Below are 56,956 nucleotides of genomic sequence, written 5' to 3' on the forward strand. Positions count from 1 at the left end.
ATCGTGTCGGGTGGTCGCGGTCTGGGCAGCGGCGAGAACTACACGAAGACGCTGGAGCCGCTCGCGGACAAGCTCAACGCGGCGCTGGGCGCATCGCGTGCGGCGGTCGATGCGGGTTACGTTCCGAACGACTATCAAGTCGGACAAACCGGCAAGATCGTCGCGCCGCAACTGTATGTGGCGGTCGGTATCTCGGGCGCGATCCAGCATCTGGCCGGCATGAAGGATTCGAAGGTCATCGTCGCGATCAACAAGGACCCCGAAGCGCCGATCTTCAGCGTCGCGGACTATGGACTGGCTCAGGATCTTTTCGAAGCCGTTCCAGCGTTGACGGCGCTCGTCTGAAACGTCGATCACGCGAAACGACCCACCATTTCGGAGACATGCATGGCCACACGAAGCAATAGCGAGCCGAGACACCGACACCAGTCGAAGAAAGCCGCCGCCAGCGGCTGGATCGGTTCGACGCTGGAGTACTACGACTTCTTCATCTACGCGACGGCGGCATCGCTGATCTTCCCGCAGATCTTTTTTCCGCAGAACGATCCCAAGATCGCCATCGTCGCGTCTCTGGCGACCTATGGCGTGGGCTATGTCGCGCGTCCGATCGGCGCGCTCGTGCTCGGCCACCTGGGCGATACCCACGGTCGCAAGTTCGTGCTGATCCTGTGCATGTTCATGATGGGCTTCTCGACCATGGCCGTCGGCCTGTTGCCGACCTATGCGCAACTGGGCCTGTGGGCGCCAGCCGGGCTGGTCGCCATGCGCCTGATTCAGGGCTTCGCGGTGGCCGGGGAAATCGCCGGCGCCAGTTCGATGGTTCTGGAGCACGCTCCGTTCGGCCGGCGTGGATTTTTCGCGAGCTTCACATTGCAGGGCGTGCAGGCTGGCCAGATTCTGGCGGCGGCGGTGTTCCTGCCACTCGCGCACTACTTGCCGAAGGATGCATTCAATGTCTGGGGCTGGCGCATACCGTTCATCCTGAGCTTTTTCATCATCGTCGCGGGTTACTACATTCGCCGCGATGTCGATGAGACACCGGCCTTCGTCGAAGAGGGCGAGCAGGGCGAGATTGCGCGCTCGCCGATCTTCCAGGCGTTCACCGATAGCTGGGCCGATATGTTGCGCGTCGCCTGCATGTCGTTGACGACCGTTATTCCCGTAGTGGCGACTATTTTCGGTGCGGCGTATGCCGTGCAGCCCGCTTATGGCATCGGCTTCCATACGGACGTCTATCTGTGGATTCCGGTGCTCGGCAATATTCTGGCGGTGATATTGATTCCTTATGTCGGCAATCTGTCGGACAAGCTCGGCCGCAAGCTCCCGACGATCGTCGGCGCGCTCTGCTCCGGCCTGCTTTCGTTCGGATATCTTTACGCCATCAGCATCCGCAACGCGCCACTGGCGATCGTCATGGCGCTGCTGATGTGGGGCGTCGCGTATCAAGGCTTCAACGCGGTCTTCCCGAGTTTCTATCCCGAGTTGTTCCGCACCCGCAATCGCGTGACGGGCGTGGCGATCGGGCATAACACCGGCATCACCATCGCGGCGCTGATGCCTGCCCTGTTCGTCGCCGTGGCGCCTCCCGGCGGAACGGCCAACATTCCGCTCACGATCGGCGCGATCACATTGACTGCGACGATCATCGCGGCGGTGGCGGCGTTGACTGCGCGGGAGACTTACCGCGTCCACCTGAACGATCTGGGCAAACGTGGCGGCGTGCCAGTCAACCATAGGGAATACCATCGGATACGCGCGCAGACTCTCGCCGACGCGAAAGCGGCCAAGGCGGAGCGCTCGACAGTGGCGCCGGAAACGTAACAGACTCGATGACGCATTAGCGCGCGCCCCGTTGCTTGCCCTGAGCAAGCGCCGCCCGCAACGCCAGCAGATAGCTCTCCAGACCAAAGCCACAAATCTGCCCGTCGACCACTTCGGCGAACACGGAGTGATGCCTGAATGGCTCGCGCGCGTGGATGTTCGACATGTGTACCTCCACGACCGGGCAGGTGATAATCGCGAGCGCATCGCGGATGCCGTAGCTGTAGTGGGTCCACGCTCCGGCGTTGATCAGCACGGCGTCACAGCGCTCCTCGAAGGCGCGGTGAATGCGTTCGCACATCGCGCCTTCGCTGTTGGTCTGAAACGATTCCACCTGCGCGCCGAGTTCGCTGCCGAGAGCCTGCAGGCGGGCGTCGATTTCGGCCAGCGTGATCGTTCCGTACTGCACGGGATCGCGTTTGCCGAACATGTTGTGATTGATGCCGTGAAGCATCAGGATATTTTTCATTTGCCGTTTCCTTGCGTGTTCAGTCCAGAGGCACCGTAAGCCGGTCGATCACCGCTCGCGTGGCGGGGCGCACGCCGCGCCACCAGTCGAAGGCTTCCGCCGCCTGTTCCACCAGCATCCCGACGCCGTCCGCGATGCCACGCACGCCCGCGTTGCGCGCGAGCCGCAGAAAGGGCGTCAGGCGTTTTCCGTAGGCAAGCTCGTAGGCCGCGCCTTCAGGGCTGAAGACACTCGGCGAAACGGGCTAGATCGCCCGTGAGACTCGCCGATGTCGCGTTGACCACCAGATCGAAGCGTCCCATCGCTTCCAGATCGCCATATCCGCAAGCGGAAATCGGACCGCGCGCGCTCACCTGCGCCGCGAGCGCGCGGCCTTTGGCGATGTCGCGATTCACCAGGATCACCTCGGCCGGACGCGCAGCGAGAAACGGCAGCAGCGCGCCCCGCACCGCGCCGCCCGCGCCGAGAATCAGAACCCGCTTGCCGGCCATCGGCAGGCCGAGATTGACTTCGATGTCGCGCACGAGCCCGATACCGTCGAAATTCTCGGCGATGATCCGGGCGTTCTCGAATTTCATCGCGTTGACGGCGCCCGCGAGCGCCGCGCGCTCGCTGCGTTCGTCGGCCATGGCGAAGGCCTTCAGCTTGAAGGGCGCCGTGACGTTCATTCCCCGGCCTCCCGCCGCAGCGAATGCGCGCACGGTTTCAGCAAACGCCTGCTCGGGTTCCAGCGGTCCTTCGATGGCCGTATAAGCCATGTCCTGCCGCGTCTCCTCCGCAAAGATCCCGTGAATGAGCGGAGATTTGGTGTGTCCGATCGGATTGCCGATCACCGCGTATTGGTCCGTCATCATCGCCTCACTTCGAGAAAAGAACGCCTGCGGTCTGCATGGCGTCGATCTCCGCGGGACCGAAGCCGAGCGACCGCGCCACTTCGGCGTTGTGCTGACCGAGGTCGGGCCCGACCTCGCGGATCGTCGTGTCGCAATCGGAGAAGCGGAACGGCAGGTTCGGCAGGCGCAGCGTCCCGAAGCGCGGATGCTGTTGCTCGACCACCATGCCGCGCGCGATGATCTGAGGATCGGCGAGCACTTCGTCGATGCGCTGCACCTTGGCGCAAGGCACATCGACGCTGTCGAGCAGTTCGAGCACCTGCGCGACCGGCTGCGCCGCGACCCACGGCTTCACGATCGACAGTATTTCCACGCGGCTGGCATTGCGCCCGTTGAGGGTGTGGAAGCGCGTGTCGGCGTTAAAGCCCGCCGGTCCGCCGTGCGCTTCGACGAGCGCGGCGAAGCGCTTCCACGCGTCGTCCACCTGCGCGGCGATGACGAGATCGCCGTCGGCGGCGCGGAACACGCCGTAGAGCGTCGACGTCGGCATGTCATGACCCGTCTGTTCGGGCACGATGCCCTGCATCGTGTAGCACTGCACCGCGTATTCGTGCATCGACACGAGGGTGTCATAGAGCGCCATGTCGATATGCTGGCCCCGGCCGCTCTTCACGCGACCGAGCAGCGCGGCGTTGATCGCGGCGACCGCGTGGATGCCCGTGTACATGTCGCCGAGCGAGATGCGCATCAGCGGCGGCGGCGAACCGGGCTCGCCGATCATCTGCATGATGCCGCTCTTCGCTTCGGCGATCAGCCCGAAACCCGCGCGATGCGCATCCGGCCCGGTGTGTCCATACGCGGAGATCGAGCAATAGACGAGGCGTGGATTGCGCGCCGAGAGCGCTTCATAGCCGAGGCCGAGTTTATCGAGCGCGCCCGGCCGGTAATTTTCGATGAACACGTCTGCCGAGTCGCACAGACGCTGCATGAATTCCTTGCCGCACGGGTCCTTCATGTCGACGCTCACGCCGCGCTTGCCCATGTTGAGTTGCAGGAAATAGGCGCTTTGCTGGTCGTCGAGCACGGTGGCGTGCTGGCGCCCGGCGTCGCCGTTGCCGGGTCGCTCGACCTTGATGACTTCCGCGCCGAGCGCCGCCAGACAGCGTCCGACATACGGGCCGGCGAGAAAGTGGCTGTAATCGACGACGCGCAATCCTTCGAGTGGACGGGCCTGCATCAGAACGCTCCCGGACGACGCGGCACCATCAGCCGATGTTCGCCGCGCTGGACGACCTGGCCGTCCTGGTTGATCAGTTCGGACGGCAGCACGACGATGCCCCAGTCCGGACGGCTCTTGCTCGCGCGCATCGCGCCGACGCGGAACTTCACGTGCAGTACGTCGTTGACCTTGATCGGCAGCAGGAAGTCCCACGTCCAGCCGAGCGACATGCCCGGCAGGAAGCGATATTCGCTTTGCGTCTTGAGCCCGTCCGCGATCGACAAGCCGAACAGACCATGCGCGACGATCGAACCGAAGTGGCTGGCGTTGGCATACGCCTCGTCGACGTGTACGGGCGTGTGGTCGCCCGTGAGGTCCGCGTACGCCAGGATTCGCGCCTTGGTGACCGTGTAGGCCGGGCTCAGGCATTCGTCGCCTTCGCGGGCGTCGTCCCAGTATTTCTCGATGATCGTCATGCTTGCGCCTCCGCGCGTGGATTGATCGCCAGCGCCCGTGCGACGCACGCGGCGGGTTTCGCCTGAATCAGTTCGACCGCGAGACCGTCGGGCAGTCGCAGCCAGTTGCGCCCCTGCGGCATTTCGGTGACGCCGAACGCTTGCGCTGCGGCGAGCGCGGCGTCGAGGTCTTCGCACATCACACCCAGATGCGCGAGCCGGCCTTCGGGACCTTCGTAACGCGGATCGTGGATGAATTGCAGGCCGCCGAGGGTCCAGTACTGGCGCGGCGCTTCGAGAGTCCCGTCCACTTCGCGCATGGACATGCCGAGCACTGCTTCGAAGAAGCGAACGTGCCAGTGGATGTCCTTCACCCAGATCGCGACGTGTTCCAGATACGCTTTGGAGCCGTTCATGCTGTGGCTCCTTCGCGTTGCCGGTCGGTCATCGCACGCTCGATGCCCTTGATGCATGCCACCAGGGTCGAATTGACCGGCGTCGGCACGCCGAGCCGTTCACCCCAGCGCACGACCGCGCCGTTGATGAAGTCGATCTCCGTGACCGATCCTTTTTCCAGACTTTGCAGCATCGAGGTCTTGAACTCGGGCGCGAGTCCTTCGGCGGCGAGATTCCAGGCCTGTTCCGCATAGGTCATGGACAGCTTGACGCCGTTGGCTTTCGCGACGGCCATCGCTTCAGCAACTGCAGCGAGCGCGGTCGCCTTGAGAGCAGGCTCTTCGTAGAGCTGGCCGTAGGTGAGACGCGTGATGCCGGTCACCGCGCCCGTCGCGACATTGATCAGCAGCTTGTCCCACATCGTGCCGAGGATGTTGTCGCTGACCTGCGTCGCGAGACCCGATGCATTGAAGGCGTCGGCGATCGTCCGCGCGCGGCGTGTGAGCTGGCCGTCGAGCTCGCCGATAAAGGTGAACTTTCCCCGTACCCCGGACTGGATATGGCCCGGCGCGCGCAGCACGCCTCCGACATACGTCTTGCCCGCCAGCACGCGCTCCCGCCCGACGATGTCGGCGAGGACGTCTTCGTGGCCGAGGCCGTTCTGCAACGACAGCACGAGCGTGTCGGGGCCGATGAGATCGAGCGCGCCGCGCATCGCAGAATCCGTGTGAAAGGACTTGACCAGCACGACCACCAGATCGACGGCGCCGACTTCGGCGGCGCGCGTCGCCGCGCGTACTTTCACGCGCCGGGAACCATCGGCGTCGTCGACTTGCAGGCCGTCGCGGCGCATCGCCTCGACGTGTGCCGGCGAGCGGTCGATGAGCCAGGTTTCGTGCCCGCCCTCGGTCAGTGTCGAACCGATGGCGCAGCCCAGCGCGCCGGCTCCCAGAATTGCGATCTTCATTGGCGTCTCCCGATGTGTTGACGCAACGATAGAAGTCGCCGTTCATCATGGCAATGCAATGGCTACAATGACGTTATTGCGTAGCGTAATAATGGCCATGACCCCGAGCGAATTGCCCGACCTGAAGCTGCTGCAGCTTTTCGACCTCCTGTACGACACGCGCAACGTCACACGCGTGGCGGAGCAGCTCGGGCAGAGCCAGCCGACGATCAGCATCTGGCTCGGGCGTCTGCGTGACTTCCTGCAGGATCCCTTGTTCATCCGCACGCCGGGCGGCATGGCGCCGACGCCGCAGGCCGATGCCTTGATCGGCCCATGCCGCGAGATTCTCGAATCGCTGCGGCGCTTCGCAGCGTGGGAAATCGCGTTCGATCCCGCTACCGCGAAGCGCCGGTTTCGCATCTGCATGACCGATGCGAGCCACATCACGCTGCTGCCCCGCATGCTGGCGCATATCCGCGCGCAGGCGCCGGGCGTTCGTCTGGAGGCGGCGAGGATCGACGGGAACACCGAACGCGCGCTGGAATCTGGCGAGGCGGATCTTGCGATCGGCCATGTGCCGTGGCTGAGCGGCGGCATCTACCAGCAGCAGTTGTACACGCAGGACTGGGTGTGTCTGACGAATCGGCATCACCCGCGTGTGCGCGCGAAGCTCGGCGTGAAGCAATATCGCGCGGAGGGACATGTCGCGATCGCGGCGGGGACGGGCGCCCAGTTGCTGGAGCAGGCGCTCGTGCTGGCGCAGGTTCAGCGGGACATCGTGCTGGAGTTGCCGGGCTTTCTCGGCCTCGGTGCGATCATTCAGACGACGGACCTGATCGCCACGCTGCCAAGGCATATCGGCCAGACGCTCGCGAAGGTCAATGACCTGTCGATCCATCCGTGCCCGATTCCCGTAGAGGGCTTCGCCGTGCGGCAGCACTGGCACGCCAGGTATCACCACGAGCCAGGGAATCGCTGGTTGCGCGAAATGGTGGCGCAGTTGTTCAGCAGCCTGCGCTGAGTCACGGTTTCCACAGCGCGAACTCGCCCTGCGCGAGTTCCTGCTTGAGAAAATCGATGCACACGCGCACCTTGGCCGATTGCGCCGCGCGCGCCGCGGACATGGCCCAGACGTCCGCAGGCTGCTCCCACGCAGGCAGCACGCGCTCGAGCAAGCCTTCCGCGAGCGCGTGCGCCACATACGATTGTCCGACCATCACGATGCCGTGACCATCGCGGGCCCAGCGGAGCACTACGTCGCTGTGATTCGATGCAAGCGGCCCGGTGACTTTCACCGTGCTCCAGCCACCCGGCCCGAGCAGACGCCACACGCCGAACGGCTCGTCGCGCTCGCGGAAGACGAGACAGTCGTGTTGCGCGAGTTCGTCGACGCTCTTTGGCCGGCCGTGCGTATCGAGATAGCCGGGCGCCGCGCACAGCACGCGCGGACTGACGGCGATGTGATGCGCGATCAGCCCCGGCTCCTGTACCGCGCCCACGCGGATGTCGAGATCGAAACCTTCGTCGACGAGATTGACGCGGCGGTCGACCAGTTCCAGCCAGATTTCGAGTTCGGGATAGCGCTTTTTCATCAGCGAGACGATCGGCGCGATGTGGCTGCGCCCGAGCCGCTGGCTCGAACTGATGCGCAATGAGCCCCTGGGATTTACCCGCAAACTGGACAGGTCGTCGCGCATGGCATCGACGTCCTGCAGGATCGCGCGCGCCCAGCGAACGACCGTTTCGCCATCGGTGGTGAGCGACACCCGGCGCGTCGTGCGATGCAGCAGCTTCACGCCGAGCGTCTTTTCCAGCAAGGCGATGCGCTTGCTGACGTGGGTTTGCGAATTGCCGAACTCATGCGCGGCCGCCACGAAACTCAGCCGGCGCGCGACTTCGCAGAACAGGCGGAGATCGCCGAGCATCGGTTCATTGAGCATGATCTGGTGATTATGGGGTGCTGGATCGAATAATAATAGTTTGGATCGGCGATAGTAACCTCTGATCATGCTTTGAAACGGAGACAAGCATGATCAATGGCAATACCGGACTCATCGCCCACATCGGCTATCCGACGCACGCTTTCAAGTCGCCGATGATTTACAACCCGTACTTCGAACACGCCGGTGTGAATGCCGTCGTCGTGCCGATGGGCTGCAAGCCCGAGCATTACGCGGCCTTTCTCCGCTCGATCTTCACGCTCGAAAACATTCGTGGCGCGCTTATCACGATGCCGCACAAGGTGACCACGGTCGGCTTGCTCGACGACGTCACGCCCACCGTGAAGATCGCCGGATCGTGCAACGCGGTGCGGCGTGCGCAAGACGGGCGGCTCATCGGCGACATGTTCGATGGCGAAGGCTTCGTGCGCGGCGTGCGCCGCAAAGGATGCCGGCTCGAAGGCGCGCGCGTGCTGGTCGTGGGCTGCGGTGGCGTGGGGTCGGCGATCGCCGCATCGCTGGCTGCGGCGGGCGTGGCCTGGCTCAGCCTCTTCGATGCGCGAGCCGAATCGGCGCAAGGGCTGAAAGAGCGTCTCACGGCTCACTACCCCAGACTCGAAGTCACGACGGGCAGCAATGACCCCGCCGGTTACGACCTCGTCGTCAACGCGACCCCGATGGGCATGAACGACGGCGATCCGTTGCCCGTCGATGTAGCGCGCATCGCGCCGGAGACTTTCGTCGGGGAAGTGGTGATGAAGACCGAAATGACGGCGTTTCTCAAGGCCGTGCAGGCGCGCGGCTGCCGTTTTCAGGTGGGCTCGGACATGCTGTTCGAGCAGATTCCCGCTTACCTCGAATTCTTCGGCTTTCCAACGACGACGCCTGAAGTGCTGCGCTCGGTCGCGAAGCTGAGCTACTGACAAGGAGACGATATGACGACGACACCTCAATTCGGTTGGTGCGGACTACTACAAAACGCTGCATTGATGAAAGACGCTGGTCTCGATTACATCGAGGCCCAACTGGTGCCGATGAAACTCGAAGACGACGCGGCATTCAGCGATGCCAAAGCGCGCGTCGGCGATTTGCCATTGCCTGCGCACGCGTTCAGCTATCTGTTTCCGCACGATGCGCGCATCGTCGGTCCGGAGAAGGACGAGCGTCGCAATCGCGCGTACTTCGATCGGGTGGTGGACCTGTTGACGCTCGCGCGAGCGCGCGTCGTCGTGCTCGGCAGCGGCTGGACGCGCAACATTCCGGAAGGCTGGACGCAGGCTCAGGCCGAAGATGAATTCCTGACGACGCTCGCATGGTGCGCCGATGCGTTGCAGGGCAGCGGCGCCACGCTCGTGATCGAGCCGTTGAATCGCAAGGAGTCGAATCTGGTGAATAGCGTCGCCGATGGCGCGCGGCTTGCAAAATCGTTGAATAGAAATGAAGTGCGCGGCCTTGCGGACTTCTATCACATGGACGAAGAAACCGAGCCGCTCGATGCATTGCGCGAGCACTGCGCATGGCTCGCGCACATTCATCTGGCCGACACCGGACGGCTGAATCCGGGCACGGGTTCGTACGACTATCCGACGTTTTTCGGGCATCTCAAAGCGCGCGGCTATCAGGGTCTTCTGAGCGCCGAATGCGGTTTCAAGGACGAACCGCTCGCATCGATGCGCGAGAGCGCGGCGTTTCTGCGCGCAGCGTGGGACGCGGCATAACGCTGAACCGATTTCACCGGAGGAGACACAACATGGATATCGCCATCGATGGCGGGACGGCCGCGGACCGCGGAGTTCGCAAGTCGACCAGACGCCTCATACCCTTTCTGCTTTTGATGTACGTGCTCGCGTTTCTGGATCGCGCCAACGTCGGCTTCGCGAAACAGGCGCTGCATGATGTCGTCGGCATATCCGATGCGGCGTTCGCGTTCGGCGCGAGCATCTTTTTCATCGCCTACGTGCTGCTCGAAATCCCGAGCAATCTCGCGATGCACAAGGTAGGCGCGCGCGCCTGGATGTGCCGCATCATGGTGACGTGGGGTCTCGTCTCGGCGGCGACGATGTTCGTGCAGGGTTCGGCGAGCTTCTACACGTTGCGCTTCATTCTGGGTGCGTGCGAAGCGGGCTTCTTTCCCGGCGTGATCCTGTATCTGACCTACTGGTTTCCGGATCGCACCCGTGCGAAGGTCATGGGTCTCTTCTATTTCGGCGCGCCGCTTGCGTTCATGTTCGGTTCGCCGCTGTCGGGTTATCTCTTGCGCTTCGACGGCATGCTCGGATTGCACGGCTTTCAGTGGATGTTCATGCTCGAAGGACTCGCAGCGACCGCGGTTGGTGTGTGGGCCTACTTCTATCTCGACGACAAGCCGTCCGATGCCAAGTGGCTTGAAGCCGATGAGAAACGCGAACTGCTTGCCGTGCTGCAGGCGGAGCAGTCGTCGAAGATTTCACGCGGGCCTCACGGTGTGGCCGCCGCGCTCACGGACAGGACCGTGCTGTACTTCGGCCTGATCTTCTTTCTCATCCAGATGGGCGTGTCGGTCGTGGTGTTCTATCTTCCGACCTTCGTCGGCAAACTGCTCGGCACCGGGCCGAATGCGCTCGTGGGCTTCGTCGTAGCGATTCCGTGGACGTGTGCGCTCATCGCGACCTTTGCCGTGCCGAGATGGGCGGCGCGCGGAAACCGGCTGGTGGTCTTCGGCTGCGCGAGCCTGCTGGTCGCCGCGGTCTCGATGTTCATCTCCGCAGGCGCGTCACCGCTGGTGTCGATGATCGCGTTGTGTCTCGCGGTAGCGGGTCTCTGGGCTGTCCAGCCGATCTTCTGGTCGATGCTCACGAACTATCTCGGCGGTATGGCGGTGGTCTCGGGCGTCGCGATGGTGAACACGATCGGCAATATCGGCAACTTCGTCTCGCCGAACGTGAAGGCATGGGCCGATGCGAGCTTCGGTTCCAGCGTGGCGGGATTGATCCTGCTGAGCGGTGTCGTCGTGCTGGCGGCGCTGCTTTTCATCGGTGCGCGGCGTTCTTCGACACCGGTGGTTGCGAAGGCCGTTCACACGTGACGCTTGCTTATATAATTCCCCGCGTTCCCGACGGCTTTCGCTTCGCGCCGGAAACAGTTCTCAGCCGAAAAGGAATGCGCTATGACTCATTCGTCCCCTGATGAAATCGCACGCCAGCTTGCCTTCCTCGTCGAGCTGGACAAGCTGAAGTCGATCATGCGGCAATCGCCGCTGATCGACCGGAGCCGAAAGGAAAACTCTGCAGAGCACTCCTGGCATCTGAGCATGTTCGCGCTCGTTCTCTCATCGCATGCGAAGGATGTCGACGCACTTCATGTCGTCAAACTTCTGCTCGTTCACGACATCGTAGAGATCGACGCCGGGGATCATCCGATACATTCGACCAGTGGGAGCGACGCGCTTGTCGAACAAGCTGAACAGCGTGCAGCCGAGCGAATCTTTGGTCTATTGCCCGAACAACAAGGACGTGAAATGCTCGAACTCTGGCGCGAGTTCGAGGCGGCGCAAACGCCCGAAGCCGTCTTTGCGAAGGCACTGGATCGATTGCAGCCGCTGTTGATCAATACGTTGTCGAACGGTGGAACGTGGACGGAGAACGGTGTCACGCAACAGCAGGTGATGGAGCGGTACGGACCTGTGATCGCGCGTGGCTCGCCGATTCTGTGGGAAGCAGCAAGCAAACTCGTTAGCGGATATTTTGCCGAAGCAGGTCGGGGTCAAGGCGGCCAACGGTAGCCATTGATTCCCAGGTCAAGCCCGTAAAAGCGTCCCGGATCGCCCGTAGTGGCGATGCCGGGACGCTGTCCTTTCAAAGACGATTCCGCTATCGACAACCTTTCCTCCAGTTCGTCGCATCATATAATAAGGAAACCGAATCAATGAATTCGAGGGCATCGGGTCACTGAAACGGGTCGGCGCTGCAACTGCCGCTTATAAGCCTCTTTCGCGTGTTACGTCCGGGCGCTCGCCTTGCCTCATCTCCTTCCTGCCAGATTGACACATCGGGTTTTCACCAATTGTGTTCTCAATGCACTGATTTGAATATCAAATTCATGTCAACAAGCGTGTAGACATGACATGTCGAAAAAAATGTCGACGATAGTTGTTGACGGAATTTTGACACGGTACATTCGCTGCAAGTCGATACCCCATGCAACATTTCCGAACGCAAGGACGAGCAATGCCGAAAGCATTCGATCTGGTGGTTCGAAACGCTCACGTAGCCACGGCCAGTGACACGTTTCGTTCCGACATCGGCATCAAGGATGGCGTGGTCGTGCACCTGGGGCTTTCATTGCCCGAGGGTGAGCGCGAGCTGGATGCCAATGGCCGTGTCGTGACGCCCGGCGGCGTCGATGGACACTGCCATCTGGATCAGGTCATTCCGCCTCCGGCCAGAATGGCCGACGACTTCTTCTCTGGCACGAAATCCGCTGCGTGCGGCGGGACGACCACGGTCATTCCTTTCGCCGCGCAGCAAAAAGGAGCGTCCTTGCGCGCCGCGGTCGAGGAGTACCACCGCCGAGCCGAAGGACGCGCGACCGTCGATTACGGATTTCATCTGATCGTGGTCGATCCGACGGCGGACGTCGTCGCGAAAGAACTGCCTCAGTTGATCGAAGAGGGATACACGTCGTTCAAGATTTACATGACTTACGACGACCTCAAGTTGAACGACCGCCAGATGCTCGACGTGCTCGCGGCGGCGCGTCGCCATGGGGCGATGACGCTGGTCCACGCGGAAAACTCGGAATGCATCGGGTGGCTGACAGAAAGCCTCGTGAACAACGGGCTCACGGCGCCGCGCTATCACGCGAATGCTCGACCCATGCTGGTGGAGCGTGAAGCGACGCATCGTGCCATCAGCTTCGCGGAACTCGTCGATGTGCCCATTCTCATCGTGCATGTTTCGGGCCGCGAGGCGGTCGAGCAGATTCAATGGGCGCGAAATCGCGGGATGAATATTCTGGCGGAGACCTGTCCGCAGTATCTTTTCCTGACTGCCGAAGACCTTGGCATCGACGACAGCTATCAGGGTGCGAAGTGTGTATGCAGTCCGCCGCCGCGCGACTCCGCGAATCAGAGCGTCATATGGAGAGGGCTGGCGGACGGCACATTCAGCATTCTTTCGTCTGACCACGCCCCCTTTTCCTTCGACGATGAAGCGGGAAAGCACCCCAACGGGGAGCAGGTTGCGTTTCCCTACATCCCGAACGGCATCCCTGGACTCGAGACACGGCTGCCGCTGCTGTACACCGAAGGTGTTCTGGAGGGACGCATTTCTCTGAACCGGTTTGTCGAATTGACCGCCACGAATCCCGCGAAGCTTTACGGCCTGCATCCAAGGAAAGGGACGATTGCCATCGGCGCCGATGCAGACCTCGTCATATGGGATGAAGTCGAGCGGACATTGACGAATGACATGTTGCATCACGCCGTCGACTACACGCCCTATGAAGGACGCAGAATCCGCGCGTGGCCGGCTTTCACCCTTTGCCGTGGGAGGGTTGTATGGGACGGAAAGGAATTCACAGGCACGGCGGGCGAGGGCAAGTTTCTGCGCCGCGGACTTCCAACGCTGCGCCGCTGACGTCAATGAATCGATTTGAATAGCAAGTGGATTAGAAAATAGTTAGCTATACATATCAACGTGATCGATAACTGTACCTGAGGCCAATATGATGAAAGAAATCACAAACGTATCTGCTGATTTACGGTCGAGTCGAATTCCGCTTGGCATCGCGCTGGCGAGCGTGGCCCTTGTCGCGGTGCTCGGTGCCGTCGCACCGGCTCACGCCCAGAACAACAATTCGGTGCTGGTGGTAGCCGGTCCGCGTACGCCCGAGTCTCTGGATCAGGAGTACCCGCCGACCGAAGCCAGTCACGAAGCGCGGCGCAATATCTTCGAGCGGCTTCTGACTTACGAGATGAAGGCTGGCGAAGGTGGCGTCACGGTCGAAAACTTCGACAAGCTCAAGGGCGCGCTGGCCGAGTCCTGGCAGACGTCACCGGACAAGACGTCCATCACGTTTCACTTGCGAAAGGGCGTGAAGAGCGCGGCAGGCAACACGCTCAACGCGGACGATCTCATGTGGACATTCGAGCGGGGATGGAACCTGAAGGCAAACTTCCACTGGTACATGACCCAGGTCCTGAAGATTCAGGACTTCAAGTCCGCATTCCAGAAAGTCGACGACCAGACCGTAAAGGTTACGCTGCCGAAGCCGTCGCCGCTCATCGAGCGAATCTGGGTCAACAACGACCTCGGCATTCTCGATTCCGTGGAAGCCAAAAAGCACACCACACCGGAAGACCCTTGGGCCTCGCGCTGGCTGTCGAGTCATTCGGCCTCTTTCGCGCCGTATCAGGTGACGAAATACTCGCCGGGACAAGAGGTCGTGTATGAAGCGAATCCGAACTACTATCGCGGCGCGGCGAAGATTTCACGGGTGATTTTCCGTGAGATGCCGACTTCGGCCAATCGGCTGGCCGCACTGCAGGCGGGCGCGGTGGACGTTGCTGAATGGCTGCCGCCGCGAGAGCTGAACACGCTCTCCAGCATTCCGACGGTGAAGGTCTGGAAGGTGTATGGCAACTATGTACAGCGCGTGGAAATGAATAACAACACGCCCCCGTTCAACAACGAGAAGGTGCGGCAGGCGCTGAACTATGCCGTGCCTCGCGATGAAATTCTCAAGTCGATTTTCTATGGCACGGCGCGTCCGACGAAAAGCCCCATCTCGGAGATCTACCCGGCTTATACGGACAAGTACTACGACTACAGCAATAACATCGAAAAGGCAAAGGCGCTTCTGAAGGAAGCCGGTTTCGAGAAGGGCTTCAAGACTCAGCTCGGTTACCCGACGGGCGACCAGACTGAAGAGGAGCTCGCAATCGTGTTGAAGACCGCCTTCTCGAAGATCGGCGTCGATGTCGAGTTGCAGAAGCTGCCGGCTTCGACGCTCGTCGAGCGATATTCGAAGGGAACGATGCCCATGTACTTCTTTCGCGATATGGCGATCGTCCCGGACGCGGGATATGTCGCCAATCTCTGGCTCAATAGCGCGTCGCTGATCAATTACTCGCATTACAAGAATCCGGAAGTCGATCAACTGATCAACGAAAGTCTTTCGTCCACAGACGAGCCGAAGCGCAAGACGCAGATGGAACGGGTGCAGCAACTGGTGATGCAGCAGGCTCCGTGGGTCTTTCTCATCAATCCCGGATACCAGCTTGCGACGCGAAACAACGTCAAGGGCTACAGCTGGAACACCACGAACGGGAATACCTGGTACGACTTCTCGAAAAACTGATTGACCGGGGCCGCCGGCCCCTCTTCATGTCGATGAAAGTGAGGCAACAATGGCGCTGATATCGTTCTGGCGGTCGATTCCACGGCCGCTTCGCATCATCCTTGCTCGGCTCGGAACGCTGGTGCCCCAGTTGTTCGGGGTCATGTTCGCGACGTTCCTGCTCGTGCGTCTGCTCCCGGGCGATCCGGCACTGCTGATGCTCGGGAATATGGCGACGCCCGAAGCCATCGCAGCCCTGCGCGAGAAGCTTCATCTGAATGCGTCGATCTGGTCGCAATTCGGGGCCTATCTCGACGCGCTCACGCATGGCGATCTAGGGACTTCGATGTTCACATCGAATCCCGTCACGGCCGATCTCTTCCAGCGCGTCCCCGCGACGTTCGAACTCATCGTGTATTCGATGCTGCTCACCATCGTCATCGGTGTCGGGCTGGCCGTCGTATCGGTGGTGCGTAAAGGTGGCGTGGTCGATCGCATGGGCAAGGTGTACGGGCTCGCCGCGGGCGCGATTCCGGATTTCTGGGTTGGCCTGCTGCTGATTTATGCGCTCTTTCATATGGCCGGAATCGCGCCGGCTCCATTCGGCCGCATCGATACGTTCATCACGCCGCCTCCGACGATAACCGGCTTTTACACGATCGACAGCATCCTGACCGGTAACTGGGTTGCGTTGAGGTCGTCAGTCTCGCACCTGTTCCTGCCTGTGCTGACCTTGAGCATCGTCAACGCCGGCGGTCTCATGAAACTCAGTCAATCCGTGTTCGAGGATATCTACAAGAGCGAGTTCATCCGGCATGCGCGAGCATCGGGACTTTCCGAGCGGCGCATCATCCTGAGCGCCTTGCGCAATAGTCTTCCGCCGATCATCACCATGGTCGGGTTTCTCTTCAGCTTTCTGCTCGGTGCGGCGGTGCTGGTGGAAACGATCTTCGCGTGGGGCGGGCTCGGCCAGTACGCGGTTCAGTCCGTGGTCAACAGCGACTATCCGGCGCTTCAAGGCTTCGTGCTCGTGGCCGCAGGTTTCATTCTTCTTGTCTATACGGCCGTGGACGTCATGTATGGACTGGCCGACCCGAGGATCGAAATATGAAATCGCTCCGACTTTTCTCCGACGCGCGTTTCAGCGCAGGCTTGACGGTCGGCTGTCTGCTGCTTGGTCTGCAGATCGTGCTGATCGCGTTCGCGCCGTGGATATCGCCGTATTCGCCCGTGGATGCAGACCCGCTGAACGTGCTGAAGGCACCGTCCTGGCAACACTGGTTCGGAACCGATGTATCGGGCATGGACATCCTTTCCCGGGTCATCTACGCGACCCGGATCAACTTGCTGATCAGCATCACGGCGGTGGCCGGCGCGTTCGTGATCGGCGTGCCGGTCGGGCTGATCATCGGCTTCTACCGCAACGCGGTCAGTACGCTCGTGATGCGCGTGTTCGACTTCATCCAGTCGTTTCCCGTGTTCGTCATCGGCATGGCGCTGGTCTCGGTGATGGGACAGGAAATCTGGAACGTGGCGATCGTCCTGGCCGTGCTGTTCGTACCGATGTTCGCCCGGCTCATCCGGGGCGAGGTTCTCTCCCTGCGCGACAGGCCGTTCATCAGCGCGGCTCGCTGCAGTGGCGCAACGGATGGCGCCATCATGTTCAGGCACATCCTGCCGAATGCGATCACGCCGGCCATCGTGCAGATTTCGATCAGCATCGGCATGGCGATTCTCCTGACCGCCGGGTTGTCTTTCGTGGGCGCTGGCGTGCGCATGCCCACGCCCGAGTGGGGCCTCATGGTCGCGAACGGCGCTCAGCAAATGATTCTGGGTGTCTGGTGGGCAGCGCTCTTTCCGGGTCTGGCGATCGTGGTCTCCGTGCTCACATTCGCCGTCCTCGGGGACGCGCTCAAACGCTTTGCTGCTCCAGCCTCGAAAGGTGAAAGATGAATACTTCCGCAGATTCATTGCTGCTCGAAGTCGACGAGTTGTCGGTCGACTGGGGCGACGAGCAGACCAGAGTGCTCGATGGCATCAGCTTTTCACTCAAGCGTGGCGAGATCATCGGCATCGTCGGCGAGACGGGCGCGGGCAAGTCGGTGCTGGCGCGCGCGATCATCGACATGCTTCCGGAAGGCGCGCGCGTGACCGGCGGCACGATCAAGGTCGAGGGGCGCGACATCCTCAAGCTCAGCGAGCAGGAGCGGCAGAAATATCGCGGCGGCGATGTCGCGCTCATCGGTACGAACGCAAAGATGCTGCTCGATCCGGTCGAGACGGTCGGCGCGCAGGTCGTGCGCGTGCTGCGCGACCACAAGCGCATGAGCCGGAAACAGGCGTGGTCCGAAGCGATCGAACTCTTCAGGCAGGTCGGCATCGTCAATCCGGAAGCGAGAGCGCATTCCTATCCGCATGAAATGTCGGGCGGCATGGCCCAGCGCGTGGTCATCGCGATGGCGCTCATCGCGCAGCCGAAGATTCTGCTGGCCGACGATGCGACGCTCGGCCTCGACGCGACGATCCAGCTTCAGGTTCTCGACCTGATGGCGCAAAAGGGCAAGGATCTGGGTCTTGGTGTCGTGCTCATCACGCACGATCTGGGCATCGTCGCGAATTACTGCGATCGCGTGGCGATCATGAAAGGCGGCAGGCTGATCGAGCTCGCCGAGGTGGAGGACTTCGTCAAGGCGCCCGAGAGAGAGTACAGCCGCGAGCTGCTCGATGCGGCGAAGGTGCGCCCCTCTACGCTCAGGCTCAATACGGATTCGGCTGCCGGCATTACGCCGAAGCCGCCGCTGCTCGAGGTCGAGAATCTCGTCAAGACGTTCAAGTCCGACCGCACGCATGCGGTGGTCAGGGCGATCGATGATGTTTCGTTCAGGATCGCGCGAGGTGAAACCCTGGCGCTGGTCGGTGAGAGTGGCTCGGGCAAGACCACGACAGGGCAGTGCCTGCTGCGTCTGCTCGAATCGGATGCCGGGACGATACGCTTCGATGGCCAAAGCACGCGCGCGATGAGCGACGCGGAGTTCCGAGGCATTCGGCGCCACATGCAGATGGTGTTTCAGGAGCCTTACGTGTCGCTCAATCCGCGCTGGCGCACGGGCGATCTGATCGCGGAACCTTTCGCGCTTCTACCGAAGATGACGCGCGCGGACCGTCAGAAACGCATCCTCGAACTGCTGCAGCTCGTCGGCGTGTCGGCACGGCGCGTCGGCGCCTATCCGCATGAGCTCACCGCCGGCGAGCAGAAGCGCGTCGGGATCGCGCGGGCGCTGGCTGCCAATCCGGACTTCGTCGTGTTCGACGAGTGCACGACCGCGCTCGACATTCGCGTCCGTGCGCAGATCATCGATCTCGTGCGCAACCTGCAGGCGGAAATGGGGCTGTCCGCGCTTTTCATCACGCACGACCTGAACTCCGTACGGTCACTGGCGCACTACGTGGCCGTGATGCAGCACGGGAAGATCGTCGAGACGGGCGAGACGGAATCGATTTTCGCTTCGCCGGTGCAAGCGTACACGCGCAAGCTGCTGCAGGCCGAACTTCCCATCGAATGCAAACCGAGAGTCGCGGCTCTCGATGTCGCAGGAGCCAGATAATGAGCAAGGAAAGGGTGCTTGTCACCGGAGCGGCAGGCTTGGTCGGCAATGCGATTGCGCGCGCCCTGCTGGACAGAGGCGACCACGTCATCGCAATCGACCGGTTTGCCGGCCGGATCGAAGGTGTCGACATCATGCAATGCGATCTGAACGACATCCACCAACTGCATGCCGTAACCGGCCCCGGCCTTGCCGGCGTGGTTCATTGCGGTGCGTTTTCCGGCCCGATGGTCGCGCGAGACAACCCGTACGCGATGGTGCAGGTGAACATCGTCGGCACCGCGAATGTGCTTGAACTCGCGCGCATCTACAAGTCGCGACGCTTCGTCTTCTGTTCGTCGACCAGCGCGTATGGTCACGCAAAGGGCGATCCGGTGCAGGAAGATTCGCACATGGAGCCGGAAAGCCTCTACGGCGCGAGCAAGGTCGCGAGCGAGCAGATGGTCTCTGCCTACGCGAAACAATATGGTGTCGACGGGGTCAGTATTCGTCTTTCGTGGGTGTACGGGCCGCGCCGCACGACCGACTGCGTCATCCGGGACATGCTGACGAACGCGCGAGCCGGCCTTCCGACGACGCTGCCCTTCGGCGCTGACTTCCATCGTCAGTTCATCCATGTCGACGATGCGGCCGCCGCGCTGCTCAAGGCGTTCGACGCGCCCGCACTGCCGCGACGCACATACAACGCGACCGGAGGAACACGGGTCACGCTGTCGGATATCGCGGATATCGTGCGGGACATTTACCCGGCGGCCAGCATCGAACTCGCGAAGGGTCCCGATCCGCTGGACGAGTTTCAGGACGCGTTCGATCTCTCGGCGGCACGACGCGATCTGGACTACGTCCCGCGTGTCGAACTTGCGGAAGGGATTCACCGATACGCGCGCTGGCTGGAAAAAACGCAGAAAAGCTAAGGAAGACACTCATGGAATCGTTCTCCCTCGAAGGAAAGGCGGCCGTCGTGACCGGAGGCAATACCGGTATCGGACGCGCGATCGTCGAGCTGTTTGCCGCGCACGGAGCGAAGCTTCTCGTCGCGCATTTCAAGGATCAGGAGCGCACCGCAGCGTGGGCATCGGAGCTGGAGGCGCGCGGCGCCGACGTGAAAGTCGTCGAGTGCGATGTTACCGACGATCAATCGGTTGCGCGACTGGGCGACTGGACGCGCCGTTCTTTCGGACCGGTCGACATTCTGGTGAACGGAGCGGGCGTCTGCAGCGAAATTCCGTTCGGCAAGCTTTCGGTCGCGGATTGGGACCAGACGATGGCGGTCAACCTGCGCGGCGCGTTCCTCGTCACGCGTCAGTTCTTCGAAGGCATGAAAGAGCGTCGCTACGGCCGCATCATCAACATCGCCTCACAGCTGGCCTATAAGGGGACGGTGGACGCGGCGCACTACTGCGCCTCCAAGGCGGGTCTCGTCGGCTTCACGCGCGCGCTCTCGTACGAGGGAGCGCCGTTTGGCGTAACCGTCAACGCCATCGCGCCGGGGCCGGTCGAGACGGCGATGCTGGCCGGTTTCACCGACGAATGGCGCGCGATGAAGTTCGCGCAGCTCCCGGCCGGACGCTTCGGTCAGGTCGACGAAATTGCGCCGACCGCTCTGCTATTGGCGTCGGAAACCGGAGGCGCTTACTACATGGGTCAGACGTTGTCGCCGAACGGCGGCGACGTCATGCTTTAACGGGACCGGAGATTTCATGAGCAACGATCGCACGACACCCGCACGCAATTTCGAGGGTTATGGCGCCAACCCGCCTTCCGCCAACTGGCCGAACGGGGCACGTATCGCAATCAATCTCGTGTTGAACTACGAGGAAGGTTCCGAACCATCGATCGAGCACGGCGAAACGCAGAGCGAGACGTGGTTCACCGAATCGCATGGCCTGCATTCGGGCGTGGTCGGTCGGGACCTGGCGGCGGAGGGGCTTTTCGAATACGGCAGCCGAGTCGGCTTCTGGCGGCTCATGCGTATAATTCAAGAGCGTGATTTGCCGGCGACCATCTACGGATGCGCCCTGGCGCTGGAGCGCAATCCGTCGGCCGCGGCGGCCATTCGAGCGTCGGGCTTCGACGTCTGCAGTCACGGCTGGCGGTGGATACAGCACTATCGGCTTGCGCCGGAAGAGGAGCGGCAACACATCCGGATGGCAGTCGAGTCGCTCACGCGAACGACAGGCCGACCGCCCGAAGGATGGTATTGCCGCTATTCGCCATCGGTGAATACAAGGCGTCTGCTCGTCGAGCACGGCGGCTTTCTGTACGACTCCGACTACTACGGCGATGAACTTCCGTTCTGGACTACCGCAGGCGAGACGCCGCACCTGGTCATTCCGTATTCGCTGACGACGAATGACGGACAATATGCGGGTACCACGGGCACGTCGCAACAGTGGTTCGATTTCATGAAAGACGCATTCGACATGCTGTACAGGGAAGGAGCGAAGACGCCGAAGATGATGTCAGTCGGCCTTCATCTCAGGCTGATCGGGCATCCGGCGAGGGCCGCCGGTCTCGAACGATTCCTCGACTATGTCAAGAGCCACGAGGATGTCTGGTTTGCCCGGCGGATCGATATCGCTCGCCATTGGATCAAAGAGCATCCTTATCAAGGTGTGTGACAACCCTCACGCCGGCAACTCCGAGGCGCGCCCCAGCGTCCAGAAAGGCTTTCCAAAATGCCCAAGAATTCAGTTCTTCCTCTTCTCAACGATACGCAGTCGACCGACAGCACGAGCGACGAAATCTACGAGCGAATCTACCTTGCAATCCTGGAGCATCGGCTGACACCGGGAACGAAGCTGGCCGAAGAGCGCCTGGCTTCGATCTTCAAGGCCAGTCGCGCGCGGGTGCGGGAAGCGCTGAGCAAGCTGGCCTATGAGCAGATCGTCGAGGTTTTTCCCAAGCGAGGCTGGTTCGTCGCAAAGCCTTCGGTGGAACAGGCTCGGGATGTATTCGAGGCCCGCAGACTGATCGAGCCCGCAGTCATGCGCCGCCTGGCCAATAGCATGACCGAAGAGAAGCGAGCGGCATTGAAGGAACATCTGAATAAGGAGATGAACGCTCGTAAAGTCGAAGACAAGCGCGCGATCATACGTTTGTCCGGAGAGTTTCATAACCTTGCGGCAGCGCTCGCCGGTAACTCGTCATTCACCCGCAGCTTGCGCGAGCTTTCCACCCTGACATGCCTGGTCATTCTTCTGTACAACGCACCGATCGTTGCGAGCTGCCGGGCCGACGAACATGAGCGTATCGTCGTCGCTTTGAATCAAGGCGATGGCGAAACGGCCGCGAAGATCATGCTCGAGCATCTCGACCACATCGAAGGTTCATTGGATCTGGACTCGACCGAGGAAGAAGCGGACCTTGAAGAGATCTTCCTGCGCTAATCCGGGGCTGGACAAATCCAGCGTCCCGACATTCTACGCAAACGGATCAGCCTCAGCAGACCGATTGCAGTCGCGCGGCGCACGTCTGCAAGACTTCATCGGGTGGACGCTTCCACCAGTTGTCGCGCGAAAAAATCTCGACTTCGACCATGCCCGCATAGCCCGCATGCTCGACGCGCTGCCGGAAGCCCTGCAGGTCGATCACGCCGTCTCCCATCATGCCGCGATCGAGCAACAGATCGGTCGTCGGCACCAGCCAGTCGGAGACGTGGTACGCGTAAATGCGATTGTCCTTGCCGGTCGAAGACAGCAACGCGTCCAGCCGCGCGTCCCACCAGCAGTGATAGACGTCGACCGCGATTCCAAGGAAGCCATCGTTATGTGGATCGAGTTCGCGCGCAAGCGCGTTCGCCTGGTCGAGCGTGTTGATCACCGACCTTTCGCCCGCATACATCGGATGCAGCGGTTCGATCGCCAGGCGGACGCCCAGCTTGCGCGCCGCTTCGAGCAATGCGCCGATGCCGTCCTGTACCTGCGTGCGCGCGGCCGGCAGATCGCGGTTACCTTCAGGCAGGCCGCCCACGACCATCACGAAACATTCAGCGCCCAGTTCGGCCGCATCGTTCAACGCCCGAACGTTCGACTGGATGTTGGCCAGACGCGCCTCTCGCGTCGGGGCAGGGAAGTACGTCGACCGGCAGTACCCGCTGACCTTGAGTTCCAGCGCGCGAATCTGCCTGGCGATCTTGCTCACGCCGGCGGCTTCGACTTCATGACGCCACGGGGCCAAGCCACCGAACCCCGCCTTTGCGATCCGGTCGATCGTCACGCCGATGGGTTCGCGGTGTCCCAGCGTTGCGGTATTGATCGAGCAACGCGAGAGGTGAAGAGGTTCCACGATCATTGCGCACATCCGAGCGTGGTCATGACCGCTCGCATGCGGCTCGTGGCCAACTCGGGATCCTTGAGCAGATTCGCCTGATCGGCGAGCCGGAAGACTTCCGCCAGATAGGCAGGCGGCCTCATGCCATGATGCCCGCCCAGCATGAAGAAGTGCGGCTGGAATCCGTTCAGATAGGCGAGGAACACGACCCCGGTCTTGTAGTACTGCGTCGGCGCGCGGAAGATATGGCGCGACAACGGCACCGTTGGCGCGAGCAGTTCGTCATAGCGAGCAAGATCGTTCGCGGCGAGCGCGGACAGCGCCTGTGACGCCGCAGGCGCGATCGCATCGAAGATGCCGAGCAGCGCGTGCGAATAGCCGAACTCGTCGCCGGCGAGGAGAACGGGATAGTTGAAGTCGTCGCCGGTGTACATCTTCACGGACGCAGGAAGGCGTCGGCGGAAGGCGATCTCCTTCGCATCGTCCAGCAACGAAATCTTGATGCCGTCGATCTTCGCTTCATTCGCGGCGATGACTTCGAGGCAGACCTTCGCCGCGCTTTCGAAGTCGGCATGGCCCCAGTATCCGGCCAGTTCGGGATCGAACGCCTCGCCGAGCCAGTGGAGAATGACCGGCTTGTCGCACGCAGCCAGCACTGCGCGATACACACGAATGTAGTCGTTCGCATCGCTGGCCACGCGCGCGAGGGCGCGGCTCGCCATCAGGATGATCTGGCCGCCCGCACGCTGCACGCTTTCGATTTGCGTCAAATAGGCCTTGATCACGTCGTCGCACGAGCGCGCGTCGTTGACCGGCAAGTGATCCGTGCCGCAGCCCGATGCGACAGACGCGCCGGGAATGTCGCGCGTTTCATTCAGCGTGCGCACGATCAGCTCTTTCGCCGAGTCCCACGACAGGCCCATGCCGCGTTGCGCCGTATCCATCGCCTCCGCGATCCCCAGACCTTGCTCGAGAAGATAACGGCGATATTCGATGGTCCGGTCCCAGTCGATCGCGCACGGTTGCCCGAGTTCGCCGCTACGCAATGGATCGGCGACCACGTGCGCCGCCGAATAGGCGATGCGGTTGAACGGCGCCGCAGGCTTGACGGCCTGCAACGGCGTGCCGGTCAGACGGTAATCGACGAGTGTGCCGTCGAGGGTAGGGAGCTTGATTTGCATGGTTCGAGTCTCGAGATCAGTATTTGGAAACAAGCAGACCGCCATCGACGCGGATCGCCTGACCGACGCTGAACGGCAGACCACCCGTCGCCAGCGTGCGCACCGTCAGCGCGACTTCATCCGGCTTGCCCCATCGTTTGATGGCGGTCAGCCCGTTCTCCATGAGCGCGTCGTAGCGCGCCTTCGATGGCGCGGTCATTTCCGTTTCGATCAGGCCCGGCTGCACTTCGAATACGCTGACGCCCAGTTCAGCGAGCCGCAGAGTGAACAGGGTCGTGGCCATCGACAGCCCTGCCTTCGACACGCAATACTCGCTGCGCTGTGGCGACGCCGCGACTGCGTTGGACGAGGTGATCGTGATGATCGAGCGATTAGCGGCCGATTGCGACGCCCGGGCGACACGCCGGCCGAATGCCTGCATCAGGAAGAAGGTGCCGCGCGTGTTGACGTTCAGGCAGCGGTCGTAGCTTTCGGGTGTGACATCGAGCAGATCGCCGCGCGACATGACGGACACGCCGGCGTTATTGACCAGGCAGGTGACGGGGCCGAGCGCAACCTCGGCCGCCTGAAACAGCGCGTCGTGGTGCGCAATGTCCGCGAGGTTCGATGTGAGCGCCACGCACTTCACACCGGTGCGTTCGATGTCGTCGCGCGTGGCGACCAGTTCCTCCGATGTCTCGACGTCCGTGATGGCGATATCGAACCCGGCATTGGCAAGTTCGAGCGCGATCGCCCGACCGATGCCGCGACGCGCGCCCGTGACCAGCGCAACCTGGCGTTGCTCCATGTTTCCATCTCCTGCGTGGCTGTTTCATGTCGTCTCATGAATTGCCAATCAATTCATAAGTAACGATCCGTTTCGTTATTTAATACCGGTCGAGACACGCTGTCAAAAAAGGGTTTTCCCCTATGAAACGGAAAACCCTTGCGCGATGGAGCTAGAGGAGAGAGGCGCGCGCCGCGATCAGCTTGGGCGCAGGAGGCTGAACACCGTCTCGAGGTTGAAGTCGAGACGTTTCTGAAGCGCTTCCTTCGAGACGAAATCGAAGCCGAAGATGACCTCGCCGGTGAAGCGGTTGGTCAGATAGTAGTAACCCAGCGCGGCGATGGTCAGGTGCAACTGGCTTGCATCGACGCCCGCCTTGAAGTCGCCGGATGCGACACCGCGCTCGAGAATATGCTGCAGCATGTTGACGAAGCCCCGATGCAGCTCGCCGAACCGCCTCGACTTCCTGACATGCCGGGCCCGGTGCAGATTTTCGCTGTTGACGAGCGACATGAATTCCGGGTTCTTCAGGTAATAGTTCCAGGTGAACGTCACGTAGGCCCGGATCGCTTCGACCGGCGTGAGTTTATCGAGGCCGAGCGATCTTTCCTCGGTCCGGATGTCCGTCCACATTTCCTCGAGGACGGTCTGGAACAGCTCTTCCTTTCCCTTGAAGTACTCGTAGATCATCCGCTTGTTGACGCCGGCCTTCTCGGCGATCGTCTCGATGCGGGCGCCGCCCAGTCCGACCTTCGCGAACTCTGCCTTGGCGGCCGAGAGGATCTTGGCTTGCGTCTGGATCGGATCGCGCAGCCGCTTGGCGCGCGCGGGCTTCTCGACAGCGCGTACTTCGCCGCCCGGTTCGACTGGGGTCTGCATATTCGTGGGTCGCATCCAAAGTTAAACGGTAACTGACAACGCCATCGCGTCGCAATCGTGGCGTACGAGCGGCTTTGCGCGCACCCATCATCGTAAACCCGATTTCGCGTGCTGCTCTCTTGAACGTCGCTTCCGGCTGTGCCACCATGCAACGTAAGTAACGATACGGTTCGGTACTAAGTAATTTTCAGGATCTGGAGGCGTTGTGAAAAAGTGGACCAGTGCAGAAGCCGTTGCGGCTTCGATCTTCGACGGTGCGACGATCGCCATCACCGGCTCGGGCGGCGGGCTGCTCGAACCGGACGCCATCCTCGCGGCCATCGAAGCGCGGTTTCTCGAAACCGGCCATCCGCGCAATCTGACGGTCGTTCATGCGCTGGGCGTGGGCGACGGGCAGGGCAGCGGCCTCGGCCGGTTCGCTCACGCCGGGATGGTCAGGCGCGTGATCGGCGGTCACTGGGTCTGGTCATCGGCGATGCAGAAGCTGGCCGAATGCGGCGCGATCGAGGGCTACAGCTTTCCGGGCGGCGTGATCGCGACCTTGTTCCGCGAAATCGGCGCGGGCCGGCCGGGCGTGATTACGCGTGTCGGACTGAGAACCTTCGTCGATCCGCGTCTCGCCGGCGGCAAGCTGAACGACGTCACCACCGAAGATCTCGTCGAGCTGATCGACATCGACGGCAAGGAATTCCTGCGCTACAAGCCCTTCAAGATCGACTTCTCGATCGTCATGGCGTCGTCCGCCGACGACAAGGGCAACCTATCGACCCGTCACGAACCGGCGGACCTCGACATCTACGCCGTCGCGCTGGCCGCGCACAACAGCGGCGGCAAGGTCATCGCGCAGGTCAAATCGAGGCCGCGTTCACACGTGCCTGCCCGTCTGGTTCGTGTACCTGGCGTGATGGTCGATTTCACTGTCGAGACGCCGGCTCAACGCCAGTGCCAGATCAGCGAGTACGACGCCACGTTGAGCGGCGAAGCGCTCGGCGCGACCCCCGACATCGAAATGCCCGATGGCATGCGCCTCATCGTGGCCGAGCGCGCTGCGCAGGAGCTCGGCATCGATCAATCCGTGAACTTCGGCTTCGGCTTTCCGGGCGCGATCCCGGCCGTTCTGGCTTCGCAAGGTCGCGGCGACGAGTACTGGGGTTCCGTCGAACAGGGCATCCACCGCGGCGTGATGCTCGACGGCTCGATGTTCGGCGCCGCGCGCAACGCCGACGCCATCATGCCGAGCGTCGATCAGTTCGACTGGTACAGCGGCGGCGGTATCGACGTGACTTTTCTCGGCATGGGCGAATTCGACGAAGAAGGCAACGTGAACGTGTCGAAGCTCGGCTCCACGGTCGTCGGCCCGGGCGGATTCATGGATATCGCACAGGGCGCGAAAAAGCTGGTGTTTTGCGGCGCATTCGAGGCCAAGGGATTGCGCGTGGAACGCAAGGGCGACACGCTCGAGATTCTCTCGCCGGGCTCGGTGCCGAAGGCCGTGAAAAAGGTGCGGCACGTGACGTTCAGCGGCGTGCAGGCGCGGCTGGACGGAAAGGAAGTGTTCTATATCACCGAGCGCGCGGTGTTCAGGCTCGATGCGCTCGGCGTGTGCCTCGTCGAAGTGGCGAAGGGCGTCGACCTGCACCGCGATGTGCTCGCGCGCATGGAGTTCACGCCGCTCATCGACGAGCGCCTGCTCGAAGCCGCTGCGGCTCACTAACGAAGAGGTTTTCCATGTCCGACACCGACATTCTTTACGAAGCCAAAGGCAGCATCGCCACGATTACGCTCAACCGCGTATCGCGTCACAACGCGTTGACGTTGCAGATGCTGGATGACATCGAACGCGCCGTGACGGACGTCGAGCGCAACGATGAAATCCGCGTGCTGAAGATCGAAACCGCGAGTGCGCGCTTCTTTTGCAGCGGCGCGGATATCAACGAGTGGGGCGATATCGATCCGCAGAAGATGGGCACCCGCTTCATTCGCGAAGGCAACCGCGTGTTCCGTCGCATTGCCGAACTCGACAAACCGACCATCGCCGTGCTTTCCGCCAGCGCGCTTGGCGGCGGATTCGAACTCGCGCTGACGTGCGATTTCCGCTACGCAAGCACGCAGGCAAAGGTCGGCTTTCCTGAGGCGTCGGTGGGCGCCATCCCCGGATGGATGGGCTGCTCGCGGCTTTCCGAACTCGTCGGCGCGACGCGCACGCGCGAGTTGATCCTTCTCGGTGAACCGATCTCCGCCGAAACCGCCGTTGCGTGGGGCGTGATCAACGAGGCCGTCGAAGCGGATCAGTTGCGCAGCCGTGTCGACGCCGTCTGCGAAACGCTCATCAAGCGATCCAGGACGTCGCTGTCAGTCGCAAAGCGGCTCGTGCGCATGATGGAGACCGGCCAGCACGAATACGCGCACGAACTCGCCGCATCGGTGTGCAAGGCGTCGCCCGATGCAATCGAAGGCGTGGCGGCATTCCGCGAGAAGCGCCACGCATCGTTCCGGTAAATCTCAAGCCGCATCAGCGCATCAGCGCATCAGGCATCTCAGGAGACAGGAGTCGCTCATGGACCGTACAGCTATCCGGTGGCGCATCTGCGCGCTGCTTTTCTTCGCAACCACGATCAATTACCTCGACCGTCAGGTGTTGGGACTGCTCAAGCCCGAGCTTGCCGTTACGTTCAACTGGACCGAGACACAATACGGCTACATCGTCATGGTGTTCACGGCGTGTTATGCAATCGGCATGGTGTTGTCCGGCAAGATGGTCGACAAGTTCGGCGTCAAGATCGGCTACGGCGTGTGCGTGCTGGTGTGGAGCATCGCCGCGTGCGGCCATGCGCTCGTGCGCAGCACGATGGGCTTCGGCGTCATGCGCGCGCTGCTCGGCATCTCTGAGTCGGGCAGTTTTCCTTGCGCGGTGAAGAGCGTGTCGGAGTGGTTCCCGCGCAGGGAGCAGGCGCTCGCGGTAGGTATTCTGACCTCCGGTACCAGTATCGGCGCGGTGGCGGCGCCGGCGACCGTGCCCTGGCTGGCCGCAACATATGGCTGGGAGGCTGCGTTCTTCGTCACGGGACTGACGGGCTTCATCTGGCTGGGCTTCTGGTACTTCATGTATCAGGTGCCGGCGAAGCACGCGAAAGTCAACGAGGCCGAATTCGCCTACATCAGCGAAGATTCGGCGCCCGCCCCCGCGACGCAAAAGGTGAGCTGGTTCACCTTGCTCAAGCTGCGTCCGACGTGGGCATTCTTCGCGGGCAAGCTTCTGACCGACCCGATCTGGTGGTTCATGCTCTTCTGGCTCCCGTCGTACTTCAATTCGCGCTTCCACCTCGATCTGAAGAACCTCGGTCTGCCGCTGGTGATCGTGTACGTCTCGACATCGATCGGCAGCATCGGCGGTGGTTTCATCTCGTCGAGGCTGATTCAGCGCGGCTGGTCCGTGACGAAGGCGCGGCAAACCACCATGCTGATCTTCGCCTTCCTGGTGATGCCGATCGCGTTCTCGCCGTTCATCGAGAACATGTGGGCGATGGTCGGCCTTCTGAGCCTGGCGGCGGCTTCGCATCAGGCGTGGTCGGCGAATCTCTTCACGACCGCATCCGACATGTTCCCGAAGGCGGCGGTCGGTTCGGTGGTCGGGATCGGCGGCCTGGCCGGTGCGCTGGGCGCGACGCTGTTTCCGCTCGTCGTCGGCGCGGTGCTCGACCATTTCAAGGTGCTCGGTCACATCGACGCCGGCTACAACGTGCTGTTCGTCGTCTGCGGTTCGGCTTATCTCCTCGCATGGATCGTGATGCGCGTCATCCGCTCGTCGAGCAAGCCCGTCGATATCGCGCAACTTGCGCCGGCCGCGCACGGTTGAAATCAGTCGGCCCTATGCCAGCGACCCGATTCCGGGCACACGGCAACTGGCGACCCGTTCAACCACACTTGCTCGTCGTCCAGTCGCTGCGCGGTCGAACGGGCAACGTCGAAGTCCACTTCGAGTAGCTGCCCAACCCGGACGTCTTCGATGGGAAGCTCCCAGCTCAGGAATATCTGGATGCAGTCCTGATCCGGCGCGAAATCGGCCTCATTGAAATTGTCACGGTGGCGCTGAATCACACCATGAGGCTGACCAGTATCGAATAGGAGGGCTGTTCCGCGGGTCAGCGGAATGCGAAGTCCCGTGGCGGGAAAATGCACGTCCAGGCCACGGTCCTCGCTCAGGAAGAGATTGCAGAAGGCCTTGCCGCCATATTGCGCGGCGTCATGGTGATAGCGCGCGCCGCGACACGCCATCAGCGCGACGTCGCTGCCGGCGAGCACGCCGTTCAGTCCAAGCGCGCCTGTCCAGTCCGACATCGCCCGCACGCAGCGCGTGTAGTCCAGCCAGCGCATTTGCGTTCGCGCCAGAGGCATTGGCTCGACATCGCCGGGTTCGAGAACGAGCCGCGACGAGGTCTCTCTTTGCCAGTCCGCAAGCACGCGTGCAGAGGGCGCAGGCACGTCGAGCGTGTCTGAGAGAACCACGTCGCTTACGCTTCGACTGCGGATCGCGTCGCCGCTCCAGAAAAAGGAAGTCAGCATGTCTCGCATGCGATGCTTTCGATGGGGAAAATTTGTCTGCGCCATTGTAGCGATTCAGACGGAGCGCCCCGGCCAAACCGATAAGATTGGAAACACGATCGTCGCCGCATGAGACGGCGAGACGACCGCGCGGCTGTCGCCGGCATGGTTTCAGGTATGAAGAAAATCGTCGCAGGCGAAGCGTGACGCGCTCACAGGAGACTGCCATGCGTATCGGTGTGCCGAAGGAAGTGAAGGTCCATGAGTATCGCGTCGGACTCACGCCGGCGAGCGTGCGGGAACTCACCGCGCGTGGACATCAGGTCGTGGTGCAGGCGCAAGCGGGTGACGCGATCGGTCTGACCGACGAACAATACCGGCTGGCGGGTGCGGAGATCGCGACGGAAGCCGCGGAAGTGTTCGCTTCTGCCGACATGATCGTCAAGGTCAAGGAACCGCAGCCCGCCGAGTGCAAGATGCTGCGACCCGGGCAGATCCTCTATGCGTATCTGCATCTCGCGCCGGACCCGGTCCAGACGAAGGCGCTCGTGGAGTCCCGCGCGATCTGTATCGCCTATGAGACCATCACCGGACCGGGCGGTGGACTGCCGCTGCTGGCGCCGATGAGCGAAGTCGCCGGACGCATGGCCGTGCAGGCCGGTGCGCACTTTCTGGAGATCGCCCAGGGCGGGCGCGGCGTCTTGCTTGGGGGCGTGCCTGGCGTGACGCCGGGACACGTCGCCGTGATCGGCGCGGGTGTGGTGGGCACGAATGCGTTGCAGATGGCGGTCGGCCTCGGCGCGCGCGTCACCGTGCTGGACAAGAACGTCGATCGCCTGCGTCAGCTCGATCTGGTATATGGCAATCGGATCACGACCGCGTTTTCCAACGCGCAGAGCATCGAGGATGCCGTGCTCGATGCGGATGTCGTGATCGGCGGCGTGCTGATACCGGGTGCGTCCGCACCCAAGCTCGTCACCCGGGAGCACGTCGCGGGCATGAGGAAGGGCGCGGTGATGGTCGATGTCGCTATCGATCAGGGCGGCTGCTTCGAGACGTCTCATCCGACCACGCATGCCGATCCTGTCTTCTTCATCGATGGGGTCGTGCACTATTGCGTTGCCAACATGCCGGGAGGCGTGGCGCGCACATCGACGTTCGCACTGAACCACGCAACCATTGGCCCTGCGATCATGCTGGCGGACAAGGGCTGGAAGCGCGCGATGAAGGACGACGTGCATCTTCGCCGCGGACTCAACGTCTGCGACGGGAACGTCACGTACAAGGCGGTCGCGCGTGATCGTGGTTATCAATATGTCGATGCGGAGTCTCTGCTTGATGGTTAGGCTGCGCTGAACAATCGCGTCGGATTAGCGACCGGGAGCGTGAGGAACCGGGGCTGGTGCGCTTCGGCACGTACTTCGTGCCGCCGGGTGTTTTCCGGTTGGAACAGCGTGTGCGTAAGGGAAGGACCTGATCGTTTCGAAAGGCGGCGGCGCATGGTGGCAAATGCTCTTCTGAGGCACGAGTGAATCGACGACGTCCGCCCGCCATGTGCCCGATGTATCATCCGTCATGTCATTTTCGCCGACTGACCGATCATGCCCGAACACCTTACACAGAGGATCGAGGCGAGAGCGGGAGCCACCGGGTTCCTCTTCGTTGTCGCGTATGCGGTGCTTTCGTTGGCAACGATCTTGCTGGCGGGCCCCTATGGGTGGGACGACGGCGCCATCACGGTCGCCTATGCGCATACACTGGGGCGGCACGGGATCTTTGCGTTGACGCCGGCTTCGGCATCGGCCGAAGGTACGTCGAGCCTGCTCATGACGGCGCTGCTGGCGTCGGGGCAGTGGCTGCTGCATCCCGACTTTATCGAGGCGATCAGGGCGGCGCAGTTGCTTTCTTTCATCGCGCTTAGCGCCACGCTGATGCTCGTATGGCGCGCACTTCAACCGTTCCTGCCGAGCCCGACGCATCGATTCATCGTGGTGTGCCTGCTGGGTCTGCTGCCAGCCTGCCAGGCCGAGATCGTCAACGGCATGGAAATGACGATCTTCGCGTTGCTGCTGCTCGCGTTCGTGCTCTCCTGGCGCGCGCAATCGACGCTCGCCCATGCACTGTTGCCGCTCTTGTTGCTCACTCGCTTCGAGGCGGCGTTCTATCTGGGTTTCGCGCTTGGCTGGATGGTCGTGTTTTGCCCGCAGGATCGGCCGCGGGCCATTCGGATGTGCGCATGGCTCGTGCTTTGTTTCGCGATCCTGACGATATGGAGATATTGGTTCTTCGGCGCACTGTTGCCGAATACGATTCTGGCCAAGCTTCAGGCGCCTTACAGCAGGAAGGGCTGGAGCGGCGTACTGGAAAAGCTGCGCGGGCTCAAGGATTTCCTCTTCGTGAATGCGGCGCTACTGGCCGGCATGTACCTGAGCCGGAAGGGCGGCCAGCAGCGCCGCCTCGATCCGATGCCTGTACTTCTGATATTCGCCTTCGGCGTATTCGCTTTCGTATCGGGAAGGAACTGGGGCTATACCGGGCGAATGTTCCTGGCGGTGCTACCCCTTTTCGTCCTTGCTCTCGCGGAACGTTTCGCCAATACGCGTCGGCCACGTGTGTTGCGCGGGCTCTTGCTGTGCCTTTCCGGAACCTTCCTGTTCAACCTCGCGGTGCTGCGCGAAAACGTCGACACGGTCATCCTCGGTGCGGCGATGCGTGGGGTGCTCCCGTCCGTATTGAATGCCACGGGCGAGCGGGTCCGAAAACGGGCGTGGGGCGATTTCCCCGGTGACTGGCGGGGCATTACGCCAGCGAACTACGCGATGACGGGCGCTTCGGTCGATCGCCTGCGCGAGCATCTCGGGCAACCGACGCTCAAGTTCATGACGCCGGACGTCGGTGGTGCGGCATTGTGCTGCCAACGTCTGGACATTCTGGATTCAGGGCTGTTGACCAACCCGTCGCTGGCGCGTCGCGGGTATGCGGGGCTTGCCGACTATCTGAACAAGGAGCGTCCGGAAGTCATCGAAACGCATGGCTTGTGGAGCAGCGCCAGCGGTATATATTCCGTCGCCGGATTCAAGACGAACTATCTGCCCGCGGTTCACGAAGGGACGCTCCTCTGGTTGCGTCAAGACGTCCTGCAGCGTCTGATGGCTGGCGGCATGGCGGCCGATCCTGTTCCCCCGGAGAAGCTGCTCGATGTTCGTTATCTGGGAGACAGCGCAGACGTTTCCTATCTGATGCGATTTCCTGCCGTGACGGTGCTCGGTCGGTGAAACTCAAGGAGAATGATTATGATTCGAAACGCTCTGATCTCTGGCGCCGGTGTCACCGGCCTCGCGCTGGCCTTCTGGCTGGATCGCGCGGGCGTCGCCGTCACGCTCGTGGAACGATCCGACGGATTCCGCCGTGGCGGTCAGGCGGTCGATATCCGTGGCGTCGCGCTGCATGTCGTGCAGGCGATGGGCCTGCTCGATGACGCACGCGCATTGCGTACGCGGCTCAAGGGCATGTCGATGCTCGATGCCGGCGGCAAGGAGATCCATCGGACGGAAGAGCGCACGTATAGCGCGGGTCGGCTCGACAGCGACGACATCGAGATCTTCCGCGACGACCTGTGTGAGTTGCTGATGAACGCACTGAGCGGGAAGGTCGAGTTCCTGTACGCCGACAGCGTTCGTGCGATCGACCAGCACGCGGACGGCGTCAAGGTCCAGTTCGAAAGCGGATCGGGCAGATCGTTCGATATCCTGATCGGTTCAGATGGCATCTACTCGAACGTCCGCAAGCAGGTGTTCGACGATGAAGCAGCGGTTGTTTTTCCGCTGGGCGTCGTGCTCGCGTTGTTTTCGACGCCCAATCTCATCGGCCTCGATGGCTGGCAGATCGGACACCGGGTGAACGAATTCGGCTATGTCATCTATCCGAGCCGGGACCAGCGCGAGCTGCGCATCGGAGTGGGCTTCGCAGCGCCCGAGCCAGCATTGTCCCGAAGCGATGTCGATGCACAGAAGCGCGTCGTAGCGCAAAGCTGTGTGCATCTGAAAGGCGATTTTCCCCGCTTTCTCGACGCGATGAAGAGCACGGACCAGTTCTACTACAACGAGCTGGCGCAAATACACATGCCCGCGTGGTCTCGAGGACGTGCCGTACTGGCTGGCGATGCGGCGCATTGCGCATCGCCGTTTTCGGGGCAGGGCACGAGCCTTGGGCTCGTGGGCGCGTTCGTGCTCGCGCATGAACTCGTGCGCCATCCGGACGATCTGGCGGACGCTTTCGCCGCCTATGAAGTCCGCATGCGGCCCTACGTGGATCTGAATCAGGCGCTGGTCGATCTCGAACGCGAAGGACCGGTGCCGGACGAGCAACTCGACGCGGCGAAGAACGGCATCGATTTGAAGGATCTGCTGGCCGCCACGATCCGATGAGTCACGGCGTGCGGCTTATCTTGTCCCGGCATGCCGGATTGAACACGCGCTGGGTGGAGGCGGGATGCCTGACGAGCTTGTCCGCCGCGCGGCGCGGGCGCGCCAGCAGTTCGCCTCCGCAGTTGGGGCAGGCGCCGCCCAGCACGTTCGCCGCGCAATCGGCGCAGAAGGTGCATTCGAACGAGCAGATGAGCGCCTCGGTCGAATCCGGAGGCAAGTCCTTGTCGCAGCATTCACAACCGGGTCGAAGTTCCAGCATGTCTGTCTCCGGAATCGGTGGGTCGGGTCATTCGTTATCGTGCGAGTCTACACGCGCACCGGTTTTCGGGCGGATGGCCCGAGCGTCGTCGCCACCAGACTTCTGAACCACCGATGCCCCGCATCGTTGTGATGCCGCGCGTGCCAGAACTGCTGCACCGTCAGATCGGGCAGTTCGATGGGCAAGGGGAACACATCGACATCCGCGAGGCGCGAGAACAGTTCCGCGAGTTCATCCGGCACCGCTGCGATGAAATCCGATGTCGCGACGAGGCTCGGGACCGCGAGCAGATACGGCACGTCGATACCCACTTTCAGCTTGGAACCGAGCCGGCGCAATTCCTTTTCGAGCAACTGGTTCGTCAGCGCCAGCGTGCCCGCGACGACATGCTTGCGCGCGATGAACTCATCGAGCGTCATGCGAATCTTCCTGCGCGTCTTGCCGCCCTTCACGATGCCCACCAGCGAGCGCCTGAATAGCGGCTGCTGATGCAGATTCTCGCCCATCTTGCCGAGATAGCCGATGGCGAGGTCGAGCGCGCCATCCTGAAGCGCGCTCGCCAGCTCTAGCGACGGCAGCTGAATCGGCTTGAGCGTCGCGTTCGGCGCGCGTTCCCGCAAAGCCGCGAGCAGGCGCGGCAACAGCACGATCACGCCCATGTCGCTCAGACACACCGAGAACGTGCGCGTGGTGCTCGCGGCATCGAAGGCCTTCGCGCTCCAGATTTCTTCCTGCACCACCGCGAGCACGTGCGCCACGCCTTGCGCGAGCCGCTCGCCCACCGGCGTCGGCGCCATCACCGAACCGGCGCGCACGAACAAATCGTCCTGAAACAGCATACGGAGTTTCCCTAATGCATGGCTCACTGCCGGCTGAGTCAGCCCGAGACGCTCGGCGGCGCGAGACACGCTCCGCTCCTCGTCGAGCGCCTGCAACACATACAGAAAGTTCAGGTCGGGGGTCGGCATATATGAATCAGATTCATTCCGGGTATGAAAGTCATTGTATAGATTTATAGCGCCGACGCGTTTAACTTCGCATCCAGCTTCAGAAAAATCAGGAGACGGATGTGCTGGATTGCGAAGTCATCATCGTGGGCGGAGGCCCGGTCGGGCTGTTTCTCGCCGCCGAACTCGGGCAGCGCGGCGTGAGCGTCGAATTGTTCGATGCCAAAAGCGGCACCAGCCGTCATCCCGCCGCCAATGCCAACAGCGCGCGGACCATGGAGCACTTCCGGCGCATCGGCATTGCGTCGAAAGTGCGGTCGCTGGGTTTGCCCGCGGACTACGCGCCGGACGTGGCGTATTTCACGTCGATCGCGGGTGACGAACTGGCGCGGCTGCATCAGCCCGCATCGCGTGACGCGGTCGAATGGGCGAAAGGCCACGCGTTCACCTGGCCGACGCCGGAGCCGCCGCATCGCTGCTCGCAGCTTTATGTCGAACCCGTCTTGCTCGACGCCGCCCGCAGCTATCCCGACTGCCACGTTCATTTCTCATCGCGCGTGGTGGACTTCACGCAGAACGAAACATCGGTCACGGCGACAGTCGAATCCGATGTCGGCGACACACGCACCGTCACGGCGCGCTATCTGATCGGCTGCGACGGTCCGCGCAGTTTCGTGCGCAAGGCACTCGATATCCGGCTCGCGGGCATGGCCGACGAAAAGCGCGAATTCATGGGCGGCCAGATGGACGCCGTGTACTTCTACGCGCCCGATATCTATCGCGTGAGCAAGCGTGCGCCGGCGTGGCAATACTGGACCTTCAGCCCGCGACAGCGCGCGCTCATCATCGCGGTCGATGGCGCGGGCCACTTCATCATGAACGTGCAGTTGCGCGAGGGCGAAGTCGCGGATGAGGACAGCGTGCGCCGTCGCATCGCGGAGGCGATCGGCGCGGACATTCCCTTCGAAGTGAAGAGCGCATCGACGTGGACGGCGGGCTTCGCGCTCGTCGCCGAACGCTTCGGTGCGGGCCGCGTGTTCCTCGCGGGCGACGCCGCGCATCTGTTCACGCCGACGGGCGGTCTCGGCTACAACACCGGCATCGACGATGCAGCCAATCTCGCATGGAAGCTCGAAGCGATGATCAAGGGCTTCGCGGGCGATGCGCTCGGCGCGAGCTACGAAGCGGAGCGCCGGCCCGCGGCCTTGCGCAATACCGCGTTCGCGCGCGGCTTCGCGGACGGCATCGGTCACGTGCGCTTGCCCGACGCGGCATTCGAAGCGAGCGCATCGGGCGACGCGGCGCGCGAAGCCATCGGCGATTATCTGGCGTTTCATGCCACCGGCGAATTCGTGATTCCCGGCGTGCATCTCGGCACGCGTTACGAAGCATCGCCGCTCGTGGAAGCGGAAGCGGGGTCGCCGCCGCCCGATGCCGCGAATCTCTATCTGCCGACCGCGCGCGCGGGGCATCGCGCGCCGCACGTCTGGCTTGCCGATGGCACATCGCTGTTCGATCGCTTCGGTCCAGGCTTCACGCTGCTATGCACGAAGGCCGCGAGCGCCGCTTTCGATGCCGATGCGCTGCAACGCGCCGCCCGTGCGCTGCCTCGACTCGCAGTCGTACGCATCGACGAAGCGGAAGTCGCGCAGGCCTACGGCGCGGGCTACGTGCTGATTCGTCCCGATCAGCATGTCGCGTGGCGTGGCGATGCGCTGGACCTTGCGTTCGAAGCGGCCGCGCGACGCACTGTCGGACTGTGCGCGAACGAAGCCGCGCTGGTCACTCAATAAAAAACATCGCTCGGAGACACACCAACATGCATGCGCAATCCGTTGCACCGCAAGGCATCGCCGATGAAGCGAAGACCTCGCCACTGCAGGTTCTGACGCTGGTTCTCTGCTTTCTCGTCGTCGCCGCCGATGGCTTCGATGTCGCGTCGGTCGGCTATGTCGCGCCGCTTCTGAAATCGGCATGGTCGCTGACACCAGCGCAGCTCGGGCCGATCTTCGGCGCGGGCCTCTTCGGCCTTACGGTCGGCAGCTTTCTCTTCGGGCCGCTCGCGGATCGCATCGGCCGCAAACGGGTCATCGTGATCTCGCTGATCCTGTTCGGCCTCGGCAGTCTTGCCTGCGCCTACGCGCCGTCGGCGGGATGGCTCGTCGCGCTGCGCTTTCTGACCGGCGCGGGACTCGGCGGCGCGATGCCCAACTCGATCACGCTGTCCTCCGAATTCAGCCCGCCGCGCGGCCGAGCGATGCGCGTCACGCTGATGTTCTGCGGCTTCACGCTCGGCCTCGCGGGCGGCGGTGCGGTCGCGTCGCTGCTGTTGCCCACGTTCGGATGGCAGGGCGTGTTCGTGTTCGGCGGCGTGTTTCCGTTGCTGCTCGCGCCGGTGATCTGGCTGTGGCTGCCCGAATCGATCCGCTTCATGGCCGGCAAGCCGCGCTATGCAAAGGAAGCGCGCCGCACCATCGAACGCCTGACCGGCGATGCGAATACGCCGATCGACAGCCTCGCGCCCGAAGACGCCAGGCGCGAGGACGCGCAACAAAGCGTGATCGGCACGCTGTTTTCCACGCGTTATCGCACGGGCACGCTGCTGTTGTGGATCGCGTTCTTCTGCACGCTGTGGGTCTACTACCAGGTCAGTAGCTGGCTGCCGACGGTGATCACCAGCGCGGGCATCGACGCCTCGCATGCGGCGCGTGTCGGCGCGATGCTGCCGCTCGGCGGCACGCTCGGATCGCTCGTCAACGCGCGGCTGATGGACCGGATGAATCCGTTCTTCGTGCTGTCCGGCTCGTATGCGATCGCGGCGGTGTCGATCGCGCTGATCGGCGTGGCGATCGGCGAGCCGTTCCTCGTGTACGTCACGGTGTTCATGGCGGGCTTCGGGCTGTCCGGCGCGCAGACCGGCGCAAACGTGCTGGTCGCCGGCTTCTACACGACGGCGGCGCGCGCGACTGGCGTGAGCTGGGCGCTCGGCGTGGGCCGCATCGGATCGATCATCGGTTCGATGACGGGCGGCGTGCTGCTCGCGACCTTCCATTCGCTGCCGGCCGCCTTCGCGCTGTTCGCGGCGCCCGTCGTCATCGCCGGACTGGCGATGCTCGCGAACGGCTGGGTGTATCGGTCGCGCGCCTGAACATTTCAATTTTCATTCGATAAAGGATCAAGACATGCGGTTCGTGAATTTCATCAGGGAAGGACAAGCGACGCTCGGCGTGCGCGATGGCGACGATGTACGCGTGCTCGGCACCGAGCCGCTGGAATCGGTGCTGGCGCGCGGCGTCGATCTGAACGAGTGGGCTCGCGCGAACGCCAGCGAAGAGAAACTGCCGATGGCGGGCCTTCGCTTGCTGCCGCCCTTGCAGCGCCCGCCGAAGATCATCTGCGTGGGACTCAATTTCGCCGATCACACGAAGGAGAGCAACTACGAGCAGCCCGCGTATCCGACGCTGTTTCTGCGCGTGAACACGAGCCTCGTCGCGCACGATCAGCCGATGATCCGCCCAGATGTAGCGGACTCCGAAGGACTCGACTACGAAGGGGAGATCGCGGTGGTGATCGGCAAGGGCGGGCGTCATATCGCAAAGGACGATGCGCTCGCCTGCGTGGCGGGTTATTCGCTCTTCAACGACGGCTCCGTGCGCGAATATCAGTTCAAGACGCCGCAATGGACCGTGGGCAAGAACTTCGATGCGACCGGCGCGTTCGGCCCCGATCTCATCACCGCCGATGAACTGCCGCCGGGCGTCAGGGGCCTGCGGCTGGAAACGCGCGTGAACGGCGCAGTGGTTCAGTCCGCGAATACCGACGAGCTGGTGTTCGACGTGGCCTCGCTCATCAGCATCATCAGCGAGGCGATCACGCTCGAAGCCGGCGATGTGATCGTGTCCGGCACGCCTTCGGGTATCGGCTGGGCGCGCACGCCGAAGTTGCTGATGAAGGCGGGTGACGTGTGCGAAGTGAGCGTCGAAGGCATGGGCGTGCTGCGCAATGTCATCGCGGATGAACCGGCGCGCTGAACCTCGGGAGGCGATCATGGCTGCCGTTCATTCGGTCGATCACTTCGCGCTCAACGTGCCTTCAGTCGATGAAGCCGAGCGCTTTTTCAAGGCATTCGGTCTCGATGTAACGCGTGCGGGCGCGCATCGAGACGAACTCGAACTGCGCGCCGCCGATGGCTGGCGCTGGGCGCGCGTGCTGCCCGCGGCGGACAAGTCGCTGGCGTATCTGAGCTTCAACTGTTTCGAGCACGATCTCGCAACGATTCGCGCGCAAGCGCAACACGCAGGCGCGCGATTTGTCGATGGCGACGAGGGCGTCTGGTTCCGCGATCCCGATGGCAATCTCATTCAGGTCAAGGCGGGAACGAAGACGAGTCCGTCATCGAAGACGCCGCATGCGGTCATGGGCGCCGCAGCGGACGAGCGCGGCAACTGCACGCGTTCCGAGGTGAAAGAGGTCAGGCCGAACCGCCTTTCGCACGTGCTGCTGTTTTCGCCGGACGTGCTGCGCGCGGTCGGCTTCTACGGCGCGGCGCTGGGCCTGCGCCTCTCCGACCAGTCGCGCGACGTCATCGCGTTCACGCATGCGCCGTACGGCAGCGATCATCACCTCGTCGCGTTCGCGAAGAGCAGCGCGCGCGGCTGGCATCACGCGGCGTGGGACGTAGATGACGTGAACCGCGTGGGCGAAGGCGCAGCGCAGATGGCGGCCGCCGGCTACACGAAAGGCTGGGGCACGGGACGTCATGTGCTCGGCTCGAACTACTTCCATTACGTGGAAGACCCGTGGGGATCGTTCTGCGAGTACTCGGCGGATATCGATTTCGTGTCGGCGGGACACGCGTGGCCTGCGGGCGATTTCGCGCCGGAGGATTCGCTCTACCTATGGGGACCGCCCGTGCCGGAGAACTTCATACACAACACCGAAGCATAGGCATCGCTAAAAACATAAAAGGACGGAGACATGAAACGCAAGATGATGGCGGGCGCTGCCGCGCTTTCGCTGTGCTGCGGCGCGCACGCGCAAAGCAGCGTCACGCTGTACGGGATTCTCGATACGGGTATCGAACTCGTCACGCACGCGGGACCGACCGACGACAAGGTCGTGCGGATGCCGGGCATCACCGGCTCGCTGCCCTCGCGCTGGGGAATGCGCGGCGTCGAGGACCTGGGCGGCGGATATTCGGCGATCTTCACGCTGGAGAACGGTTTCAACGTCCGCTCGGGCGACGTCAATCAGGGCGGCCGCCTGTTCGGCCGGCAGGCGTGGGTCGGCGTGTCGAACCGTTTCGGCACGCTCAGTTTCGGGCGGCAGTACACCATGTCCTACTGGGCCATCGTCGATGCCGATCAGCTCGGACCGGATATCTACGGTGGCGTCGGCTCGCTCGATTCATACATGCCCAATGCGCGCAGCGACAACACGGTCGCCTATAAAGGCACCTTCAGCGGCGTCACGATAGGCGGCACGTATGCGCTCGGCCGCGATTCGGCCGGAACGGGCAACTCGCCCGGACAGGGAACCTGTGCGGGTGCGATTCCCGGCAACTACAACGCATGCCGGCAGTGGTCGGTACTCCTGCGCTACGACGCGAATGCGTTCGGCGTCGCGGCGTCTTACGACGAGCAGCGCGGCGGCCCGGGCGCCGCCGCGAATCTCTTCAACGGAACCGCGCCGATTGCGCTGACCAACAGCGGCGACAAGGACGCCCGCACGCAATTGAACGGCTATATCAAGCTCGGCCAGCTGAAAGTGGGCGGCGGCTGGCTCGGACGCCGCGTGCAGACGGTGTCGCCGACGCTCGCCGATGTGCATACCGACATCTTCTATCTCACCGGCACGTACTTCGTCACACCGGCGATGTTCGTCGATGGCGGCGTGTATCGCACCGTCGACACGGCGCAGGACACGCGCGCGACGCTCGCCGCGCTGCGCGGCACCTATCTGTTGTCCAAGCGCACGGGCGTCTATCTGCAAAGCGGGTATGTCTTCAACAGCGCGAAGGCGCGCTACACGCTGAGCCAGGGCGGTCCGGGCACGACGCCGAATGCGGGCGTCGGTCAACTCGGCGTGATGGCGGGCATCCGTCACTCGTTCTGATCGAGCGGACCGCGCGCGTCGCGATCCGCTCTGCTTCGACATCGAACCTCAGAACGCGACGCGCGCGCCGGCCGTCAGGCCATATGCGGTCCGGCGAGCCGCCGCTTCGCCTTCGACATGCGCGAACAGATGACCGTTCTTCGACACCCGCAGCGTGCCGTCGAGACCGAGTTGCCCGAACACGCGCCCCGAATGCGGCGAAGTCGTCGTGAGGCCGAGTCCCGCCAGGTTCGCGTCGACGCTCGGTCGCGTGAGACTGCCGGCATCGACGCCCACGGCCGCCGTGAAGCGGTAGGTCACGCGCTGCGCGAGCGGGTCCTGCACACGCGAGCCGCCGGCAAGCCCCGTCATCATGCGCACGCCGTTGCCCGAGTAGCTGTCGAGCGACAGCGCCGCAGGCGAGGCCGAGCCTTCCGAGCTCGCGTCGCGCGACACGTGCTGGTAGATCGCCCGGGCGAACGGCTCCAGCCGCTGCGTGCCGATGTCCACCGGCAGGCGCACGCCCGTGGCGGCGAGCACGTCGCGGCCGTGCGTGCCGCTGGTCAGCCCGGAGGTGGCGCCGAGGGCGTCGGCATGATGCGTGTCCCAGCTTTGCGCGCCATAGCCGAGCGTGCCGTCGAGCAGCACGCGGCCGAGCGCATGCTGCCCGTACACGAAGCCCATGCTTTCCTCGATCGCGCCGTTGCCCGCATCCGCCGACACGTTGGTCTGCGTGTAGGCGAAGCCGACGCCCACCTTCGTCGTGGCGTTGCGCACGATATCCGCGCCGGTCGCCACCTGGTTGTCGCGTGAGGTGAAGCCGGAGGCGTGACTGTCGCTGGCCGAGGTGTTGTTGCCGTGCGTGACGTTCGCCCAGAGCGTCTGACCGTGGTCGATGCCGCCCGTCGCGATGTCCGACAGATGCGACGCGACCTGTCCCTGCACGCCGAGTGCCGCGCGCGGCGCGGCTGCTGCCATGTCCGCGTGGATCTCGCCGGAGAGCGTCTTCGCTACCGGCCCGATCTGCGCCGCCTGCGCACCGGCCACCCCATAGATCAGCTGGCTCTGCAGCGCGGACGCGCTGCCCTTGTCCTGCGCGCCCATGATCGTGTCGAGCAGCGCGGCGGCCGCGCGCGCGTTGTCGTTTTCCGCCGCGAGCGTCGTCGCGTAGGAAACCGGCGTCACGCGCAAGTCGATGCTGTTGCTGCCGTTCATGTCGTAGAACGCCTGCAGGCGCGTGCCCGCCCGCAGCCCGTCCGAAGGCTGCGCGAGCGCGTCGAAGCGCCCGCTGATGCCGCCCTCGGCCGTCACGATGCGGTAGGTATCGCCGAGACTCGGCACGAAGGTATTGGTCGCGTCGCCGGTGATGCCGCGCAACAGCGGCGCGAGCGTGCCCGCGGCGATGAACGGATGATTCGCGCCGAACACCAGCAGTCGCGAATAGTTGCCTGCGCCCGTGCCGGTGCCCGTTCCGTCGATGTCCACCTCGAAGGTGCTGCCGGGGTTCATCGTCACCGTGCCGTTGACCGCGAGCGTGCCCGGCGAGTTGCCGGGCGCGAGACGGCCGCTCACCGAGAGCGCGCCGTCGATCGCGCCGACGCCGCGCAGCGTGCCCGCGGCGAGCACATCGACCGCGCCGGTGATCGAGCCGTTCGCGCGCAGCGTGCCGGCCGCGACGCATGCGCCGCTCGCGAGCGACGCGGAGCCAGCGATGGTGAGCGCGCCGCCGCCGGACTTGTTCAGGCAGGCGGTGCCCCCGGCCGACGCGATGGCGCCCGACAGCACGGCGCTCGTGCCCGCGGCGACATCGACCGTGGACGCGCCGGTCACGATGAGCTGCTGGGCGGCGGTGAGCGAGGCGGTCGTGCCGAGCGTGGCGCCGTTCAGCACGATCGCGCCGCTGCCGAGCGACGAGCCGTTGCCGATCTGCACCGTGCCGCCATTGATGAGCGTGCCGCCCGTGAAGGTGTTCGCGCCGCTCACCGCGAGCGTGCCCGCGCCGTTCTTCACGAGGCTTCCCGTCCCGCTGATCGGGCCGCTCGCAGCGAGCGTGACGCCAGTGAGCGTCGTCAGCGAGGCGCCCTCGGCGCCGATGACGATCGCGCGCGCCGTGTCCATCGACTGCGTGACCGTGAGGTCGCCTCCGTGGAACGTGAGAGCGCCCGCCGCTGCGCCGAGATTCGTATCCGAGGCGACATTCAGCGAGCCGCCGGCGAGCGTCGTGCCGCCGCTGTAGGTGTTGTTGCCGGCGAGCACTTCGGTGCCGCCCTGCACGCGCAGCCCGCCCGTGCCGGAGATCGTCCCGTCGAAAGTGCCCGCGGCGTTCGAGAGCGACAGCGTGCGCGCGCCCAGCGCGACCTGGCCGCTGCCGGAAAGCGACGTGACGGCCGTATCCGCCGCGAGGCCCGAGATGTCGAACATGCCATCGTTCGACACGCCCGAGGACGCCGCGATGCTGCCCGCGCCCGCCAGCGCGAGCGTCGCGCCCGCGCCGATATGCGTCGCGCCTGTGTAGGTGTTCACGCCCGTGAAGGTCACGCTGCCGCCGCTCGCATTGTTGACGATGCTGAGCGCGCCGGGCGCGCCGCTCGCGGCGTCGGCGATCACGCCGGAAAACGTCGACGTCTGGCCGTTCTGGTCGATGGTGCCGCCGGCCGCGCCGATCGAGAGCGCGCTTGCGACCGTCGCGCTGTCCACGCGCAGCGTGCCGCCGCTGAACACGGGGTTCACGCTCGTGCCGAGATTGCTCGACGAGAAGTACGGCGTGCTGGTGTCGATGTCGGAAGGAGGCACGCCGCCCGTCGTCGCGACCGCGTTGCCGGTGAACGTGCCGGGCTTCGAAGCGACATAGAACACCGGACTGACCGAGGTGTCGTTGTAGTTGAAATCCGCGAAGCCGATCGTATAGGTGCCCGTGGCGCCGATCGTGAAGCTGGTGATGATCCACTGGGTCGTGCCGTAGCTGCCGAGCACCAGCGTGCTCGCCTGCGCGGGCACGTACGTCGGCGACGCGCCGTTGAGCGCCAGAATGCCGACCTGCTGGGTGCCCTGGCCCGCGACCGAGAACATGACGCCGTCATTGAAGGGCTGGTAGTCGTTCGCGGCATACGCCCACGCGAAGGAATAAGTGCCCGCGGACAGCGTGAACTGCTTGTAGATGTAGCCGTAGTTCGTCGTGCCGCTCACGAGATTGCTGATGCTGCCCGGCGTCAGCCCGAAGCTCGCTTCCACGGTTCCGACCTGGTTGTATCCGCCGCCCGGCGTGATCTTCGCCATCTGGTCGCCGACCGCCGGCGTGAGCGAGTAAGGCTGGCCGCCCACGGTGAAGGCGTTCGTCGTGCTGAGCACGGCGACGGAGCCGGATTGCGTCCAGCCCGTCAGGCCGTTCGAGAAATCGAGGAAGGTCGAGGCATGCGCATTGACCGGCAATGCGCAGCAGAGAACGCCGATACCCGCGGAAACGGTCTTGCCGCACACCTTGACGATGCGGAATACCTGATGCTGCACACTCATGAGCTGCCTGTTCAGTTGATTTTGATTGACGTCGTCGGGCAGCCGCGCTGTCGTGCCCGTTCTCCGGGTCATTGACGGCAAATTTTTTGAAATATTTAGTGAACACCTAGGAAATATTCGGCGCGCCGCTGAATGGCACGCTCGTGCTGCTCGGCCGCTGAAGACTGCAGACCACGCCGAATTGAGCTAGCGTGTCGAATCCTTATCGACTCTCTGACAACAACGCCCATGTCCCGACCGCTTCAAATCGACTTCGTGTCCGACATCGCCTGCCCGTGGTGCGCCGTGGGCCTGGCTTCCCTGCAACGCGCGCTGGCGCGCCTCGGCGATGAAGTCGATGCGCATATCACGCTGCATCCGTTCGAGCTGAATCCTGACATGGGTCCGCAGGGCGAGCGCATTGTCGATTACATCGGCCGCAAGTACGGCCGCACGCCCGAGCAGATCAAGGAGGCGCAGGCCGTGATCCGCGAGCGCGGCGCGCGCGAAGGCTTTGTTTTCGGCGAACGCAACCGGGTCTACAACACGTTCGATGCGCATCGGCTGCTGCACTGGGCGCGCATCGAAGGCAGGCAGTTGCCGCTCAAGCTCGCGCTCCTGGGCGCGTATCATGGCGAGGGCAAGGACCCGAGCGATCGGAACGTCCTGATCGAAGCGGCCCGAAGCGTCGGCCTCGACGGCGACAAGGCGCGCGAAATTCTGGAGAGCGGCACGTATGCCGATGAAGTTCGCGCGGAAGAGCGCGAGTTTCAGCAATTGGGGATTCAGTCCGTGCCCGCGATCATCCTGGACCGGAAGTTCCTCGTGAGCGGCGGTCAGCCGTCCGAGGCGTTCGAAGAAGCGATACGTAAGGTCATCGGCGAGCAGGCGTAAGAGGCGTGCGTCGCCGAGGCCTTCGGAATCAATCGACGCGTGGCGTCACGAGTTCGCCGTCGATCGCTTCGACGGGCAGCTTCGTCAGGCACAAACCCGGCGCGCCGACCGCACACCCCGACGCGAGGTCGAAACGCAGGCCGTGCGCCGGGCATTGCAGCACGTGGCCGTCCAGCCGGCCATTCGCGAGCGATGCGCCGTTGTGCGGGCACGAGTTGTCGATCGCGTGAATGGCGCCATCGATATTGAACAGCACGACGCTGCGCCCGTCGATGAATGCGATCTTGCGCGAGCCGGGTTTCAGATCGTCGGCGCGGGCAAGCGCCATGTTCACCGCCACGATTTCAGGTCTCCTGACGGTGTATGCGCGTCCATCCAGTCATACGGTTCGCGGGTTCGTCCCCACGCCCAGGTTCGCGCCGCCGATGCCGACGTTTCCCTTGCGCGCCGGCTCGTGTTTGAATCCTTCTGCTCGACGATAGTGGCGACTTGCGTCGACGATGCGGTCTGTACGTGATCTGACATTTGCAGGGTTCTCCATCAAAGGGAAGCGGATTGGCGTGGGCGTTCGTCGCAGAGTTCGGCGATCAGTTCATCGGCGAGCGGCCATTCGCCGTGCCCCGACGCGGGATTCAGATGGCCGGCAGCGCCGATATCGACGAAACGGCTGCCCCACGCGTGCGCGAGTTCCTCGACGCGTTCGATGCGCGCCAGCGGATCGTTGGTGCTGGCGGCGACGATGCTCGGAAACGGCAAACGCGCGCGCGGAACGGGAAGCCATCCTTCCCGCTGCAGGATGTCCGGCGACGGGTAACCCGGCGGCATCGGCGCATCGAAATCGGGCGGCGTCGCGAGCAGGGCGCCGTGAATCTGCCGTGTGTGGCGCTGCGCCCAGTGCACGGTGATCATGACGCCCGCGCTGTGCGCGACGAGCACGACCGGTCCGTCGATTTGCGCCAGCGCCGCATCGAGCGCGGCGACGCGGGCCGCGCAGCTTAGCTTGTCGTGCTCCAGCGGCGGCACCGAGCGCGCACGGGTAAGCCTGCGTTCGAGCAGGGTCTGCCAGTGATCGTCAACATGATCGCGTAGTCCCGGAACGATCAGGATCGTGGGCGTCGAGTTGGATTGCATGATGCTCATACGTGCAATGAAGGCTTGTTGTTCGCGGCCTGACCGCGCAATGCGTCGATGCGGCTCAGATCACGCACATACCTCGCGCGGCCGATGGCGAACGCGAGCATCGCCGCCAGACTCACGAAAGGAATGACCTGCAACGCACCCAGCAGGCCGATGCGGTCGGCGATCATGCCGGTGACGAGCGGACCGGGCGCGAGGCCGAGCAGGTTGTTAGCGAGCGTCAGCGTCGCGAAGGCGGACGCATGGATCGCCGATGGCGTGAGATTCGCCACCATCGCCCCCGCCGGTCCGGACGTGCCCGCCACCACCAGGATTCCCGCCCCGAGCAGCACGAGTTGCAACGGGCCGGCGTCGAGCCTGAAGCCGACGGAAAGCAGCACGAGCGAGATCAGGCAATAGGCCAGCGCCGTGAGCCACTTGCGCGAGGGCGCGTGTCGGCAGATGCGGTCCGTGATGACGCCGCACGCGACCATGCCGAGCCCGCCCAGCAGCACGAAGACCGCGGCTCCCGCGGCGGCCTTGTCCGCGGGCATCGCGTAATAGCGATTCAGAAAGCTCGGCATCCACGCGATCACCGCGCCCATGATGAAGAGCTGCAATCCGCTGCCGACATAGGCGCAGACCACCGAGACCGTCGAAAAGAGTCCTGCGATCAGCGCGCGCAGGCTCGTGCGCATGCCTGCGGCTTCCTCTCTGGCCGCCTGGCGATCGGGAAAGCGCGCCGCAATGCGCGCGTCCGACACCACCAGCCGGTAGACGATCACCAGCACGATGCCGAAGCATGCCATCGCGCCGAACGACGCGCGCCATCCGAGATGCACGGCGACAAAGCCGCCCAGCGCCATGCCGAGCACCGAGCCGAACGCGCCGCCGGCCATGAACGCGCCGGTGAGCGTCGAGCGCAGATGCGGCGGAAAAATACTGAGAATGAGCGCGATGCCCACACTTCCGTACGCCGCCTCGCCGAGACCCACGAAGGCGCGCGCCAGCAGCATTTCGCCGTAGTTGGTGGCGATGGCGCAGCCGAGCGTGGCGAGACTCCAGAGCGTCGCCATGATGATGAGGCTGCGCACGCGGCCCCAGCGGTCCGCCAGCACGGAGAGCGGGAAGGTCAGCACGCCGACCATCAGCGCCACCACGCCGCTGAGCGAACCCAGTTGTGTGTCGGACAGACCCCAGGCCTGTTTCAGCAGCGGAAACACCGCGTTCAGAACTTGTCGCGACATATAGTCGGACAGCAGCAGTCCGAAGGTCAGTGCGAATATGATCCACGCGTATTTGCGTGATGTGGCCGTGGGCGCGGCGATGTCGCGCGCGTGCGGCCCTGTGCAGTCGATTTGCAAAATTGTCTCCTCCGATGTCCGGCGCTGGCTTCTGCGAGCCGTTCGCGCCTGAGAGTGATAGCCGGGCTTCAGGCCGCGCGCAGGGGAAGGTTGACCTGGCCCGCCTTGCGGTTCGGCGCCATGCCCATTTGCGCGAGCGTCTCGTCGGCGTCCTTGTATTGCACGCCGATCTTGTAGATCTCGCGCGCTTCCTTGCCGCTCGCGATTTCGCGGCCCAGTTCACGCGCGACGCGCACGCACTGCTCGATCTGCTGCACCGACGTCATGCGGTTGCCGTGCTGATCGATGATCGTGTCCTCGATGCCGCAGCGCGGATGCAGGCCCATCGACATCGCCATCATGTTGAACGGCAGCACGTTCTTCAGCAGCGACTCGGCCGTCAGCGTGCAGCCATCCGGCGCGCGGTGGACGAAGTTGAAGAAGTTGAACGGGTTCGGGCCGTCGAAACCGCCACCGATGCCGATCCACGTCAGATTCAGCGGACCCGTGTAGACGCCCTTGCGCACGAGGCGTTCGAGCGTTTCCAGCGCATGGATGCCGGTGAGCTGGAAATGCGGCTGGATGTTGGCCGCCTGCAGTCGCCTGAGATGCTCCTCGACCCACGCGGGGCCGGCCGGAACCGTCATTTCGCTGTACGCGGCCATGAACGCCGGATTCGAGAGCGAGGTGCCTTCCAGATACTCCGGATACAGCAACTCCATGATGTTCATCTGCGTCGTGTTGATCGCGACGGTCACTTGGTCGGGCTTCGGATCGAGATCGGCGAGCATGTGACGGGTATCGTCGGACAGCCACTTGGCCGCCTGACCGTCGTTTTCCGGCGCGAACGAGATCGAGCCGCCCACCTGAATGATCATGTCCGGCACCGCCGCGCGCACACCCGCGATCAGTTCGTTGAACTTCGACAGGCGCTTGGAACCCTTGCCGTCCAGTTCGCGCACGTGCAGATGCAGCACGGTGGCGCCCGCCTCGTAGCAGTCGACGGCCTTCTGGACCTGTTCTTCCATGGTGACCGGAATGTCTTCGGGGAAGTCGGCGGGCATCCATTCGGGGCCGTACGGCGCGACCGTGATGACGACCTTGTCCTGGTTTTCGGGGTGCAGCGAATCGTCGAGGAATTGCATGGGGTGCTCCAGCGTAAATAGGATCGATGTATGTAAGGCGCGATGATCAGTAAGGCGCGTCGCCGATGATCCCGGCGCGTTCCATCTTGCGATGGCACGGCGGGTAGTCCATGACCGCGTAATGCTGCGTGCTGCGGTTGTCCCAGATCGCGACGCTGTTCTTTTTCCAGCGCCAGCGGACCTGGTGTTCCGGGATGTACGCCTGGCTGATCAGGTAGGCGAGCAACTGGCCCGCGCCCGGATTGGCGTCCTGGCCGAAACGCACGCGCTCAGGCGTGTGATAGTTCGTGAAATGCGTAGTGAACGCGTTCACGAAGAGCGTCTTCTCGCCCGTCTCAGGGTGCGTGCGCACGACCGGGTGTTCGGCGTCGGGAAACTGCGCTTTGAGCGCGAGCCGCTTTTCGACCGGCATGGCGGCCCCGAAGCTGGCCTCGATGCTGTGGCGCGCGCGCAGATCGGCGATCTGCGTCTTGATGTGCTCGGGCAGGTTCTCGTAAGCGAGGACCATGTTCGCCCAGATCGTGTCGCCGCCGACCGGCGGACATTCGACGCAGCGCAGCACGCAGCCGAAAGGCGGCGCGGCGCGCCAGGTGGCGTCGGTATGCCATGCGTTTTCGTAGCGGTCGTTGGGCTGGTCGGGATTCTTGTAGATACGCACCAGACCCGGATGCTCGGGATCGCTCCCGGCGACCGGATGATCCTCCAGCTCGCCGAAGCGGCGGGCGAACGCGACATGGTCGGCGCGCGTGATGTCCTGATCGCGCAGGAACAGCACGCGATGCTTGAGCAGCGTGGCGCGGATTTCCGCGAACAGGCCGTCGTCGTGCACCGCGTCCGCGAGGTTCACGCCGCTGAGTTCGGCCCCGATGGAGCAGGTAAGTTGTTCGACGCGCATGATGTGTCTCCTCACACGACGAAAATGGATGAACCGGTGGTCTTGCGCGCTTCGAGATCGCGATGCGCCTGGGCGGCATCCTGCAGCGCATAGCGCTGGTTGATCTCGATGCGGATGCGCCCGCTCGCGACGTGCCCGAACAGCTCGTCCGCGAGCGCCTTCTTCTCGGCCGGATCGGCGATGTAATCGGCCAGCGCGGGGCGCGTCAGATAGAGCGAGCCTTTCATCGCGAGCAACTGCGGATTGAACGGCGGAATCGGACCGGACGCGGTGCCGACGCAGACCATCAGGCCGCGGCGGCGCAGCGAATCGAGCGACGATTCGAACGTGTCCTTGCCGACGCTATCGAACACGACGTTCACACCGGCGCCGTCCGTCAGTTCCCGCACCCGTTTCGCGACGTCTTCGTGGCTGTAATTGATGACGTGGTCGCAGCCGTGCGCACGCGCAACTTCGGCCTTCGCCTCGCTCGACACCGTGCCGATCACCGTCACGCCAAGCAGGCGCGCCCACTGCGACACGATCAGGCCGACACCGCCGGCTGCCGCGTGCAGCAGGATCGAGTCGCCTGCCTTGAACTCGTGAATGCGGCGCATCAGATAGGACGCGGTCAGGCCGCGCATGGTCATCGCGGCGGCGGTGGCGCATTCGATGCCGGCGGGCAGCCGCACGAGCGCGGCGGCTGGCGCGAGGCGTTCGGTGCTGTACGCGCCGAGCGTGTTGATGAAGCCAGTGTAGGTCACGCGGTCGCCCACGCTCACCTGATCGACGCCTTCTCCGATGGCCTCGACCACCCCCGCCGCTTCCACGCCCATGCCGGCGGGCAGGGGGACGGGATAGAGGCCGGAGCGGAAGTACGTATCGGCGAAATTCAGACCAACGGCCTCGTGACGCAGGCGTACCTGTCCGGGACCGGGCATCCCGACCGCGACTTCTTCCCATCGCAATACTTCGGGACCGCCGGTTTCGTGAAAGCGGATTGCATGTGCCATGTGTCTCTCCATTCATGCGCGCGGGCCGTCAGGCTCGCAACGTGTTCAGTGTTGTTTCGCGACCCGGTCGACCGGCGCCGCGGAATTGAATTCGCCGTCTACTTCCGACCAGTCGGCGTAGCTCAGATAACGCCGCGCCGCCGGCAGAATCACGCCCTGTTCGCGGCCCATCCAGTCCCAGGCGAAGCGCGCATAGGCGCTCACGGCCTGTTCGAGAACGTCGGGTATCGGCGTGTCCTGGCCGATCATCCGGGCGAGTTCATCGAGCAGTTCCTCGTCGCGTTGATGCAGGCGCTCGAGTTCGGCGAGTTCGGCATTGACCGCCGATGTGCGCTTGCGCAGGCAGCGGAACAGCGAGGTTTTTGCGCGCGCCCCGGCGCCGCGTGCAGGCAGTTCGTGCAGCCTGCGGACCAGCTCTTGCATCGCCGCCGTGCTCGGCACGGCGTCTCGCTCGCGCGCGGCGCGCAGCGTGTCGAGCCATTCGTTGAGCGTGTCGGCGAGCCTGCGATGCGCGTTCAGGAGCGCGCCGATCGACGCCGCCACTGCGGGCCGCCGGTCCGTGCCGCACGACAGCACGCCGGGCAAGACGCCGTCCGTGGTCATCGCCGCCGCCGGGCTTGCGCTCGTGCAGATGAGATCGCAACCGTGGCGGCGGGCCTGCGCGATCAGCGTGTCGAATGAGTCATCGCCGCTGGCGACGACCGTCGTGCAGGCCACGCCCTGTGCGCGGGCGCCGGCTTCGGCTCGCGCCAGCCATTCGTCGGCGTGCGCGCCGGCCGACGACACCTGCAGAAAAGTGATGCGCGCGCCGATGGCCCACGCGAATTCGGTCGCATGGCCGATTGCTTCGACGCTGGCGTCGGTGTCCTCGACAGGAACGAGTAGATGCTGATACATGGCGTTGTGCGCTGGATTGGGGTGTGTGCCTGAACTCATCTGCATCGTAGTGCAGGGATTGTTCGTGCGACCCTCTCGCGAAGGGAGGGGTTGACGCCCCCCGGTCATTCGAACGATGCTGTGGGCGCGATCCCAGCCGATGCGGCCCGCGCGGGCCGCTCGATCCTTCAGTCCAACCTGTTCCCGATGGCCCCCACCACAAGCGGCGCGGCACCCTCGACGACCGAACTGGTCCTCAAGACCATCGCGCCACGCGCGCCCCTCAACCTCCTCGTGCGGCTCAGGCTCAGCGCGGATGCCGCGCATTACCGCGATCGCCAGATCACGCTCGTGCAGGCGCCCGCCGGCTACGGGAAAACCTCGCTGCTCGCGCAGTGGCGACGTGAGTATCTGGCGCGCGGGATCGCCGTGGCGTGGCTGCAGGCCGACGAGCGCGACGATCCCGAGCGGCTCCTGCGCGGGCTCGTGCAGGCGGTGCGCACGGGCTGCGCGCGCGCCGGCTTCGGCTCGATGCTGCCCGACGGCGCGCTCGCGGCGGTGGGCAATCTGGACGGCGCGACGGGCTGGCTCGCCGAGATCGCGCTGCTGTCGCTGGACGTCGTGCTCATCATCGACGAATCCGAGCGGCTGCCTGCCGCCGGCGCCGGACTGCTCGCCTACCTGCTGCACAACGCCCCGCAGAACCTGCGCGTCGTGGTGGCGGGACGCGGCGGTCTCGAAGCGCCGATGGCCGATCTGCTCGCGTACGGCCACGGCACGCTCGTCGGACCGGATGCGTTGCGCTTCCGGCTCGATGAAACGATCGCGCTGATTGGCAACCGTTTTGGCGAGCGCGTGGACGCCGACGCGTGCGCGCGCCTGTTCGAAGTCACCGACGGCTGGCCGCTCGGCATCCAGCTCGCGCTCGCCGCAATGGCGCATGCGGCGGACCCGCGCAAGGCGGTCGAAACGATCGCGTCGGGGCCGGGCGGTCTGCGCGAACATCTCGTCGGCGCGCTGGTTGCCAATCTTTCGCCGGAAGACGACGCCTTTCTCACCCGCATCAGCGCGGTCGACGTGCTGCATCCGGAGCTATGCGAGGCGCTGACGGGCCGCGCGGAAACGCCGGAACGTCTCGCGCGCCTGGTGCGTGAGACGCCTGTGTTCATCGCCGTCGAAGACAGCGCGTGGTGCCGGCTGCACACGCTCGTGCGCGACGCGTTGCGCGTGCGCCTCGCGGCGCTGCCTGCCGCCGAGCGCGAGGAGCTGCATGCGCGCGCGATGCGATGGTTCGTCGGCCGCGGCATGATCGAGGAGGCCGCGCGGCACGCGCATGCGGCCGGCGAGCACCGGACCGCCTTCGAACTGGCGGAGCGCAGCCTGCTCGATGCGGTGCGTCACGGGCATCTCAGCCTCGTACTCGACTGGCTCGATCTGATTCCGGAGCCGGAACTGGAACAGCGCCCCCGCTTGCGTCTCGCCGCCGCATGGGCGCTCGCGGTCGGGCAGCGCCACGCGGAGGCGCAGCGCCAGATCGAGCATATTCTCGCCGGGCCGGCCGTCGATACGACCCTGCGCTACGAGTGCGCGCTGATCCTGAGCGCGGCCGCGTATTTCGCCGACGAACCCGACCGCTTCGTGGCGCTCTTCGAACCGTGGGCCGAAGCGCCGCCCGATGGCGGATCGTGGCTCGCGCAGGTTCATGCGAACCGGCTCGCCGCCCGCGCGATGCTGCTCGGCGAGCCGGCGCAGGCGCGCCGCGCGCAGCAGCGCGTGCGTTCCGGCGACGGCTCCGGCACGCTCGACTATCTCGTGCGCTGGGGCGAGCACATCACCGGGGCCAGCTATTTGTGGGAAGGCCAGATGTCGCTCGCCGAAGAGGTGCTGAAGCCCGCGCTCGCGAGCGCCGAGGCGGACCTGAGCCGCCGGCATCCGCTGAGCTGCATCTTCGCGGTGGCGTGCGCGGCGATCGCCTACGAAGACGACCGGCTGGACGAAGCGGCGGCGCTGCTCTCGAACCGCCTGGACGTGCTCGAACGCGGCGCGCCGCCCGAGACCGTCATGCTCGCGTATCGCACGGCGGCGCGCATTGCGGCGGCGCGCGGCGGCGAACATCGCGCGCTCGACATGCTCGAAGCCTTGCACGCGCTGGGCGTGAGCCGCTGTCAGCCGCGCCTGTGCGTCGCGAGTCTGGCCGAGCAGGTCCGCATGCACGCGGGCCGCTATCGTAACGAGACCTGTCAGGCGCTGGTGCGCCGCATCGACGAGATTCTGGATCGCGAGGCGGGGCGCGGCGCGCTGTGGCGCGAGTCGGTCGTGCTGATGCAACGGCTCGCGCATGCCGACGCGGCCATCGCCGCGCGCAACTGGCCGCAGGCGCTCGACGTGCTGGATGCTGCGGGCACGCAGGCCGACGCGCTGAAGATGGGCCGGTTCCGCATCGAAATCCTGGCCTTGCGCGCCTTCGCGAAACAACAGACGGGCGTCGATGCAACCGCGCTGCTGCTCGAAGCGATGAATCTCGCGCAGACCTTCAGGCTGGTGCGCACGCTGATCGACGCGCATCCCTCGCTCGCCGACTGGGCCCGGCGCACGCGCGACGCAGCGGACGCTGAAAACACCGGCACAGTACCGGCGGCCTTGCCGAACGTGCGGCCGCATCCGCGCGAGACGGGCGGGCCGCGCGCGGTGCCGTGCGTCGTGCTGACGCCCAAGGAGCGGGAGATTCTCGAACTGCTGGCGCGCAACCTGACGAACAAGGAAATCGCGCGCGCGGGGATGATCGGCGAGGGCACCGTCAAGTGGCATCTGAAGAATCTCTTCGGCAAGCTCGACGCGAGTTCGCGCAAGCACGCGGTGCGCCGCGCCGTCGTGCTCGGCCTGCTCGAAGGCACCCAGTAAGACCGCGGCGCAATCGGCCGCCCGCGCGCGGCTGATGTTCGCGCTTGTCGCCCCCTCCCGTCGCGAGAGGGGCTTGAATCGCCCCCCTTCCGTATTCTTGCTCCATGACTTCACGCGCCGTCGCGTCGCTCTGCGCGCCGCGATTCCGTGAAGCAATCGATCCGACGATTGCCCGATCGACCGGCCCTGGCTACGTTTGCCCGATGCGAACGCTCAAGCCGATAAAAAATATGGAGACCTCATGAAACTCAGACGCTCATGCTTCGCCGCATTGATGGCCTGTTCCGGCGCCGCTTCCGCGCAAGGCTCGGTGACGCTTTACGGTGTCGTCGATTCTGGCCTGCTCTATCAGAGCACGTCGGCGGCGTCCTTCGCACCGAACGCGCCCAATCTCGGCAAGGTGTATCGATTGAAGGACGGCGGCATCTACGCCAGTTTCTGGGGCCTCAAGGGCAGCGAAGAACTGGGCGGCGGATACCGCGTCAACTTCAGATTGCAGGGTTCGTTCGATACCGGCACGGGCAAGTTCGGCCTCTCCGACACGCCAGGCGTGTCCGCGCAATTCAATCAGTTCGCGACAGTCGGTCTGTCCGGGCCGTTCGGCACCTTCAACGCAGGCCGGCAGATCGTGCCGATGGTCTACGCGATGTTCGAAACCGACGTGCGCGGCGCGCAGTACTTCGGCAGCATTCTCACCGCGTGGCTCGGCATGAACCAGGCGGCCGGCTGGACCGGCACGAGCACGAACGGCGCGATCGGCGCGCTGTACGACAGCAACGCGCTGGTCTATGAGTCGCCGAAATTCTACGGTGCGTCGCTCGCGCTCGAATACGCGCCGGGCGGTGTTCCGGGCGAGTTCCAGGGCGGCACGCGTGAATCCGCCGTGCTGAAGTATTCGAACTACGGCCTGAACCTGGCCGCGGTCTACTACA

The 56,956-nt window shown here is 63.8% G+C and carries 52 protein-coding genes and 1 pseudogene (1 of these 53 cut by a window edge); 30 read left to right on the plus strand and 23 right to left on the minus strand.

The features are described from left to right. Both AWB80_RS29005 and AWB80_RS29010 read left to right on the plus strand, forming a co-directional pair. On the plus strand, positions 1–345 hold a 345-nt coding region (locus AWB80_RS29005; RefSeq protein ID WP_208635701.1), incomplete at its 5' end, for an electron transfer flavoprotein subunit alpha/FixB family protein. Positions 346–387: 42 nt separating this feature from the next. Further along, entirely contained in the window at positions 388–1,821 is a 1,434-nt protein-coding gene (locus AWB80_RS29010) for an MFS transporter (RefSeq protein ID WP_061178132.1), read from the plus strand. A gap of 16 nt (positions 1,822–1,837) precedes the next feature. On the opposite strand, the gene aroQ is transcribed toward AWB80_RS29010, so the two are convergent. The 6 genes and pseudogenes from aroQ to AWB80_RS29040 form a co-directional block, all read right to left on the minus strand. Continuing rightward, a complete protein-coding gene (gene aroQ / locus AWB80_RS29015) occupies positions 1,838–2,290 on the minus strand; it encodes a type II 3-dehydroquinate dehydratase (protein ID WP_061178133.1) in 453 nt (150 codons plus the stop codon). A gap of 19 nt (positions 2,291–2,309) precedes the next feature. Then, positions 2,310–3,141, minus strand: a pseudogene (aroE, locus tag AWB80_RS29020) (shikimate dehydrogenase). 7 nt (positions 3,142–3,148) lie between these two features. Next, positions 3,149–4,360, minus strand: a complete 1,212-nt coding sequence (locus AWB80_RS29025; RefSeq protein ID WP_061178134.1) for a CaiB/BaiF CoA transferase family protein — start codon at positions 4,358–4,360, stop codon at positions 3,149–3,151. Beyond that, entirely contained in the window at positions 4,360–4,818 is a 459-nt protein-coding gene (locus AWB80_RS29030) for a MaoC family dehydratase (protein WP_061178135.1), read from the minus strand. Before AWB80_RS29030 ends, AWB80_RS29025 begins: the two co-directional genes overlap by 1 nt. Then, positions 4,815–5,213: a VOC family protein gene (locus AWB80_RS29035; protein WP_061178136.1), complete on the minus strand. Its 399-nt coding sequence runs from the start codon at positions 5,211–5,213 to the stop codon at positions 4,815–4,817. Before AWB80_RS29035 ends, AWB80_RS29030 begins: the two co-directional genes overlap by 4 nt. Further along, positions 5,210–6,160 (minus strand): ketopantoate reductase family protein, encoded by a 951-nt coding sequence (locus AWB80_RS29040; protein WP_061178137.1) that lies wholly within the window; start codon positions 6,158–6,160, stop codon positions 5,210–5,212. The genes AWB80_RS29035 and AWB80_RS29040 overlap by 4 nt, the downstream gene beginning before the upstream one ends. Positions 6,161–6,257: 97 nt before the next feature. Between AWB80_RS29040 and AWB80_RS29045 the strand changes: the two genes are divergently transcribed. Then, entirely contained in the window at positions 6,258–7,163 is a 906-nt protein-coding gene (locus tag AWB80_RS29045) for a LysR family transcriptional regulator (protein WP_061178216.1), read from the plus strand. Position 7,164: 1 nt separating this feature from the next. Here AWB80_RS29045 and AWB80_RS29050 read toward each other — a convergent pair whose 3' ends face one another. Beyond that, positions 7,165–8,082, minus strand: coding sequence for a LysR family transcriptional regulator (locus AWB80_RS29050; RefSeq protein WP_061178138.1), 918 nt, complete (start codon positions 8,080–8,082; stop codon positions 7,165–7,167). A gap of 89 nt (positions 8,083–8,171) precedes the next feature. Between AWB80_RS29050 and AWB80_RS29055 the strand changes: the two genes are divergently transcribed. From AWB80_RS29055 to AWB80_RS29115, 13 genes are all read left to right on the plus strand, one after another. Then, the gene (locus tag AWB80_RS29055) at positions 8,172–9,005 is read left to right on the plus strand and encodes a shikimate dehydrogenase family protein (RefSeq protein WP_061178139.1); all 834 of its coding nucleotides are present in this window, start codon (positions 8,172–8,174) and stop codon (positions 9,003–9,005) included. 12 nt (positions 9,006–9,017) lie between these two features. Further along, a complete protein-coding gene (locus tag AWB80_RS29060; RefSeq protein WP_087131666.1) occupies positions 9,018–9,800 on the plus strand; it encodes a sugar phosphate isomerase/epimerase family protein in 783 nt (260 codons plus the stop codon). 32 nt (positions 9,801–9,832) lie between these two features. Further along, positions 9,833–11,146 carry an MFS transporter gene (locus tag AWB80_RS29065; RefSeq protein WP_061178141.1) on the plus strand — a complete coding sequence of 438 codons (1,314 nt, stop codon included), beginning with the start codon at positions 9,833–9,835 and terminating at the stop codon, positions 11,144–11,146. An 81-nt stretch (positions 11,147–11,227) separates the two neighbouring features. Next, on the plus strand, positions 11,228–11,842 hold the full coding sequence (locus AWB80_RS29070) for an HD domain-containing protein (RefSeq protein WP_061178142.1): 615 nt from the start codon (positions 11,228–11,230) through the stop codon (positions 11,840–11,842). A gap of 445 nt (positions 11,843–12,287) precedes the next feature. Further along, a complete protein-coding gene (gene hydA, locus AWB80_RS29075; RefSeq protein WP_061178143.1) occupies positions 12,288–13,697 on the plus strand; it encodes a dihydropyrimidinase in 1,410 nt (469 codons plus the stop codon). 163 nt (positions 13,698–13,860) lie between these two features. After that, complete coding sequence (locus tag AWB80_RS29080; RefSeq protein WP_208635702.1) at positions 13,861–15,420, plus strand: ABC transporter substrate-binding protein; 1,560 nt, start codon at positions 13,861–13,863, stop codon at positions 15,418–15,420. Between the two features lie 49 nt (positions 15,421–15,469). Continuing rightward, positions 15,470–16,510: an ABC transporter permease gene (locus AWB80_RS29085; RefSeq protein ID WP_061178144.1), complete on the plus strand. Its 1,041-nt coding sequence runs from the start codon at positions 15,470–15,472 to the stop codon at positions 16,508–16,510. Beyond that, a complete protein-coding gene (locus AWB80_RS29090) occupies positions 16,507–17,352 on the plus strand; it encodes an ABC transporter permease (RefSeq protein ID WP_061178145.1) in 846 nt (281 codons plus the stop codon). Before AWB80_RS29085 ends, AWB80_RS29090 begins: the two co-directional genes overlap by 4 nt. Beyond that, positions 17,349–19,004 carry an ATP-binding cassette domain-containing protein gene (locus AWB80_RS29095; RefSeq protein WP_061178146.1) on the plus strand — a complete coding sequence of 552 codons (1,656 nt, stop codon included), beginning with the start codon at positions 17,349–17,351 and terminating at the stop codon, positions 19,002–19,004. Before AWB80_RS29090 ends, AWB80_RS29095 begins: the two co-directional genes overlap by 4 nt. Continuing rightward, on the plus strand, positions 19,004–19,918 hold the full coding sequence (locus AWB80_RS29100) for an NAD-dependent epimerase/dehydratase family protein (RefSeq protein ID WP_061178147.1): 915 nt from the start codon (positions 19,004–19,006) through the stop codon (positions 19,916–19,918). Before AWB80_RS29095 ends, AWB80_RS29100 begins: the two co-directional genes overlap by 1 nt. 11 nt (positions 19,919–19,929) lie before the next feature. Further along, positions 19,930–20,688: an SDR family NAD(P)-dependent oxidoreductase gene (locus AWB80_RS29105; RefSeq protein WP_061178148.1), complete on the plus strand. Its 759-nt coding sequence runs from the start codon at positions 19,930–19,932 to the stop codon at positions 20,686–20,688. A 16-nt stretch (positions 20,689–20,704) separates the two neighbouring features. Further along, positions 20,705–21,625, plus strand: coding sequence for an allantoinase PuuE (locus AWB80_RS29110; protein ID WP_061178149.1), 921 nt, complete (start codon positions 20,705–20,707; stop codon positions 21,623–21,625). A 57-nt stretch (positions 21,626–21,682) separates the two neighbouring features. Next, positions 21,683–22,393 carry a GntR family transcriptional regulator gene (locus tag AWB80_RS29115; RefSeq protein WP_061178150.1) on the plus strand — a complete coding sequence of 237 codons (711 nt, stop codon included), beginning with the start codon at positions 21,683–21,685 and terminating at the stop codon, positions 22,391–22,393. Positions 22,394–22,445: 52 nt separating this feature from the next. On the opposite strand, the gene AWB80_RS29120 is transcribed toward AWB80_RS29115, so the two are convergent. The 4 genes from AWB80_RS29120 to AWB80_RS29135 form a co-directional block, all read right to left on the minus strand. After that, positions 22,446–23,297, minus strand: a complete 852-nt coding sequence (locus AWB80_RS29120) for a sugar phosphate isomerase/epimerase family protein (RefSeq protein WP_061178151.1) — start codon at positions 23,295–23,297, stop codon at positions 22,446–22,448. Continuing rightward, positions 23,294–24,457, minus strand: coding sequence for a dihydrodipicolinate synthase family protein (locus tag AWB80_RS29125; protein WP_061178152.1), 1,164 nt, complete (start codon positions 24,455–24,457; stop codon positions 23,294–23,296). The genes AWB80_RS29120 and AWB80_RS29125 overlap by 4 nt, the downstream gene beginning before the upstream one ends. A gap of 16 nt (positions 24,458–24,473) precedes the next feature. Then, the gene (locus tag AWB80_RS29130; protein ID WP_061178153.1) at positions 24,474–25,244 is read right to left on the minus strand and encodes a 3-ketoacyl-ACP reductase; all 771 of its coding nucleotides are present in this window, start codon (positions 25,242–25,244) and stop codon (positions 24,474–24,476) included. 177 nt (positions 25,245–25,421) lie between these two features. Beyond that, on the minus strand, positions 25,422–26,102 hold the full coding sequence (locus AWB80_RS29135; RefSeq protein ID WP_061178154.1) for a TetR/AcrR family transcriptional regulator: 681 nt from the start codon (positions 26,100–26,102) through the stop codon (positions 25,422–25,424). 205 nt (positions 26,103–26,307) lie between these two features. Between AWB80_RS29135 and AWB80_RS29140 the strand changes: the two genes are divergently transcribed. Genes AWB80_RS29140 through AWB80_RS29150 form a run of 3 tightly spaced genes read left to right on the plus strand, consistent with a single transcriptional unit; the run spans position 26,308 to position 29,958 of the window. Then, positions 26,308–27,816 (plus strand): acyl CoA:acetate/3-ketoacid CoA transferase, encoded by a 1,509-nt coding sequence (locus tag AWB80_RS29140; RefSeq protein WP_061178155.1) that lies wholly within the window; start codon positions 26,308–26,310, stop codon positions 27,814–27,816. Positions 27,817–27,830: 14 nt separating this feature from the next. Further along, positions 27,831–28,601, plus strand: a complete 771-nt coding sequence (locus AWB80_RS29145; protein WP_061178156.1) for an enoyl-CoA hydratase/isomerase family protein — start codon at positions 27,831–27,833, stop codon at positions 28,599–28,601. Positions 28,602–28,659: 58 nt separating this feature from the next. Continuing rightward, positions 28,660–29,958, plus strand: coding sequence for an MFS transporter (locus AWB80_RS29150; protein ID WP_061178157.1), 1,299 nt, complete (start codon positions 28,660–28,662; stop codon positions 29,956–29,958). Positions 29,959–29,960: 2 nt separating this feature from the next. On the opposite strand, the gene AWB80_RS29155 is transcribed toward AWB80_RS29150, so the two are convergent. Then, entirely contained in the window at positions 29,961–30,665 is a 705-nt protein-coding gene (locus AWB80_RS29155; protein WP_061178218.1) for a hypothetical protein, read from the minus strand. A gap of 206 nt (positions 30,666–30,871) precedes the next feature. Between AWB80_RS29155 and ald the strand changes: the two genes are divergently transcribed. The 3 genes from ald to AWB80_RS29175 all read left to right on the plus strand — a co-directional run bounded on the left by ald (position 30,872) and on the right by AWB80_RS29175 (position 35,071). Further along, positions 30,872–31,990 carry an alanine dehydrogenase gene (gene ald, locus AWB80_RS29160; protein WP_061178158.1) on the plus strand — a complete coding sequence of 373 codons (1,119 nt, stop codon included), beginning with the start codon at positions 30,872–30,874 and terminating at the stop codon, positions 31,988–31,990. Between the two features lie 255 nt (positions 31,991–32,245). Continuing rightward, positions 32,246–33,919 carry a hypothetical protein gene (locus AWB80_RS29170; protein ID WP_061178159.1) on the plus strand — a complete coding sequence of 558 codons (1,674 nt, stop codon included), beginning with the start codon at positions 32,246–32,248 and terminating at the stop codon, positions 33,917–33,919. Between the two features lie 18 nt (positions 33,920–33,937). Next, positions 33,938–35,071, plus strand: coding sequence for an FAD-dependent monooxygenase (locus AWB80_RS29175; protein WP_208635704.1), 1,134 nt, complete (start codon positions 33,938–33,940; stop codon positions 35,069–35,071). A 1-nt stretch (position 35,072) separates the two neighbouring features. Here AWB80_RS29175 and AWB80_RS29180 read toward each other — a convergent pair whose 3' ends face one another. Both AWB80_RS29180 and AWB80_RS29185 read right to left on the minus strand, forming a co-directional pair. Next, entirely contained in the window at positions 35,073–35,330 is a 258-nt protein-coding gene (locus tag AWB80_RS29180) for a DUF1272 domain-containing protein (RefSeq protein WP_061178160.1), read from the minus strand. Positions 35,331–35,377: 47 nt separating this feature from the next. Beyond that, positions 35,378–36,298, minus strand: coding sequence for a LysR family transcriptional regulator (locus tag AWB80_RS29185; protein ID WP_061178161.1), 921 nt, complete (start codon positions 36,296–36,298; stop codon positions 35,378–35,380). Positions 36,299–36,399: 101 nt separating this feature from the next. On the opposite strand from AWB80_RS29185, the gene AWB80_RS29190 reads away from it, so the two are divergent. From AWB80_RS29190 to AWB80_RS29210, 5 genes are read left to right on the plus strand one after another with little or no spacing between them, the layout of a single operon-like run. After that, a complete protein-coding gene (locus tag AWB80_RS29190) occupies positions 36,400–38,070 on the plus strand; it encodes an FAD-dependent monooxygenase (RefSeq protein WP_061178162.1) in 1,671 nt (556 codons plus the stop codon). 26 nt (positions 38,071–38,096) lie between these two features. Then, positions 38,097–39,425, plus strand: coding sequence for an MFS transporter (locus tag AWB80_RS29195; protein ID WP_061178163.1), 1,329 nt, complete (start codon positions 38,097–38,099; stop codon positions 39,423–39,425). A gap of 34 nt (positions 39,426–39,459) precedes the next feature. After that, on the plus strand, positions 39,460–40,308 hold the full coding sequence (locus AWB80_RS29200) for a fumarylacetoacetate hydrolase family protein (protein ID WP_061178164.1): 849 nt from the start codon (positions 39,460–39,462) through the stop codon (positions 40,306–40,308). A 16-nt stretch (positions 40,309–40,324) separates the two neighbouring features. Continuing rightward, positions 40,325–41,224 (plus strand): VOC family protein, encoded by a 900-nt coding sequence (locus tag AWB80_RS29205; protein ID WP_061178220.1) that lies wholly within the window; start codon positions 40,325–40,327, stop codon positions 41,222–41,224. Positions 41,225–41,254: 30 nt separating this feature from the next. After that, positions 41,255–42,391: a porin gene (locus AWB80_RS29210; protein WP_061178165.1), complete on the plus strand. Its 1,137-nt coding sequence runs from the start codon at positions 41,255–41,257 to the stop codon at positions 42,389–42,391. Positions 42,392–42,439: 48 nt separating this feature from the next. On the opposite strand, the gene AWB80_RS29215 is transcribed toward AWB80_RS29210, so the two are convergent. Next, on the minus strand, positions 42,440–45,883 hold the full coding sequence (locus AWB80_RS29215) for an autotransporter domain-containing protein (RefSeq protein ID WP_160147480.1): 3,444 nt from the start codon (positions 45,881–45,883) through the stop codon (positions 42,440–42,442). A gap of 228 nt (positions 45,884–46,111) precedes the next feature. Between AWB80_RS29215 and AWB80_RS29220 the strand changes: the two genes are divergently transcribed. Then, on the plus strand, positions 46,112–46,756 hold the full coding sequence (locus AWB80_RS29220; protein WP_061178167.1) for a DsbA family oxidoreductase: 645 nt from the start codon (positions 46,112–46,114) through the stop codon (positions 46,754–46,756). Positions 46,757–46,784: 28 nt separating this feature from the next. Here the strand turns inward: AWB80_RS29220 and AWB80_RS29225 are convergent, their stop codons facing one another. The 8 genes from AWB80_RS29225 to AWB80_RS29255 form a co-directional block, all read right to left on the minus strand. Further along, positions 46,785–47,084, minus strand: a complete 300-nt coding sequence (locus AWB80_RS29225; RefSeq protein ID WP_061178168.1) for a Rieske (2Fe-2S) protein — start codon at positions 47,082–47,084, stop codon at positions 46,785–46,787. 2 nt (positions 47,085–47,086) lie between these two features. Next, on the minus strand, positions 47,087–47,281 hold the full coding sequence (locus tag AWB80_RS43525) for a hypothetical protein (protein ID WP_143328152.1): 195 nt from the start codon (positions 47,279–47,281) through the stop codon (positions 47,087–47,089). Between the two features lie 15 nt (positions 47,282–47,296). Then, positions 47,297–47,887 carry an RBBP9/YdeN family alpha/beta hydrolase gene (locus tag AWB80_RS29230; RefSeq protein WP_061178221.1) on the minus strand — a complete coding sequence of 197 codons (591 nt, stop codon included), beginning with the start codon at positions 47,885–47,887 and terminating at the stop codon, positions 47,297–47,299. Between the two features lie 5 nt (positions 47,888–47,892). Further along, the gene (locus AWB80_RS29235; RefSeq protein ID WP_087131671.1) at positions 47,893–49,236 is read right to left on the minus strand and encodes an MFS transporter; all 1,344 of its coding nucleotides are present in this window, start codon (positions 49,234–49,236) and stop codon (positions 47,893–47,895) included. A 68-nt stretch (positions 49,237–49,304) separates the two neighbouring features. Beyond that, positions 49,305–50,360: a beta-keto acid cleavage family enzyme gene (locus AWB80_RS29240; RefSeq protein ID WP_061178169.1), complete on the minus strand. Its 1,056-nt coding sequence runs from the start codon at positions 50,358–50,360 to the stop codon at positions 49,305–49,307. 46 nt (positions 50,361–50,406) lie between these two features. Beyond that, on the minus strand, positions 50,407–51,255 hold the full coding sequence (locus AWB80_RS29245) for a TauD/TfdA dioxygenase family protein (protein WP_061178170.1): 849 nt from the start codon (positions 51,253–51,255) through the stop codon (positions 50,407–50,409). Positions 51,256–51,266: 11 nt separating this feature from the next. Further along, positions 51,267–52,247 (minus strand): quinone oxidoreductase family protein, encoded by a 981-nt coding sequence (locus AWB80_RS29250; RefSeq protein ID WP_061178171.1) that lies wholly within the window; start codon positions 52,245–52,247, stop codon positions 51,267–51,269. A gap of 45 nt (positions 52,248–52,292) precedes the next feature. After that, positions 52,293–53,144, minus strand: coding sequence for a hemerythrin domain-containing protein (locus AWB80_RS29255; RefSeq protein WP_061178172.1), 852 nt, complete (start codon positions 53,142–53,144; stop codon positions 52,293–52,295). A 186-nt stretch (positions 53,145–53,330) separates the two neighbouring features. Between AWB80_RS29255 and AWB80_RS29260 the strand changes: the two genes are divergently transcribed. Together AWB80_RS29260 and AWB80_RS29265 are read left to right on the plus strand one after the other, a co-directional pair. Further along, complete coding sequence (locus AWB80_RS29260) at positions 53,331–56,024, plus strand: winged helix-turn-helix domain-containing protein (RefSeq protein WP_061178223.1); 2,694 nt, start codon at positions 53,331–53,333, stop codon at positions 56,022–56,024. A gap of 241 nt (positions 56,025–56,265) precedes the next feature. Continuing rightward, positions 56,266–56,956: the 5' portion of a porin gene (locus tag AWB80_RS29265; RefSeq protein ID WP_061178173.1), read on the plus strand. It continues 434 nt past the right edge of the window; 691 of the gene's 1,125 nt are visible here — the first part of the coding sequence; its start codon is at positions 56,266–56,268; the stop codon falls past the right edge of the window.

Origin of the sequence: Caballeronia pedi, from assembly GCF_001544915.2 — a bacterium.
In the GTDB taxonomy this organism is placed as follows: Bacteria; Pseudomonadota; Gammaproteobacteria; order Burkholderiales; family Burkholderiaceae; genus Caballeronia; species Caballeronia pedi.

What these genes read in the sequence shown, in the direction of transcription:
- AWB80_RS29195 (WP_061178163.1), top strand. Translation starts at nt 38,097, where the DNA reads ATGCATGCGCAATCCGTTGCACCGCAAGGCATCGCCGATGAAGCGAAG.
- AWB80_RS29100 (WP_061178147.1), top strand. Translation starts at nt 19,004, where the DNA reads ATGAGCAAGGAAAGGGTGCTTGTCACCGGAGCGGCAGGCTTGGTCGGC.
- AWB80_RS29030 (WP_061178135.1), bottom strand. Translation starts at nt 4,818, where the DNA reads ATGACGATCATCGAGAAATACTGGGACGACGCCCGCGAAGGCGACGAA.
- AWB80_RS29205 (WP_061178220.1), top strand. Translation starts at nt 40,325, where the DNA reads ATGGCTGCCGTTCATTCGGTCGATCACTTCGCGCTCAACGTGCCTTCA.
- AWB80_RS29145 (WP_061178156.1), top strand. Translation starts at nt 27,831, where the DNA reads ATGTCCGACACCGACATTCTTTACGAAGCCAAAGGCAGCATCGCCACG.
- AWB80_RS29115 (WP_061178150.1), top strand. Translation starts at nt 21,683, where the DNA reads ATGCCCAAGAATTCAGTTCTTCCTCTTCTCAACGATACGCAGTCGACC.
- AWB80_RS29070 (WP_061178142.1), top strand. Translation starts at nt 11,228, where the DNA reads ATGACTCATTCGTCCCCTGATGAAATCGCACGCCAGCTTGCCTTCCTC.
- aroQ (WP_061178133.1), bottom strand. Translation starts at nt 2,290, where the DNA reads ATGAAAAATATCCTGATGCTTCACGGCATCAATCACAACATGTTCGGC.
- AWB80_RS29170 (WP_061178159.1), top strand. Translation starts at nt 32,246, where the DNA reads ATGCCCGAACACCTTACACAGAGGATCGAGGCGAGAGCGGGAGCCACC.
- AWB80_RS29125 (WP_061178152.1), bottom strand. Translation starts at nt 24,457, where the DNA reads ATGCAAATCAAGCTCCCTACCCTCGACGGCACACTCGTCGATTACCGT.
- ald (WP_061178158.1), top strand. Translation starts at nt 30,872, where the DNA reads ATGCGTATCGGTGTGCCGAAGGAAGTGAAGGTCCATGAGTATCGCGTC.
- AWB80_RS29185 (WP_061178161.1), bottom strand. Translation starts at nt 36,298, where the DNA reads ATGCCGACCCCCGACCTGAACTTTCTGTATGTGTTGCAGGCGCTCGAC.
- AWB80_RS29010 (WP_061178132.1), top strand. Translation starts at nt 388, where the DNA reads ATGGCCACACGAAGCAATAGCGAGCCGAGACACCGACACCAGTCGAAG.
- AWB80_RS29110 (WP_061178149.1), top strand. Translation starts at nt 20,705, where the DNA reads ATGAGCAACGATCGCACGACACCCGCACGCAATTTCGAGGGTTATGGC.
- AWB80_RS29035 (WP_061178136.1), bottom strand. Translation starts at nt 5,213, where the DNA reads ATGAACGGCTCCAAAGCGTATCTGGAACACGTCGCGATCTGGGTGAAG.
- AWB80_RS29085 (WP_061178144.1), top strand. Translation starts at nt 15,470, where the DNA reads ATGGCGCTGATATCGTTCTGGCGGTCGATTCCACGGCCGCTTCGCATC.
- AWB80_RS29040 (WP_061178137.1), bottom strand. Translation starts at nt 6,160, where the DNA reads ATGAAGATCGCAATTCTGGGAGCCGGCGCGCTGGGCTGCGCCATCGGT.
- AWB80_RS43525 (WP_143328152.1), bottom strand. Translation starts at nt 47,281, where the DNA reads ATGTCAGATCACGTACAGACCGCATCGTCGACGCAAGTCGCCACTATC.
- AWB80_RS29220 (WP_061178167.1), top strand. Translation starts at nt 46,112, where the DNA reads ATGTCCCGACCGCTTCAAATCGACTTCGTGTCCGACATCGCCTGCCCG.
- AWB80_RS29090 (WP_061178145.1), top strand. Translation starts at nt 16,507, where the DNA reads ATGAAATCGCTCCGACTTTTCTCCGACGCGCGTTTCAGCGCAGGCTTG.
- AWB80_RS29250 (WP_061178171.1), bottom strand. Translation starts at nt 52,247, where the DNA reads ATGGCACATGCAATCCGCTTTCACGAAACCGGCGGTCCCGAAGTATTG.
- AWB80_RS29060 (WP_087131666.1), top strand. Translation starts at nt 9,018, where the DNA reads ATGACGACGACACCTCAATTCGGTTGGTGCGGACTACTACAAAACGCT.
- AWB80_RS29105 (WP_061178148.1), top strand. Translation starts at nt 19,930, where the DNA reads ATGGAATCGTTCTCCCTCGAAGGAAAGGCGGCCGTCGTGACCGGAGGC.
- AWB80_RS29130 (WP_061178153.1), bottom strand. Translation starts at nt 25,244, where the DNA reads ATGGAGCAACGCCAGGTTGCGCTGGTCACGGGCGCGCGTCGCGGCATC.
- AWB80_RS29215 (WP_160147480.1), bottom strand. Translation starts at nt 45,883, where the DNA reads ATGAGTGTGCAGCATCAGGTATTCCGCATCGTCAAGGTGTGCGGCAAG.
- AWB80_RS29255 (WP_061178172.1), bottom strand. Translation starts at nt 53,144, where the DNA reads ATGTATCAGCATCTACTCGTTCCTGTCGAGGACACCGACGCCAGCGTC.
- AWB80_RS29240 (WP_061178169.1), bottom strand. Translation starts at nt 50,360, where the DNA reads ATGCAATTCCTCGACGATTCGCTGCACCCCGAAAACCAGGACAAGGTC.
- AWB80_RS29230 (WP_061178221.1), bottom strand. Translation starts at nt 47,887, where the DNA reads ATGCAATCCAACTCGACGCCCACGATCCTGATCGTTCCGGGACTACGC.
- AWB80_RS29050 (WP_061178138.1), bottom strand. Translation starts at nt 8,082, where the DNA reads ATGCTCAATGAACCGATGCTCGGCGATCTCCGCCTGTTCTGCGAAGTC.
- AWB80_RS29150 (WP_061178157.1), top strand. Translation starts at nt 28,660, where the DNA reads ATGGACCGTACAGCTATCCGGTGGCGCATCTGCGCGCTGCTTTTCTTC.
- AWB80_RS29045 (WP_061178216.1), top strand. Translation starts at nt 6,258, where the DNA reads ATGACCCCGAGCGAATTGCCCGACCTGAAGCTGCTGCAGCTTTTCGAC.
- AWB80_RS29225 (WP_061178168.1), bottom strand. Translation starts at nt 47,084, where the DNA reads ATGGCGCTTGCCCGCGCCGACGATCTGAAACCCGGCTCGCGCAAGATC.
- AWB80_RS29065 (WP_061178141.1), top strand. Translation starts at nt 9,833, where the DNA reads ATGGATATCGCCATCGATGGCGGGACGGCCGCGGACCGCGGAGTTCGC.
- AWB80_RS29155 (WP_061178218.1), bottom strand. Translation starts at nt 30,665, where the DNA reads ATGCTGACTTCCTTTTTCTGGAGCGGCGACGCGATCCGCAGTCGAAGC.
- AWB80_RS29025 (WP_061178134.1), bottom strand. Translation starts at nt 4,360, where the DNA reads ATGCAGGCCCGTCCACTCGAAGGATTGCGCGTCGTCGATTACAGCCAC.
- AWB80_RS29120 (WP_061178151.1), bottom strand. Translation starts at nt 23,297, where the DNA reads ATGATCGTGGAACCTCTTCACCTCTCGCGTTGCTCGATCAATACCGCA.
- AWB80_RS29175 (WP_208635704.1), top strand. Translation starts at nt 33,938, where the DNA reads ATGATTCGAAACGCTCTGATCTCTGGCGCCGGTGTCACCGGCCTCGCG.
- AWB80_RS29095 (WP_061178146.1), top strand. Translation starts at nt 17,349, where the DNA reads ATGAATACTTCCGCAGATTCATTGCTGCTCGAAGTCGACGAGTTGTCG.
- AWB80_RS29055 (WP_061178139.1), top strand. Translation starts at nt 8,172, where the DNA reads ATGATCAATGGCAATACCGGACTCATCGCCCACATCGGCTATCCGACG.
- hydA (WP_061178143.1), top strand. Translation starts at nt 12,288, where the DNA reads ATGCCGAAAGCATTCGATCTGGTGGTTCGAAACGCTCACGTAGCCACG.
- AWB80_RS29180 (WP_061178160.1), bottom strand. Translation starts at nt 35,330, where the DNA reads ATGCTGGAACTTCGACCCGGTTGTGAATGCTGCGACAAGGACTTGCCT.
- AWB80_RS29135 (WP_061178154.1), bottom strand. Translation starts at nt 26,102, where the DNA reads ATGCAGACCCCAGTCGAACCGGGCGGCGAAGTACGCGCTGTCGAGAAG.
- AWB80_RS29210 (WP_061178165.1), top strand. Translation starts at nt 41,255, where the DNA reads ATGAAACGCAAGATGATGGCGGGCGCTGCCGCGCTTTCGCTGTGCTGC.
- AWB80_RS29260 (WP_061178223.1), top strand. Translation starts at nt 53,331, where the DNA reads ATGGCCCCCACCACAAGCGGCGCGGCACCCTCGACGACCGAACTGGTC.
- AWB80_RS29200 (WP_061178164.1), top strand. Translation starts at nt 39,460, where the DNA reads ATGCGGTTCGTGAATTTCATCAGGGAAGGACAAGCGACGCTCGGCGTG.
- AWB80_RS29245 (WP_061178170.1), bottom strand. Translation starts at nt 51,255, where the DNA reads ATGCGCGTCGAACAACTTACCTGCTCCATCGGGGCCGAACTCAGCGGC.